The organism is Hyphobacterium vulgare (genome assembly GCF_042643335.1).
GTDB lineage: Bacteria > Pseudomonadota > Alphaproteobacteria > Caulobacterales > Maricaulaceae > Hyphobacterium > Hyphobacterium vulgare.
In genome coordinates this window covers 74,711-125,308 of the sequence record NZ_JBHRSV010000016.1, presented here as the reverse complement: position 1 = coordinate 125,308, position 50,598 = coordinate 74,711, and the positions used below count along the sequence as shown (strand labels likewise).

The window sequence follows — 50,598 nt, the reverse complement described above, 5'->3', positions numbered from 1 at the left end:
AAGGCTTCGCAGGGTGAACCCGAAGAAAAAACGCCGCGCTGGCCAGCGCGGCGTTTTTCTTTTGCGGTTCTGGATGCAGCTGCGTCAGGCCGCGTCGGATGCGATCTCGCCGCCGAGGATGGCGTTGAGGGCGTCGGCATCGGCCGCACCGCGCAGAAGCTCGCGCATGTCCTCGCGCCGCAGGACGCGGGAGACGCGGGCCAGCGCCTTGAGATGCTCGGCCGTGGAATCCTCCGGCGCCAGCAGCATGATGATGAGATCGGCCGGCCGGCCGTCGATCGAATCGAAATCGACCGGGGTGCGCAGGCGCGCGAACACGCCGAACACCCGGTCCACGCCCGCCACGCGGGCATGCGGGATGGCAACCCCGTCCCCCACGCCGGTCGAGCCGAGCCGTTCGCGCTCGAGCACGGCATCGACGATGTCGCGCGGTTTCGCGTTGCAGAAGCGCGCCGCGACCTCGGCAAGGGACTGGACCACCTGCTTGCGGCTCGACGCCGAGAGGCCGGTAATCACACCGTCGGGGGGGAGGAGATCTGAAAGAGCCATCATGTCTTCGTTCGGGGGAGGCGACCGTTGTCCGGCCGGTGAAATAGCGCCTGTTTACGACGTCTTCGTGGCACGGCCGGGATCGATCCAGCCGATATGTCCGTCCGGACGGCGATAAACGACGTTGATGCCGTCATGCGCCGCGTTGCGGAAGATGAAGAAGGGCGCGCCCGCTGCCTCGAGTTCGCGGACCGCCATGCCGGCCGACAGGGTGCGCAGTTCGCCGAGACGTTCGGCGACAACGACCGGTTCAGCGGCCTCGCCGCTCGCCGCCGCTTCGTCCTCTTCCTCGTCGAAATCATCATCCCAGCCGGTGCCGCTGCCCTGCAGGACCATGATCGGCGTGGTTTCCGCCGGCAGGGGCGACTTGTTGTCATTGTGGTGGTTCTTCAGCTTGCGCTTGTAGCGGCGCAGGCGTTTTTCGAGACGCTGGATGGCCATCTCCGCGGCCTTGTAGGCGTCGTCCGCCTCGCCCTGCGCATTCAGCAGGATGCCCGAAGGCAGATGCAGCGAGCAGTCCACGCGAAAACCGCCGCCTTCACGCGAAATCGCCACATGGGCTTCGCCCTCGCGGCTGAAATACTTGGTTACGCCTTCCTCGACCCGCCCGATGATCTCCTCGCGGAGCGCTTCGGAAACGTCGATTCCCTTGCTGACAACCTGGATTTGCATGTGTCCTTCCTGCCGCGTCGACGCGGCCGATGAGGTGCCACCCATACCACCCCTCCCCGGAAAGCGGGCGGAACCTATTGGCGGAGAGTCTGGGAGTCAATCGCGTCCGGGGCCGCGGATCAAGCGTCTTCACCCGGTGCGCTTGAGAAGACGGCGGCGCTGGACCGAGGACGGGATGTTCATCGCCTCGCGGTATTTCGCAACGGTGCGGCGGGCGATGTCGATTCCCTCCTGCCGCAGGCGATCCACAAGCGTGTCGTCGGACAGGACGTCATCCAGGGTTTCCGCGTCGATCAGCGCCTTGATGCGATAACGCACGGCTTCGGCGGAATGGGCCTCGCCGCCAGCGGATGAGGCGATGGAAGAGGTGAAGAAATATTTCAGCTCGAACAGGCCGCGCGGGGTGGCGACATATTTGTTCGAGGTGACGCGGCTGACCGTCGATTCGTGCATGCCGATCGCATCGGCCACGGTCTTCAGGTTCAGCGGGCGCAGATAGGCGACCCCCTTGGCCAGAAAGAGGTCCTGCTGGCGCACGATCTCGCTGGCCACTTTCAGAATGGTGCGGGCGCGCTGATCGAGCGATTTCACAAGCCAGCTGGCATTGGCCGAGCATTCCGAGATGAAGGTCCTGTCCTGCTCGGTGCGCGCGACGCGGCTGATCTCGGCGGCGTATTGCTGGTTCACCAGGACGCGCGGCAGCGTGTCGGAATTGAGTTCGACGCGCCAGCTGCCATCCGGATTCTCGCGAATCATCACGTCCGGCTCCACGGCGCGCGCCGATTCGCCGCCGAATCCCAGGCCGGGCTTCGGCGTCAGCGACCGGATCTCTGCGACCATCTCGTCGAGATCCTCGGCATCGACGCCGCAGATCGCCTGCAACGCGTCATAATCGTGCTTGGCAAGGCGGTCGAGATTGTCGAGGAGGGCGGCCATGGCGGGATCGAAACGGTCGCGGTCGATCAGCTGAAGCGCGAGGCATTCGCGAAGGTCGCGGGCCATCACGCCCGCTGGCTCGAAGGTCTGGACCAGTGACAGGGACGCTTCGACAGCGGACCGCTCGACGCCGAGTTGTTGCGCCATCTCGCCCAGGTCGGCGCGCAGATAGCCGTCGTCATCGACCTGGTCGATCAGCCAGGCCGCGATGATCCGCGTTACGGGATCGGCCCCGGCAACGCTCAGTTGGTCGTGCAGGTGCTCGGCCAGCGACACTTCGCGGCTGGCATTGGCGGCGGCGTCGTATTCACCGTCGAATGATTTGCCAGAGCCGGCCTTCGACCAGTCGGTCGACCCGCCGGGCGCCCCGGCAAGGTCTGATTTCGAGACGTGGGAGTTGACCACGTCGGCATCGGCGTCGACCGCGTCGTCGGCCTCCCGCGACGCACGGTCGAGCGACAATTCCTGCGGGTCGGCGGGCTCTTCGCGTTCGGCGGAGGCGGTATCGCCGTCCGCGTCACGTTCGTCGCGTTCCAGAAGCGGATTGCGTTCCAGCTCCTCCTCGACGAAGGCGCACAGCTCGATGTTCGACAGTTGCAGCAGCTTGATTGCCTGCTGCAATTGCGGCGTCATGACCAGCGACTGGCCCTGACGCATATCGAGTTTTTGTGTCAGTCCCGCCAAGGCCTCGCCCCCGAACCGTCCGGTATCGGGGCAGAGTTAATCAGCCAAAGCTTTCACCGAGATAAACGCGGCGGACATCGGGATCGGCGCGGATCTCCGACGGCGAGCCCTCGAACAGGACTTCGCCCTCGTGAATGATGGTGGCGCGATCGGTGATTTCCAGCGTTTCGCGGACATTATGGTCGGTGATCAGAATGCCGATGCCGCGATTCTTCAGGAAGCGGATCAGGTCGCGAATGTCGGCGATGGCCAGCGGGTCGATCCCGGCAAAGGGTTCGTCCAAGAGCATGAAGGACGGCCGCGTCGCCAGCGCCCGGGCGATCTCCACGCGGCGGCGCTCACCGCCCGACAGCGACAGGGCAGGGGCGTCGCGCAGATGCGCAATGCGCAATTCGTCGAGCAGCTGATCGACGATTTCGTTTCGCGCCCGGGCATTGCGTTCGGTGATTTCGGCAACGGCGCGGATATTCTCCTCCACCGTCAGGCCCCGGAAGATCGAGGTTTCCTGCGGCAGATAGCCGATGCCAAGCCGCGCGCGCTGATACATCGGCAGGCGCGTGATGTCCTCGCCATCGAGGAGGATGCGGCCATAATCCGCCTCGACGAGGCCGGTGATCATGTAGAAGCAGGTCGTCTTGCCCGCGCCGTTCGGCCCGAGCAGGCCCGCGACTTCGCCCCGGTCGATGCGCAGGGACACGCCTTTAACCACCGGCCGCTTGCGGTAGGTCTTGCCGATCGTCTCGACGACCAGGCCGGTCTCGGCGCTGTCGCCGGAGACCTCGATATCGCCCGGTCGACTCACTCGTTCGTGTCTTCGTCGCTGCCGCCGGCATTCTCGCTGCCGGGGAAGAGAACAGAACGCACGCGTTCGCCGGACTCACCGCCATCGAAGGAGGAATTGCCGGTCGTCAGATTGGTGACGAAGCGCGTCGTGGTGATGACGTTCTCGCCGCGGGTCAGCACGACATTGCCCGTCAGGGTCACGGTGTCGCTCGCGGCCTCGTAGACGCCGTTGCTGCCGCGCGCGCGCTCCAGCGGGGTCACGTAGAAGACATTGCCGGTCGCGACGATGCGGCTGATGTCGCCGAAGCCGCCGGCCGTCGCGGCATTGCCGCCCGGGGTGTAGAAAATCTCGATCTGGTCAGCGGCCAGGCGGGTATCCCCCTGGATGACATCGACCTCGCCGCGCAACAGGATGCGGCCTTCGGCGTCAAACACATCCATGTTCTGGGCCTGCACGTCGAGCGGACCGCCGGAGCGGCCGATCTGCGCCTCGGCGGACGGGGCGAAGGCCAGCATGGCGGCCAGGCCCAGTGCGAGCGGAATGATGCGCATCATGGCTTACTCGTCCTCCGTGCCCGGCGCGGTTGTCGCGCTGGCGTTGTCCGTCTCGATACGGGCAACCACATTCCCTGTGAACACTACATGGTCGCCGCCGTCCAGTACCTCGTAGCGGTCGGCACGGATCCGGCCCATCGGCCCGATCCCCTCGACCGCACTGTCGCCGACCACCCGGTCCTCGCCGAGATAGATGCGCGCATCCTCCGAGCGGAAGAGATAGCCCGAGCGCGTGCGGAAGCGGACATCGGCGTCGAGATCGAGCGTGCGCGCCTCGGAATCGTAGATCCCGGTTTCGGCCAGAACTCCGTCGGCGCTCTGGTCGATCGCCTCGAGCATTTCGAAGTCGATGCGCGGGTTTTCCAGCTCGGTCAGGTTCAGCGCCTCGCCGCGGCGGCGGATCGCCGTGTCGGCGGTGACGGTGAAGGGCGCCCCGCCTTCGTCGCGGCCCGTGAAGCGCGGATTGATCATCCGGGCATTCTCGCCAACTGTTTCAACAGCTTCCGGCTCGGCATTTGAATTGTTCAACAGAAGCTGGATCACCACGATCAGGCCCAGCGCCGCGGCAAGACCAATCAGGGCAAAGCGGAGCATGCGCACGAAATCGGTCCGCCGCCGCGCATCTTCCAGCGTCGTCGCCCGCATCGGCTCCCAGCGCGAATGGCGCGGGGGCTGCATATCGAAGCTGTCGGTCGCGGTGGTCACGTGGTGGTCTGCCTCCCGAATGCGCGCTCTGTGCCTGCTTCTCGCGGCAAGAAGATGGCCGCGCTCCTCACGTATGCGCGAAGATGTCAGTCTCGTCCCAGCCGGCGAGATCGAGTTTCGCCCGCGTGGGCAGGAAATCGAAACAGGCTTCGGCCAGGGCCAGCCGGCCCTCGCGAACCAGCATGTCGGTCAGCTTGTTCTTCAGTTCGTGCAGGTGAAGCACGTCGGATGCCGCGTAATCGAGCTGCGCCGGGGACAGCTCGTCCGCGCCCCAGTCGCTCGATTGCTGCTGTTTGGACAGGTCGATGCCGACGAGTTCGCGGGTCACGTCCTTCAGGCCGTGGCGGTCGGTATAGGTCCGCGCCAGCTTCGAGGCGATCTTGGTGCAGAAGACCGGCCGGGTGGTCACACCCAGATCGCGCTGGAACATCGCGATGTCGAAGCGGCCGAAATGGAAGATCTTCTCGACCCGTTCATTCGTCAGAAGCGCCTTCAGATTCGGACAGTGATAGGTCTTGCGGTCGAGCTGGACGACGTGGGCGTCGCCGTCGCCGGCCGACAGTTGCACCACGCAGAGCGCATCGCGCACCAGCGACAGGCCGAGCGTTTCGGAATCGACGGCCACGACCGGGCCGAGGTCGAGATCGTCCGGCAGATCGCCCTTGTGCAGGTGCACGGTCATGTTCTGGAGTGTCCTTTCAATGCCGGAACCGGGTTTAGCCCGCGTCCGCCCGGCGCGGCAAGCGCGCCGCCGCGCGGCGCAGATCAATCCAGTCGTCGCGATTGAGGTAGGCGGGCGGGGCGGCTTCCGGCGGCGGGTTGGCAGCCGCGACCTGTTCGATGAATGCCGCGGCGTCCTGCCCGGCCGGGGTGTCCAGCCAGGACTGGCGGCGGGCGCGGATCGCATCTTCCGTCGCGGCCAGCGTCTGCGGGGTCAGTCGGATGCCGAAATCCTCGCCCGTCAGCAGGCCTTCGCCGGTCTCGCCGCGCATCCGGTCGAGCATCGCCTGTCCGACATGGGGCAGGTAGTGGGAGGGTTCGTAGAACAGCGGGTGCGCCGCCGTCGCATCCGGAGCCGGGGCGGGTTGAACGGCAAAGTCCTGAAAGCCGGAAAAATCCCAAAGCACGGCCGCACCGCCTTGCGTGCAGGGCTCGGCCGCATCGCGCGGCGCGTAACGATCGAACATCGCCGTCAGGTCGCGTCGCAGGGCGAAATAGGCGTCGCTGCGGCCGGCGCGGAACAGGGCTTCCTCGCGCCAGGCATGCAGGGGATGAATGAACCCGGTCACCTGGACACCGGACGCGGTGACAGCGTCGAGCGCCTGTTCGAAATAGGCGAACCGGTCGGGGTCGGGATTGTAACCGAGATAGAAGCGGTAGATGCCGCGCGCACCGTTCTCGTAGCGCTCGCGCTGGACGCCCGGTGCGTAGCGGTCCTGCCAGGGCACGCGCGGGCCGGATCCGGTGAGATTGTCGGCCAGGGTCTGGACCGAGGCGGCGAAGGTATTCGGTGACAGGGCGACGCGGGCGAAGGCCCAGCTGCGTCGTCCGTCGGCGAGCGCGGACAGCCAGTAGGTCGCCTTGGCCTTGGAATGCGTGCCGAATTCGTCGAGGTCGAGGCCGATGACAATGCAGCGCAGATCGGGATCGCGCGCCGCCAGCAGCATCGCCTGGGACAGTTCGAAGACGTTGGTGCCGCGCATGCCGGCATTGGCGATGCCGCCGGGCCAGTGTTCCGGATCGCGCGGGAAGCCGTCGACCGTCCGCGAGGAGCCGAGCAGGACCGAGGTTTCAGCGCCGCGCGCCATAAGGTCGGCGGAATGCACCCGCCCGCCATCGCCATAGATGCGGGATCGGCGTTCATTGACTCCAGAGAGGTCCGGCGCCCCGGTGATGTCGAACGGATCGACGAGGCTGTTGAAGCCGGCAAACCCTCCGGTGAGGGCGGCGAGAACAAGCAGGAAGGTCAGGGCGTAGCGGCGCATGGCGCGGGGAGACTGGCGCAATCGCGAAACCTTGTCACTTCCGTGTTCAGGCCTACCAGGTCATGGCGAAGCTGGCGGCAATATAGTCCTCGTCGGCTTCCCATTTCGACGGGCCGTAGCGATAGGCCCAGTCGCGTTCCACCCAGGTCAGAGCCAGGTCCATGTTCGGCCGGATACGATAGGCAATGCCCGCCTGTGCCGATCCGATCGGCGCATAGGGCTGCAGATCGAGCGCGCTGACCGGCTGGCGGATCCGTCCCGGTTCGAGGAAAAGGGCGTGGCGCTCGGCCGCCGCGAACAGGAACCAGCCATGGTCGGGCATGGAGCCGTCGCCCAGCGTGAAGTCGGCACCGAAACGCGCCTGTGTGCCTTCGGGAGTCGGTTCGATGACCGCGTGCGGCGTGATCGCGAGTTCGAACTCATCCGGGGGAATGGTCGCGGTGAGTGGCGCGGCCACCCGGATCGCATTGTGTTCCCCGTCGAGACCGGTCACGCGCTGCTGTTCGACGATCAGGTTTGCGCCTTCGGGCAGACCCGGCACGGCGAAGGTCATGGTCGTGGTGATGGCAGTCGCGCGCCTTGTGGTCAGGCCGGCCAGGCTGCGGCGGGTTTCGTCGGACAATATGGCGGGGCGTTCGGCATGCATGCCGGCCACGACCGCTGCGGACGAATCCCATTGGTCGAGCGGGCTGGCGGGACTGACGAGTCCGAACGCGATGCCCCCCATCGCGATCATCCCCGCCGTCAGGATTTCCCTTGTCCGGCGACGCATCACGCATCTCCCCTGTCGCGCGGAGACTACCTCAAATCAAGGTTAACGGAAATCCGTTCAACCCGCGGGGGAAAGATTTCTCGCCTTGCGGGAAGCCGACGCCCCCATCCGGCGCTCAAGCCGCTGCGAGAACCAGTCGATCAGCGCCGCCCAGAGGGCGTCTTTCAACACCGCACCTTCGACATCGGTATCGAGATTGGGATTGTCATTGATCTCGATGACGAAGACGCCGCGATCATTCTCCTTCAGGTCGATTCCGTAGAGGCCGTCGCCAATCAGGCGGGCTGCCTTCAGCGCGGTCTCGATCACGGCGGGCGGTGCCTGGTCGACGGGCAGGGTTTCAGAGCCGCCCTCGGTGATGCGGCCGCCCTCGCCATGCTTGATGATCTGCCAATGCCCGCGCGCCATCTTGTACTTGCAGGCGAACAGCGCCTGGCCGCCCAGCACACCGACCCGCCAGTCATAGGTCGTTGGCATGTATTCCTGGGCGATGATCAGGGCGGTGTCTTCGAACAGCTGTTTCGCCCGTTCCTTCAGTTCCGCCTCGGTCGAGACCTTGAACACGGAACGCGAAAAGCTGCCATCGGGGGCCTTCAGGACGACGGGCGAGCCGAGCCGGTCGAGGAGGCCGTCAAGCGACGCCTTCTCGGCAATCACCTCGGTGCGCGGACCCGGCACGCCCGCCAGTTCCAGCAATTCCTTCAGAAACACCTTGTTGGTACAGCGCAGCATCGAAACCGTATCGTCGATCACCGGCATGCCTTCCTGTTCGGCGCGCCGGGCGAAGCGGTATGTGTAATTGTCGATCGCCGTCGTCGACCGGATGAAAAGCGCGTCGTACTCGGCCAGGCTGGCGAGATCACCCGGGCCGATGGGTTCGACCTCGACCCCCATTTTCGCGGCAACCGAGGCGAGGCGTTTCATGGAGGCCTGGCTGGACGGCGGCGTGCGCTCCTCGGGATCCAGCAGGACGGCAAGCGACCAGCGGGCCTGTGCCTTTTCCTTGGGCGCGATCCAGGCGCGGCGGGTATGGGTTTCGAGACTGTCGAGGAAGAAGGCCCGGGTGTCGCCTTTCAGCGTCTGGACCGGCAGCGAGCGAATGCGTTCGATCTCGAATTTCTGCGGGGCGAGCGTCACTTCGAGCACCGGCACGCGGAACCAGTCGAGCAGCAGCTTGGCGAATTTCCCGAGCCTGGGATGGGTTGACCGGCCAAGCGCGAACACGAGAGAGGCGGCCTCCGGGCGCTGGCCTTCGAGATCCTTCACCAGGGCGGCATTCAGTTCGGGAAGCGCCTGGGCGTAGAGCGTCTTGCGCGACAGCTCGGTGATCGACTGGACGGTCGGCATGACCCTGTGGCCGCGCGCCTCGGCCAGCAAGGAGGCGTAATACCCCTCGGACTGATAGCCGTAGGAACGCGCCAGATTGACGACATTCGGCCGCCTGCCGGTGAACAGTTTCGGATTGGCGATATAATCGCGCAACCGCATCACCTTGTGCGGCGTCTCATGCTGGGCGAGGTCGCCCGCGGCTTCGACAAGAATGAGCCAGTCGCTCAAAGAGTTGCGCCTTCCATTGCGCTGCGAGCGACCGGAGCCTCGTAGAGAAGGGCCGCTTCGCCATCCCCGTAATAGCTTTCCCGGCGTCCGCGCAAGGTGAAACCGCAACGCAGGTAAAGCTTCTGCGCAGCGATGTTGGATTCGCGGACCTCAAGCCGGACCGACCGAAGGCCCCGGCACGCTGCCTCCTCGATGGCGCGGGCGATCAGGGCTGCGCCGACGCCGTGTCCGCGGGCCTGAGGCGCGATCGCAAGGGAGTAGAGCCGGCCGGTGCGCGCCCCCCTTCGGAAGCTGAGCGCAAGATAGCCTGCGGGGTGGTTGCCGGTTTCGGCGAGCAGAAAGACCGTCCGGCCTCCCGCCAGCATGCGGCGGAGATTGCGGCGCGGAAAACGGTCGGCCTCGAAGCTCGCCGCCTCCAATGCGTCGATTGTCTCGAGGTCGGCACCCGATGCCATGCGGATCCGACACGAAGCGGACGGTGTCATGTCCCGAGTGGACGCATGAACACCGTCCGCATGCAAGAGGCCGTGGCGAGGCCTACCCTGTCGTGGCCGCGGCGTTGAATTGCGCGCGGGTCATGTCGGCAACCACGGCGTTGGCGGCACTGTCGAATGCGGCATCGTCGGGGTCGAGGGCGAAGCGCTCGGATGCCGAGACCTCGACCGGGTCGACCCAGATCGCCCCATCGCTCGAGGCGCTGAAGCGGTCGACATGGCCGATGTGGTAGCCGTCACGGCTATAGACGCGGATCTCGGCATGGTCGTTGCCCATGCGCGATTGCGTCATGGACCTGCCGGAGTAGGACGAGCGCCCCGACACCGACGGGCCATGCGCCGCCGGCACATAGGCCGAGGCGTTGGCCGCGAGCTCCGCGCTCAGGCGCGCCTCCGCACTGGTCCGGTCATGGGCGCGCAAGCGCGAATCGAGATCGTTTACCAGCGCGGTGTCGACGCGCAGACCCGACCGGGTATCGACGCGCGCATCCGCGTCCGCGCCGAGATCAGCGTCGAGATCCATCGTGTCCTGCAATTGCGGATCCAGCGTGCCGTCGACCTGACCCTGGACCTGGCCGGTCACCTCTCCGAGTTGCGCCGAAGCGGCTGCGGACATCACGATGGCTGCTGATGTGCCGATGAGGAGCGTTTTCATGGTCAGTCTCCTTTCAGTTTGCGCAGGGACAACGTGTGCGCGGGCGGGCGTGTTCCACACTTCACCCTGGTTCGTCGGATGGGAGTCGCAGAAACTCCCCGCGCTCGGCGGTGAGAGTAAGTCTGCGCGCGTGGCCCCGCGCAGCGACCCGGCATGTGCTGATCACAAATGCAAAACGGGCGGCCCCCTGGACCGCCCGCCTGCCGAATCACAGTTGAGTCGGACGCCTAGTTGCTGCTGATTTCCGAAATCGACAGCGTCGCCGGCTGGGTCGTCGTGCTGCCATAGGTCCCGACATAGATGTCGTACTGACCCGAAGGCGGCGCATTCCAGCGCAGTGAGGGGTTGAGGCCCTCACCACCGTCATCGTCACAATACCAGAGGCCATCCGGTCCGTTGACCACGAGGGTCGTGTCGGCGCTCGAATTGACCGACAGGATCAGCGGCCAGCTGCCTGCCGTGTAGTTGAGCCGGTAGTCCGGCGCCTGGGCGATATAGCCGCGGCAGGACGAGCTGATCGCGGTCGAGGCGTCATAGGGCCCCCCCGAACGGATCGAGACATTGTGCGGGTCGGGCGTGAAGCCGGCGCGCAGCGTGACCGAGCCATAGGTCGGGGTCATGGACCAGTCCGGGCCCGTGGGCGCCGGCACCTGGCTGGAACCCAGTTCGGTGATGATCAGCGTGGACGGCTGCAGTGTCGCGCTGCCGTAGGTGCCGACATAGATGTCGTACTGGCCCGAAGGCGGGCTGCCCCACTCGAGGCGCGGGTTCAAACCCTCGCCGCCATCATCGTCGCAATACCAGAGCCCGTCGGGGCCATTGATCACGAGCGTGGTGTCGGCGCCGGACTCGACCGTAAAGATCAGCGGCCAGCTGCCCGCCGAATAGTTCAGCCGGAAATCCGGAGCATTGGCGACATAGCCGCGGCAATTGCCCCCGATCGAGTTCGAGACATTGATCGGTCCGCCGGAGCTGAGATTGACCCGGTAGGGATCCGGCGTGAAACCGTTATTGAGGCTGACCGAGCCATAGGTCGGGTTCAGCGTCCAGTCCTGGGCGTGGGCCGCGGGCATAGCCATCACGGCCATTGCCCCGGCGCAAAATGCTGCTTTCAAGAGGGTGTGTGTGTTCATGGTCGTCTCCTCCCCGAGACGGGCGCCAGCGACAAGGATCGCCTCGGCCAGCGCATGACATCAGCCTAGCACTCCGTGGACCGATTTCTTTCACGAATTCGAACGGGCGCGCAAAAATGCCGCGCTCCGGGAGGCCCGGGCGGTGTGATCAAAGGCGTCTGTCGGGAAGTGGTGCCGCTTGCGTGACTCGAACACGCGACCCCATCATTACGAATGATGTGCTCTACCAGCTGAGCTAAAGCGGCCTGCCAGACGTCGGGGGCGGATCGACAGCCCCTTCCGTGCGGGCGCGGAAACTAGCGGCGAAACCCCCGGGGGGCAATATGGCAAAGCGCGGATTTCGCAGACAGCGGCAACGGCCTGCCACAAGGGCGAAATCGGCCCGCTCGGCCGGTCTCGGCGCCATCGTGATCCTGATGGCGACAGGCTTTTACTGGGCCCTGATCCAGATTTTCACCGCCATCACCCTGCAGTGCGAGACCTATTTCGCATTCTGAACCGCCGGGCTGCATTCGCGGACTTCGCTGTTGCAGACGATGAGCGCGGTGGCCGCCGCGCTGGCGGTCTGGTGGCTGGTCGATATCGTCCGGCAAAAGGCCGTCCGCGTTCCGGTGACCCTGCGAATCGTTCAGGGCGGGCTGGTCGCGTCGATGCTGCTGGTATCGCTGATCCAGTGGGGAATGATCTTCCCCGGCGGATCGCTGGCTCCGGCTGCGAACGCCGTCATCGGCGGGTATAATCGCGCCTTCCTCGGGGTTTATCATCTTGTCTCGGAAGAGGAATTCGGCCCGCTCCGCGACTGGCCGCGCGTCGATGCGAGCTGGATCGACTTCCCGCTGCGTTGGAGCGAGTTCCGGATCTACAAAGGGACGCTTGAATGCGTGGCCCGGCGGGAGTTCGAGGCGGGGTTCGACAAGGAATACTGGATCTGGCCGAACGGCCTCATTGACCCGAACGCAACGCCCTGATCCGCTCGATCACCGGGCGGGCAAGCAGGTCGAAGGAGGGGCGCAGGGCCTCGAGTTCCGGATCGGCCGCGGCGGCATCGTTATTGACGACGATATCGGCGATCGCCTTCGCCGGTTCGGTGTATTTCAGATGCATCGGGCGGACGGTGCGAAGGTATTGAATGACCACAGATTCCACGCTCCGCCCCCGCTCGCGGACATCGCGCAGAATGCGACGGGCGAGGCGCACGTCGGAGGGCGCATCGACATAGACGGTGAGGTCGTAGAGCGCCATCAGGTCCGGATCGGACAGGACGTGGATGCCTTCCACGATGACGACCTCAGCCGGGGACAGGTGCCGGGTCTGTTTCGACCGGGAATGGGTGACGAAATCATAGAGCGGGGCGTCGACGCCCTTGCCCTTCTTCAGCGCGGACAGATGCCGCGCCAGGAGGGCGTGGTCATGGGCGCTGACATCGTCGAAATTGAAGCGCAGCGGGTCGAATCCGGGGATTTCGCTGCTGTCGACATAGTATTCGTCCTCGCGGATAAGCCGGGTCTCGACCGGTTCGAGCCCGCGCCGCACCGCTTCGGCGAGCGTTGTCTTTCCGGACGCCGAACCCCCTGAAACCGCAACGAGAATCGTCTTCACCTTGTGCCCCGCCCGGCGATGCGATCCAGATCATCTTCGCCGTCATCATCGCCGTCTCCGGAGGCATCATCGTCATCTACGCCGGGATCATCGGGCATGCGCGGCGCGGTGTAGACCGACTTGTCCCCGCTTTCGCGCTTCGCCCGGGCCGGTTTCGGCGCGTCGAGCAGGGCGGTTTCCGGCACCGCGCCGGCAGCGATCTCGTAGCGCTCATGGCGCGGGTGCAGGAGGCGGCCCTCGTCGCCGAACGTGTAGACCATGCGCTTCCAGTCGTCGGGCGAATAGGGGAAGGCGCGGCCCTCGGCGTCGATGTCCGACCAGTCGGCTTCGCCCGGCGCGTGGCTGGCGCGCGTCATCCAGCGGCGGGCCTCGCGTTCGTCACCCTCGATCTGGGCGAGGCGCGAGGCGAGGGCTGACAGGCGCGCCGTCGGCGTGCCCATTTCCAGCAGCGGTTCGAGGATGGCACGGGCGAGGCCGGTTTCGCCGTCTTCGATCGCCGCCTCGATCAGGAGGATCCGGCTTTCGCGGTGTTCGGGGCGCAGGGCGGCGAGTTCGCGCAGGCGTTCGGCGCGCTTGGCCCTGGTGTCCGACTTGCGGAGGTCGGCAAGCGCCCGGGCAATGGCCGGGTGCGGCGCAGCGGACCAGGCGGCTTTCAGAAGCGTTTCCGCCTTCTTGTGCTTGCGCGCCGGCCCCAGAAGCCGGGCGGCGAGTACGGCAGCCGGGGCAAAGCCCGGCGCGGTCTGGGCCGCGAGTTCAGCGAGGGTGGCCGCCCTCGTCCGGTCGGTGTCTTCACGGCCCAGCGCGGCGGCGGTCAGCAGGACGGCGCGGCGGCGGCGGGCGCGGTCGGGCTCGATCTGACGGCGCTTCTCGCCCTCGGCGAGGGTCGCCATCGCCGCTTCCCAGTCGCCCTGCGCCACCTGGGCGTCGAACAGGGCGGCAAAGGCCCAGCGGGCGGTCTTCGACTCGGCGAAAGCAATCTGGGCATGCTCTGCGGTGGCGGTGTGTTCGCCGCGCTCATGCGCGATCTGGGCGAGGCCCCGGCGGGCGACGAGCCGCGTCTTGGGGTCTTCCAGCATCGCTTCGTAATGGGCTTCCGCGCCGGGCAGGTTTCCGGCGGCTTCCGCCGCGCGGGCGGCGAGCAGGCGCGACAGGGCGGGCCGGTCGAGCAGGGCGTCGGCGCGGGCGGCCTGACGCACCGCAACCTCGCCCTCCCCCGCGGCGGAGGCAATCAGCGCGCGTTCCAGCGCGTTGAAGCCGCGCTCGCGGCGGCGCCTGAGCGAGAAGCGTCGGAGTTTCTCGGGCGCGGTCCAGGCGATGTAGACCAACCACCAGAAGACCAGCATCAGGAAGGTGAAGAGCAGGAAGACGCCGAAGGCGAGCGCGAAGCTGGTTTCCACGGCGAGGCCGAAGAATTCGAACGAGGCGGTGCCGGGATTGAGTGTGACGATCGCCGTGATAACGCAGGCGAAGACGATGGCGGCGATGACGAGGATGAGGCGGATCATGGCGTCATTCCTCCAGGCCGGCCTGGCGGGCGAGTTCCGCGCGCAAGGCATCGAGGCTGTCTTCGACGGTGAGGCGGGCTTCCGCGCCGAGGAGCCAGCTTTGCGCGGCTTCGGATGGATCGCCTTCAAGACGCGAAACGGCGGCGACCGCGCCTTCGAGATCGCCGCGCGCGAGGCGGGCTTCGGCGAGGCGGGTGAGCGCCTGCGGACTATCGCCCTCAGCGGCTTCGCCGGTGCGCTGGACCTCGATCAGGCCGAAAAAGACGGTCTGGCGGCCGGCCGCATTGCGGATGGCGTCCGCCGGGAAGGTCTCGGCGAGAATGGCGCGGGTCGGCACGCCGGCGCGGGCGAGCGGGCGCAGGGCGGCCAATTCCTCGCGGCCGGGCCAGAGCCGGGCGAGCGCGGCGCGCTCGGCCTCGAAACTGTCTTCGGTTTCGGCGATCTCGGCGAGCGCGATCAGCGCCAGCGTCCGCGCGGCCAGTGAGCGGGCCGAAGCGGTTTCGTCGGTCGCGCTGCCCGCCGCCGTGGCGGCCTGTTCGGCGGCGGCGAGGCGGGTTTCCAGCGCTTCGATACGTTCCTCGCTGATGGCGGGATCGGCGGTCTCGAGCGCGGCGAGCCGGGCTTCGAGGCCCGACAGGTCCGGGGCTTCGACCGAGGCGGGCGATTCAGCGGTTTCCAGCGCGGCGACCCGGGCCTGCAACTGGTCGAGGGCGGCGCTATCGGTTCCGGCAGGCCGGTCAAGGGCCTGATTGGCAAGCGTTTCGGCGCGCTCGGCCTGCGATTCGAGCCGGCCCAGCCGGGCGGCGAGCGCGGGATCGGCGCCGGCTTCGGCCGGTTCGGCGTTTTCCAGCGCCGCGATGCGGGTTTCCAGCGCGGTCAGGGCTTCGGGATCCTGTCCCGCTTCAGAGGGTTCAGCGGATTCCAGTGCCTCGATCCGGTCCTCGAGCGCCGAGATCGTGGCGCGCGTGACGTCCGGCTCGGCTGCTTCCAGTTCGCTCAGCCGGGTTTCGACGGCCTCGATCGAGGCGCGCAGGCCGGTATCGTCATATTCGGTACCGGCCGGGGCGAGGAATTGCGCGCCCCAGGCGCCGAGCGCGCCGCCAGCCAGCGTGGCCAGCACGAACAGGACCAAACCGCCCAGCAGGCCGCCACCCTTTCGGGACGGCGCGTCGCTGTCGGACACGTCCTTGAACTCGGCATCGACCGGTTCGGCGTCCTTGTCCGTCTTGCTCATGAAGGCTCCGCTTCAGCGATTCGTCGCTTCAGATTCAGTCTAGGGCCAGACAGTCTAGGGATCGAGACGGGCCGCGCCAACGCGGTCGAGGAGCGCAGCCTCGTCCGGCGTGTCGGCGATCTTCACCGCCAGCCAATCCGACCGGATCAGGCTTTCGGCCGCCTGACCGGAAATCGTCACCGCGATGAGATAGGAGAGCCGGCCGGTGAGGTCAGCATCGTCGACCAGCGCCGTGAAGGCGGCCGCGGCCCGCGAGGAATGGAAGAGGACGAGGGAAAGCTGCTTGCGTTCCAGCGCTTCACGGGCGGCATCGGGCAGGCGGTCTGCGGAGACGGCCTCATAGGCGGCGGCTTCTTCGGCGGCGAAACCCGCCGCGCGCAGGCTGCCGGCGAGATCGCCGGTCACATGGCTGCCGCGCACATGGACGATGCGGCCCGCCGCCTTGTTCATGCGCTTGCTTATCATCTGGATCAGGTCGCCGACATCGCCGCCAGCGGACAGCGTGTTCTCGAATCCAGCCTCGCGCGCCGCCGCAGCCGTCGCATCGCCGACGCACAGCGCCGGCAGGGCGCGTTCGGAGCGGGCATTGGCCCAGGCGCGCACGCCATTGGCGCTGGTGAAGGCGAGCGCCTGTACGCCAGAGAGGTCGAGTGCGATGTCAGTGGAGGGCCTTATGGTCAACATCGGCGCGATGACGGGCGTCAGTCCGCGCTCGCGAAGCGCGTCTGCGGTGCGGCCGGCCCCCGGTTCGGCGCGGGTGACAAGGACTTTCATGACGCCGCCACCGCCGCGGCGAGGGCCTCGCCTCCGGCCTCTTTCACAGTCTCGCCCAGCGCGTAGCCGGCATTGAAGGCTGTTTCCGGTGCATTCGGGCCCAGCGTGATCGTCACGCGGTCGGCCCAGCGCTGCTTGCCGTCCGGGGTCAGTGCCTCGCCCCTTATCGTCATTTCCCGGCCTTCGAGCACGGCGTACGCGGCAATCGGCGTGCGGCAGGATCCGTCGAGCGCAGAGAGGAAGGCGCGCTCCGCCGTCGCGGCGAGGCTGGAGGGCAGATGGTCGAGCGGGGCGACCGCGTCGCGCGCGGCGTCATCGTCCTCGCGGATGGAGAGGCCGATAATGCCCTGCGCCACGGCCGGCAGCATTTCGTTCGTATCCAGCGGATCGAGGTCTGCTTCGGCGCGGCCGAGGCGTTTGAGGCCGGCCCGGGCGAGGAAGGTCGCGGCGACCTCACCGGAGCGCAGCTTGCCGAGCCGCGTGTCGACATTGCCGCGCAGGGTGACGATTTCGAGGTCGGGGCGCAGGTGCAGCGCCTGCGCCTGCCGCCTGAGGCTGGCGGTTCCGAGAATGGCGCCCTGCGGCAGGTCGGCGATGCGCGACGAGCCGGACGCGGTCAGCAGCACGTCGCGCGGGTCCTCGCGTTCAAGAAAAGCCGCCAGAGCCAGCCCGTCCGGCATGCGGGTCGGCACGTCCTTCATGGAATGGACGGCGATGGCGGCGCGGTGTTCGAAAAGCGCCTCGTCGATCTCCTTGGTGAACAGGCCCTTCCCGCCGGCATCGATCAGCTTTCGGTCGGTCAGACGGTCGCCGGTCGTCGTCAGCCCGACAATGGGGAAGGCCGCGTCCCGGTCGGCGACGCCATGCGCGTCTGCCAACAGGCGCTGGACCATGCGGGCCTGGGCAAGGGCGAGCGGGGATTCGCGGGTGGCGATGGGCAGAACAGTCATCGTGTCATTGCGCTTTCGCCCGGCATGGGAGTATCGAACAGTCCGTTATGGACTTATCCCCGCCCCCCGCATCCGCGCAAGCGCGCACGCTGACCGTTCTGGGTCTGGAATCGAGCTGCGACGAGACGGCGGCCGCCGTGCTGCGCCGGCATGGCGACGGGCGGGTGGAGGTGCTGAGCGATATCGTGCTGGGGCAGGAGGCTGCGCATGCGCCCTTTGGCGGCGTGGTGCCGGAAATCGCAGCCCGGGCCCATGCCGAAGCGATTGACGGGCTGGCCCGGCAAGCCTTGCAGGCCTCAGGACTGACACTTGCTGACATGGACGGGATTGCGGCTACGTCCGGGCCCGGCCTGATCGGCGGGGTGATGGCAGCGCTGATGACCGCCAAGGGGCTGGCGCTGGGCGCGGGCAAGCCTCTGATCGCGGTCAATCACCTCGAAGGCCATGCCCTGTCGCCGCGGCTGGTCGAGCCGCTCGATTTCCCCTGGCTGCTGCTGCTGGTGTCCGGCGGGCATACCCAACTGATCTCGGTGGAAGATTTCGGCCGCTATCGGCGGCTCGGCTCGACGCTGGACGACGCGGCGGGCGAAGCGTTCGACAAGTCGGCCAAGGTCATGGGGCTGGGCTTTCCCGGCGGGCCGGCCGTGGAGCGCGCCGCCCGGACCGGCGATGCCCACCGGTTCGACCTGCCCGAACCGCTGCAAAGGCGGGCAGGCTGCGACTTTTCCTTCGCCGGCCTCAAGACGGCGGTGCGCGAGGCCTGGGATTCGATCCCGGAGCCGGACGATCAGGACAAGGCGGATCTCGCCGCGGCGGCCCAATCGGCCATCGCCTCCCACCTGGCGAAACGCACCGAGCGGGCGATGGCGGTGTTCGCCGAAGCCTTCCCGCATCTGGAGCACCCGATGCCGCTGGTCGTGGCCGGCGGGGTGGCGGCGAATTCCGAGGTCCGCGCAGCGCTGAAATCCGCGGCGGAACGGCAGGGCTTCCGGCTGATCCATCCGCCTTCGAAATGGTGCACCGACAATGCGGCGATGATCGCGCTGGCCGGAGCGGAACATCTGGCGCGCGGCGAGACCGACGGCCTCGACGCGCCGGCGCGCGCGCGCTGGCCTTTGGACGCGGATGCGGCGACGCTGTCGCCGATCGTCGGTGCCGGACGCAAGGGACCCAAGGCATGAGCGGATACCAGTCCATCGGAGTGATCGGCGGCGGCGCCTGGGGCACGGCGCTGGCCGAAACGGCCGCAAAGGCCGGCCGGGACGTGATTTTGTGGTGCGTCGAGCCGGAGGTTGCGAAGTCAATCAATTCGGACCGGGAGAATTCGGTCTTCCTGCCCGGTGTCCGGCTCAGCGAATCGATCCGCGCCACGAACCAGATCGCCGACCTGGCCGATTGCGACGCCATCCTCGCCGTCGCCCCGGCCCAGCACATGCGCCCGGTACTGAAAGCCTTCGCGCCGCACTGCCGCGAGGCGACGCCGGTCCTGCTCTGCTCCAAGGGCATCGAGCGCGGCACGCTGAAACTGATGACCGATGTGCTGGACGAGGAAATCCCGTCCGCCATCCCCGCCGTCCTGTCGGGCCCCAGCTTCGCAATCGACGTGGCCAAAGGGCTGCCCACGGCGGTGACGCTGGCGACACGGCACAAATCGCTCGGCACAGCCCTGATGAACGCGATCGGCACGCCGCGCTTCCGGCCCTACTGGTCGGGTGATCTGATCGGGGCGGAGATTGGCGGCTCAGTGAAGAATGTGCTGGCTATTGCCTGCGGCATTTCCGAGGGCAAGGGGCTCGGTAAATCCGCCCATGCCGCACTGATCGCACGCGGCTTCGCGGAGATGACGCGCCTGGCCGTGGCAATGGGGGCGGAGCGCGAGACGCTGTCGGGCCTGTGCGGGCTGGGCGACCTCGTCCTGACCTGTTCGTCCACCCAGTCAAGGAACATGTCGTGCGGTGTCGCGCTTGGAGAGGGACGGGCGCTGGCTGACATCATGGGCGAGCGCAAGGCGGTGACCGAAGGCGTGGCCACCGCGCCCGCCGTCGTCGAACTGAGCCACCGGGCCGGGGTGCGCATGCCGATCTGCGAGGCGATCGCGGCGATCCTGAGCGGCGATGTCTCGGTCGATGACGCGATGGAGATGCTGCTGAACCGGCCGTTCACGGTGGAAGGGGAATAGGATGTATTTCGTCGTCCGCGGGTTCGACCGCCCCGGAAGCCTTGATGTCCGCATGGCGAACCGGGAGGCGCACCTCGCCTTCGTGAAGGGCGGGCCGGTGAGGCTGCACATCGCCGGACCGCTGACCGATGGCGAAGGGCAGATGCGCGGTTCGCTGCTGATCTTCGAAGCCGACAGCGAGGCGCAGCTGCGCGACTGGCTGACCGGCGACCCCTACCAGAAAGCCGGCCTGTTCGAACGGGTCGAGATCGATGCGTTCAAATGGGTGGTCGGGGCACCGGACTCCAAATGATCCTGCCGCCGCCCGGAACCCTGCTTGGCGAGGTCGAGGGGATCCCCGATCCCGGCGGCATTATCGCCAACTGGGCCGAAGCGCCGATCATCCTCGCCTGCCGCGACGGCGAGGTGCGGGCCTATCTCAATATCTGCCCGCATGCCGGACGACCACTGAACCTGCCGAACGGAAAGGTCTTCGCCCATGGCGGCGACACGCTGATCTGCCCGGCCCATGGTGCGGTGTTCGACATCCTATCCGGGGCGTGCGCGGGCGGGCCAGCCGGGTCTTCCGGCCTGACGCCTGTGTCAGTGGATGTCAGGGACAAAAGAGTCTACGCGGTCTGACGGTTTTCTCGATTCAAACAAGAGCTTGGGTTGCCGTTCCCAACTCGGTTTTGACGGGCCGCAGGGACGAGGAATGGCCTACGCTTCCAGCCTTGCCTTGAGGGCTGCGAGCGCGGCGCGCCAGGCCGTCTTCATCCGTTCGCAGGTGTCGCCGTCGGAAAGGCGTTCATGGTCGACAGCCAGCTGGGTCTTGTCGCCCGCAGCGGTCAGGCGGAAGACGACACGGCCACCTTCGGGTCCCAGCCATCGCGCATTGACCGGCTTGCCGGGATTCTCCGTTGTGATTTCGAGCCCGCCCGCGGGGGCCCAGCCGGAAAACACGGACGGCTCGACGATGGCCGCGCGGACCAAGGGCTCGTCGGCGGCGATCGTCTTCGAGGCGGTGGCCTGAAAGCCCTGCGGCATTTCATGCGCGTCGCGCCGCCCGGTCATGATCTCCCAGCCGCCGGTCACGGCCTGCGCCCACCAGCCGGACAGGCCGTACTGGTCCTTCACGCGGCGGGCGATGTCCTTGTGCGGCAATTCGGTGGCCCAGAGGTCGAGCGCGGTGCGCCACTCGGTCCAGCCCTTGCCGGTGGTTTTCTTCACCGCCGCGTCGGAGATGGGCGGCTCAGCCATGGGCCTCAAGCCTGTCATTGGCGCCGAAGAAGGCCGAGACTTCCGAGATCAGGGCGGTTTTCGCCGCCGCGACGATGCGCGCGCCCTTGTCCGGCGTCGCCTGTGACGGGTCGGAGCCGATCCGCCCGTCCGGGAAGTTGGCGCGGTAGTCGGCGGCATCGGTGAAGCCGGCGATGGGGGCGATCTTCGGCGTCATCTCGACGCGTTTCACGCTGCCCGGATAGCCGTAATAGGTCACAGAGACTTCCGAGGCGGTGGCGTGCATGCCCTCGCCGACAGGGAAGATCTCCCGGCACAGCGCCATCACGCCGGGCAATTCCCACCAGTTCTGCAGTTTCAGCCGCACCGGGCAGGGTTCGCCGCGCAGCGACCAGGCGGCATAGTATTCCGAGAAGGCCGTCGTGACCGGTGCGATATTCCCGCCATGACCGTTGAGGAAATAGAGGTCGCGGAAGCCGTGACGCACCAGCGAGCTGATCCAGTCCTGCATCGCCGCGATCAGGGTCGAGGGCCGCAAGGTGATGGTGCCGGGGAACCCCAGATGGTGCTGGGCATTTCCCACATTGAAGGGCGGCGCCAGGAGGAAGCCCGCCTCATCGGCCGCTTCCCGGGCGATGATGTTGGGGCAGAGCGTGTCGGTGCCGATCAGGCCGTTCGGCCCGTGCTGTTCCATCGAGCCGATCGGAATGACGATGCCGGTGGAGCGGGCCAGATAGGCCTCGACTTCGGGCCAGGATGACAGGGCGAGTTGCATGGGCGATCCTTCGGCGGCGCAAACGACATACCGGCTTAAGCCTGCGTCAGCGTGCCGCGCAAGCGCAAGCCTTGCCGGCGGCGGTTTCGATCGCGACATCACACGCAGGGCGACGCCCTGGTACACAGGAGAGACGACCATGACCGGACCCGACCGCGAACTGTGGATCATCGCCGCCGATGGCGGCAAGGCGCTGATCTATCGCAATAACGGTTTCGACGATCTGCCGGACCTGCGTCTGGTCGAGAGCGACGACCCGGTCGTGCCGCCCAACCGCGAGATCTTCACCGACAAGCCGGGCCGGCGCAGCGACGGAGGTTCGCACCGATCCGCAATGGAACAGGATGACGCCCATCAGCGCGAGGAGGCACGCTTCCTGAAGGATTTGGGCGAGTCGCTGAGCGATGCCGCCTACAAGAAGAAGATCGACCGGCTGGTTATCTTCGCGCCGGACCGGGCGCTGGGCATTCTGCGCGATCATCTGGGTCATGCCGGGGCAATCACCGAGCACATGGTCAATGCGGACGTGGTCAACGAGCCCGCCGACAAGCTGACCGAACGGGTCCGGAAGCTGCTCGCCTGACCCTTCACGCGCGTTGAATTCTTCGTGACCGGCTTGGACGGGTGCGGGATTCAGCGCATGGTCCCCCTTGGCCGGGTCCGCCATGACGGACCGCGGATGAAGGGGAATTCCATGAAGACGCTTTTCACGACGATTTCGGCGGCGGCGATGCTCGCCGCGCTGGCCGCCTGTTCGCCGGCCGAGGACGCTGCCGACACGGCGGCGATGCCGGAAGACGCGGCGATGACGGAAGAGACCGCCGCGCCCGAGCCGGCGCCGCTGACGCTGGCCGAGCGCCTGGCCAATGCCGACCGCCCGGAAGGCGATGTCGAGCTCGACGCAATGCGCCATCCGGCCGAAATCCTCGCCTTTGCCGGGCTGGAGCCGGGCTGGCAGGTCGCCGATCTGGGCGCGGGCGGCGGGTATTATTCCCGCGTCCTGTCAGCCGCGGTTGGCGCGGAGGGCCATGTCCATTCGCAGAATTACGACTGGATCGTCGAACGCTACCCCAATGTCGTGAATGCGATGGACGCGCTCGAAGCCGGGCATTCCAACGTCACCACCCACGTCACCAGCGATACCGCGCCGCTCGACGGCATGGAGACGCCGCTCGACGCGGTCTTCATCGTCCTGCTCTACCACGACGTGGTTCTGGAAGAGGGCGAGGATCTCGCCGCGATGAACCAGGCCATCTATGACGGGCTGCGCCCCGGCGGGGTCTATGTGATCATCGATCACGCCGCGCGCGACGGGTCGGGCCTTGAAGACCTCGAAAGCCTGCACCGGATCGACGAGGCCTTCGTGCGCCAGCAGGTCGAGGCCGCCGGTTTCGAGCTGCAGGGCGAGGCCGACATCCTGGCCAATGCGGATGACGACCGGACGCTGAACGTGTTCGACCCGGCGATCCGCCGCCAGACCGACCGCTTCGTGCTGGTGTATCGCAAACCCGAATAGAGATGCTTCCGGTCACGGGGCGGGCGTGGTAAACTCAGTCTCGTGAGCCAACCCGGGCGCGACCCGGTTCAGGTTTGCATCAAACAGCGGGCGGCCTCTTGGATGATCCTCGGGCCGCCCGTTTTATTTTTTTTCTGCGGTAAGGCGTTCGATGAGATTTGCCTTAGGCCGGTAGATGCTTTTACGGCCAGATTTCGACTTTACGAAGTAACCAGAATCGACGAGGCCTTCGAGATCGTTTCGAGCCGTTAGATATGATACTTTTTGGTTCTTTTGGTGCGTTACGATCTCAATCGCCCTTAATCGCCCTCTCGCCGCGTCATTTAGAATAAAAGATTGGCGATGATTTAGTTCTTCTGAGTTAAGCGCCTTTGAAAACTCTCTTATTTTTCTCTTTGTTTCTGCGAGATGCTCATGCAATTCATTTATAGATTTCTCTATAACTTTGAGCTGGTGTATAATAAAATAAGTTAGATCGCCATGATCGCTTTCTGTGTAAAGAAACGCGTTCCCATACTGTATTGGCGCACCCATTATAACTTTAGATATCGAAATGTATTCAAGAATCCAGTATTTTGATTTTACAACATACCAATAAAATAGGGCACGTGCCGTCCGGCCATTTCCGTCGGCGAATGGATGGTCGTACCCAAGCATGAAATGCAAAATTATTGCCTTGATAATTGGGTGTACAAAGTTTGTCCGGTCAATTGGCTCATTTGCAAACTGACACAGCGCCTCGAGTCGACTTTGGAGTTCTTCTGCTGCCGGAGGCAGGTGTAGAATTTCACCTGTTGTGTCATCCGACACCGTGACTGATTCATTATTCAGCCTTAATCGCCCGCATTGGTCGGGGTTATCGAGGGTTCCTTCAGTTACTATTCTATGTATATTAATAACGATATCTGGTGTTAAATCTTGATCTTTTATTTCCTTTACATATCGCATCGCAAGAAAATTATTTAGTATCATACGCTCGTCGCGTGTTCTTGGCGCTCGGTCTTCTTCGATCATTTTTTTTGCCACTTGTCGTGTGGTGGCAGCACCTTCGAGAACGGAGCTCGAAAACGGTTCCTCAAATAATGACCTAGCGAGATACCGGTCCTGATCGGCTTGGTTCAAATTCTCCCCCCTAAGAGAGACGGAACCACCCGCGTTCAGATCGAGCTCTGATAACAAGGCTCGAACGACGCTCGGTTCTGTAAAAAAGAACGGCGCGCCTGATTTTTGTTTAAGTGGAACACGGCGTTGTGCACGAAGACGTGCAGACTTTATCGCCAACCAGTACTCAAGTGGCTGTAGACCGGTGGGGGGAGTGAGGCGCTTTACCCGTTCCCAGTGAGGATATTCACCGTTAGGCAGATCCAAGCCGATTTCCAACCACTTTCTGAAGTTCTCGGGCGCCATATCGCGAACAACATCAGAAAGGTGGTTTTCCACATCCGGAGTGAGTTGGAGTGGCCGCATTTTTCTTCCACTATAAGGATCAAATGATTCTGCGAATCAGAGACTTGTACCGTACGTTCTGGTTTTGGTCCGCATCATTTTTATAACGTATAAAAGTGATTCGCACAAATGGCTATAAATCCTATTAAATTCAATAATTTGTGTGTTTATAAGCTTCTCAGGGCATAATTCGGAAAGCGCGTCAACGCACCGGCCGGTCGAGTAAGTTCTAGCTGTTCTCAATGACAAACACGCCGTCGGAATCGGTGCCGCCGATGCGGTCGATATTGGGGCCAAGGGCTTTGAGGAAGCTCTCGTTCGCCTTCTGCTCCAGAACGGCGCCGTGGGGCTTTTCGCGCTGGTAGACGGCATAGGCGCACAGATCCGCGGCCTGGATCAGCAGCGAGGATTTCGAATCCCGGCGCTGGGGCTGTTCGATGACGTATTTCAGCGGCCGGTTCTCGATCTCGCTCTTGCGCCACAGCCACCAGCCCTTCGTGATGCGCACCGGGCGTTCGCGGCGGAGGCCGCGCACCAGCTTGTCGAGCTGGCCGCCATGGGTGTCGTCCGAGACGATGAAGCCGGGAATGCCGGTTTCCGGCGCGCGGCCGCGATTGAGCGTGTTCAGATAGCCGTCGAAGCGCCCCAGATGTGCCGACCAGCCGGCGCGGAAGACGTCGGTTTCCGGCGGCAGCTTGGCCTTCCGGACCACGGTCAGGAGGATTTTCATGTGCGGCATCTTGCCGAGGCGTTCCAGCGTCGACTGGATCAGCGCGACGCGGCGGGCGTGATTGCCCGGGCCGGAGCGCAGAATGGCCGAGCCGCGCAGCTCGTCATTGGGTTTCAGCCCGTATTGCGCGCCAAGATCGCGGCGCATATCGATCAGGCGCTTCTCGGTCTCGTTCCAGCGATTGGCGGGCGTGATCAGGCCGGCCAGCACGAAGACCGGCGTCGAACCCGGTTCGCGCCCTGCATCGCCCGACTCGTCCACATACATCAACTGCACGCGATACCCCCTCACCGCCTTATGGTTAACATGGCGGCGGTGACGGAACGAAGACAAATCGCGTCTCAGGGGAATGGGGGTTGTCGCGGCGGTCGCGCCCCTTCCCTTCGCCCGCATTTGAGGGAGAGGGTGGCGCGCCTGGCCCCGCGAAGGCGGGGCAAGCGCCGGGTGAGGGGGAGAGGCCTACCGGCAGATCTGCCAGGAGCCCATGTCGAGGTGGAAGTGGTCGTGGTGGGCGGCGTTGTAGTCCGGGCCGAGCACGCCGGTGAAAAGCTGGCACGACACGTCGCGAACCTCGCGCAGGAATGCCGATGCCGCGCCGCCCGCGTCCCAGTCCGTCACCTCGATCACGCGGCCGTCGGCGAGGCGGAAGCCCGACACGTCGATCGCGTTGGCGCCGGCATGTTCCGACCAGCTGCCCGATTGCGCACCATTGACCCGGCGGCAGGAGAAGGTGCCGTAGTGCAGGATTTCGGTGACCTCGCTGCCGAGGTGGTCTTGCGCAGCAGGCTGGAGGATTTCGCGCTCCCAGACATAGAGCGTCGCGGCCAGCGCGCAGGAGGCGACGTCCGGTACCGGGTTGGCATAGCCGACATTCGACTGTTCGATCCGCACGCCCGCCTGCCAGTGACAGGCCGGGGTGGAGGCGGTGGAGGGTCCGGCGCGGGTGAATTGCATGTCCGATCCGTCGAGTGCGGCGAGGCAGGCGTCGGCATTGCCGCGCAGGGCGCGCAGATGCGTCGAGGTAAAGAGGTGGAGGCCCGGCTCTTCGAGATCGGCCTGGCCCCACGGCTTCCGGCCCTCGGGCTGGGCGTCGATATGCTGCAGAATGGCGCCGATGCCGAACGCCCCCAGCAACAGAATCCCGGCGCGCGCGGTGATCTCGGCCCAGAGCGGCCAGCCAGTCGGGCCGCGGCGCGGAGGCTGGCGCTTCGGTCTTGCCGGAGGCGGGGTGCGCGGCGTTTCACCTTTCGGCGAGCGCTGGAAGGGTCCGTAGACGGGCTTCATGACGGTTTATCTAGAATTCGATGCGGCGAAACCGTGGCAAGGGGCTGGGAATTTTGGGGGAGACGGGGTCGCCGGGGCCTTCCCCTCGCCCCCATTTGGGGGAGAGGGGTCAGGGGTGAGGGGGTATTCGCCCAAACCTGATTTCGGAGCCGAACCCCACATCCGCCCTGACGGGCACCTTTCATGCCGCGAAACGCTCCACTGGAGCGTTTCGTCGTCCGGCATGAAACCCCTTCAAGAAGGGGAGAAGGGATAAGGGCAGATGTCTCAGGACAGGCCGTTGTTGAGGTCGGATTCCAGTTTCAGACTGTCCTGAGGAGCATCCTTGATTCCGCCCTCCCCCTCTGCGGGGAGGGCCGGGAGGCTGAGCGTCAGCCAGCCGGCCGGGGTGGGGGTGTTTCAATCATCTCTCTCCGACGCTCCCCGGTTTCGCGAAGCGAAGACCGGGGTCTATCCTGGATCCCGGATCGGCTTCGCCGTCCGGGAAACGTCAATTGAGACGTTGACGGGGTCCCCATGCAAATGGGGACCTGAAGCATGCACCCGGTTTCGGATTCCCGATGCCTGTCCCCGCGAATGCGGGGATCGCGGGAAGCCCATGGCGAAAAGTAAGTTCACCCCACCCCGCTCCCGTCGACCTGATGGTCGCCGTTCGCGTCCCTCCCCCTCAAGGGGAGGGAAGCACGCCCTCATTCTTCCCTGAGCACATCATCGGTGACGGTCAGCACCACTTCGTCGAAACGTTCCGCGATCGCGGCCTGCATGGTCTTGAAACAGGCCTTCGAGAAGAAGTCGTTCTGCTCGAAACAGGCCTTGCGAACCTCGTCCGACGGCCAGCGCGCATAGGACCAGAACAGGCCGTCCGCGCCCTCATGCAGGCGCGCGCCGTAGCTGCCGCATTTTTCGTGGATCAGTTTCGTGCCTTCAACCCAGGCGGCGCGGAATTCGGCTTCCTTCCCGGGCGTGATCCGCCAGCGGTAGAGGACGGCGATGGTCACGCCGACGCAGCGTCCTGCAGCTTCTTCCGCTCACTCGCCCGCAGCTTCTTCGATTCCGAGCGCAGCTGGCCGCAGGCGGCGAAGATGTCGCGGCCGCGCGGGGTGCGGATCGGCGAGGCATAGCCCGCCCGGTTCACCACTTCGGCGAAAGCCTCGATCCGGTCCCAGTCCGAACACTCGTAAGGCGAGTTCGGCCAGGGATTGAAGGGGATGAGGTTGATCTTCGCCGGCACGCCCTTGAGCAGTCTCACCAGCGCCTTCGCCTCGGCGAGGCTGTCGTTCACGCCCTTCAGCATGACATATTCGAAAGTGACGCGCTTGGCGTTGCCGAGGCCGGGATACTGGCGGATCGCGTCCATCAGCTCCTTGAGCGGATACTTCCTGTTCAGCGGCACGAGCTCATTTCTGAGATCGTCATTGGTCGCGTGCAGCGAGATGGCGAGCATGGCGCCGGTGCGCTCGCCCAGTTCGACGATTTTCGGCACCACACCGGAGGTCGACACCGTGATGCGCCGCCGCCCGATCGAGATGCCGTCGCCATCGGAAATCGTGTCGATCGCGTCGGACACGGCATCGAGATTATAGAGCGGCTCGCCCATCCCCATGAAGACGATGTTGGTGATCTGGCGGTTCTCGTTCGAGGTCGGCCATTCGGCGAGGTCGTCGCGGGCGATGATCACCTGCGCGGCGATTTCCTGCGCCGTGAGATTGCGCACCAGGGGCTGGGTGCCGGTGTGGCAGAAGGTGCAGTTGAGCGTGCAGCCGACCTGGCTCGACACGCACAACGCGCCGGACTTGCCGACATCGGGGATGAAAACGGTCTCGCACTCGACGCCGGGAGCGAGGCGGATCAGGTATTTGCGCGTGCCGTCGACCGAGACGAGGCGTTCAACGATCTCCGGGCGGTTGAGCGTGAAATTCTGGTCCAGGACGGCGCGCAGATCCTTCGACACATTGGTCATGGCGCCGAAATCGGTGACGCCGGCATGGTGGATCCAGCGCCACAGTTGGTCGGCGCGCATCTTCGCCTTGCCTGCGTCGACGCCTGCGCCCTCGATCAGGGCGGTCTTCAGGGCGTCACGCGTCATCCCGGCCAGCGAGGCCTTGCCAGGCAGCGGTTTCGCGGACGGGTCGTAGAGGTCGAGTGCGGTCGTCATGGCGGCGTCATCTAATGCAAATCGGGCCGTTTTGCGAGGGGCTGGGATGCAAGGCAGCCGCCTGGGGTGGGGGTGCTTTCATGGGGTCCCCATGAAAATGGGGACCTGAAGCTTTTACCCGGTTTCGGATTCCCGCTTTCGCGGGAACCCCAAGAAAAGAGATGTTCACCCCACCCCGCTCCCCTTCGAGGGGAGGGAAAGGCGTTGGCCGCATCTCCCGGTTCACCTCACCCGCGCGCCCCGCTAACGTCGCACCATGAAACTCACCCTCTTCCCGCTGGTGGCCGGCGAGATGCCGATCCGGCCCGCCGAGGCGCGCCGCGACTGGATGGACAGCGCGCGCGAGGCCTTTCCCTATCGCTGCCTGCCACTGGCACTGGCCAACCAGCATGGCTGGGAGGTGTTCACGCCCTTCGATTTCGAGGCGGAGTGGAATGGCGGCGACTATCCTGCCGACGTCGTGGTGCGCGCCGACCCGCCAATCCCGCCCGGTTCGCCCGGCGCGCCGCTGGCCAATTTCGGCGAGGGCGTGCTGACCTTCGAGCTGAGCTTCATGCTGCGCACGCCGGAGGGCTGGAACATCTTCGTCACCGGGCCGATGAACGGCATCAAGGACGGGATCGCGCCGCTGTCGGGCGTGATCGAGACCGACTGGAGCCCCTATTCCTTCACGATGAACTGGCGTTTCACCCGGCCGGGAAAGGTGCGGTTTGCGGCTGGCGAGACAATCGCGACCCTGTTTCCGGTGCCGCGCAATCTGTTCGACAGTTTCGAGCCGGAAATCGTCTCGATCCACTCCGATCCGGAGACCTACAAACATTTCATGGCATGGCGCGAGCAGCGCGCCGACTTCGCCGAGCGCCTGCTGCGTCACGAGACCGGCGCGGTCGAGGAGAAGTGGCAGAAGACCTATTACCGCGGCCTCTACCCGAAGGGCGAGAAAGGTCCGGAGGATCACAAGATCAAGCTGCGCGTGAAACCGTTCGGGCCGGAGACGGGGTAAGGCTCAGCGGCGCACCAGCGGCCACAGCAGTTCGCGGCTGGCGCTGACCGGTTCCATCCCCTCGATGCCATAGCGTTCGGGATAGCAGCGCGTGATCTTCGCGGTGCCGAACAACACGTCCCAGAAGAAGAGCAGATTGCCGTAATTGCCCTTGTAGTGGGTGACGCCGTCCGTGCGGTCGAGGCCGTGATGGGCGCTGTGGGTCGCCGGGGTGGAGATGACACGTTCGACGAGCCACATCACCGGACGCAGCGCGGGAATCCGGTAGAGGGCGGCATCCCAGCGCCAGGCCGAATGCGCGGCAAAGATGATCGTCATCTTGATCACGAGATAGACGGCATAGACCGGGTAGAAACCGAGATGGACCAGCACGGCGGCGATCCAGATCCCCGGCATGAAGAGATAGTAGAAAAGATTGTTCCGGTAGGAGATCCGCACGCTCATATAGGCGCCCGAATGGTGCGCCCGGTGCAGATTGTAGAGCCAGGGAATGTTGTGGCTGGCGCGGTGCCACCAGTATTGCGTCATGTCGTCGGCGACGAGCAGGATCGCGACCATCGCCCACCACGGAAGAAAGGCGAGCGCGCCGGCCGAGCCGGGCCGGACGGCCTCCACCAGGAGCGGCGCGAGCGCGAAGATCGCCGGTACCGTGACCAGAACGATGGTCAGGCTGGACACAGTCTCGATCAGGATGTCGCGCCGCGAGGACCGGTCCTTCGGGTGAAACCGCCCGACAATGATTTCGAGCAGGGCGAAGGCGGCGAAGATGGCCGGAACCAGAAGTTTCTCGCTGATCATCGCCGGGGCCTCCTGCCCGCAAATCTGGCCCGGTCCGGATATAACCTCAAATATTATCTCGTGATATTCATATAATCGCTTGTTATGGTACGGCATGCTCAATCTGCGCACTGCCCGCCTGTTCGCCGCCTGCGCCGATCACGGCACGCTGACCGCCGCTGCGACAGCGCTCAACGTCTCGCAACCGGCCGCGTCCAAGACGCTCGGCCAGATCGAAGCCGCGCTCGGCGGCGCACTGTTCGAACGGGCGGGGCGCAAGCTGGTTCTGACGCGCCTCGGCGAGGCGATGTTGCCGCGTGCACGCAGCCTGCTGCAGCAAGCCGCTGATCTCGAAGCCGAGGCCCGGCGCTGGCGCCGGGGTGAAGCCGGCGCGCTGACATTGGGGACCGGACCCGCCATCGCCTACCAGTTGCTGCCCGAAACGGTCGGCCGCTTCCTGCAGTCGCATTCCGGCGTGCGGCTGACCGTACGGGCCGGGGCGGCTGCGGAACTGATCGAACTGGTGGCGCGGGGGCAGATCGATCTGGCAGCCGCCCATGTCGGCAATGTCGCGCCCGATCCGGGACTGGTGGTGCGGCGCCTGCCGGCGCAGCGAATGGCTGCGGCGGTGCGCTCCGGGCATCCGGTGCTGTCGGGCGGCGCGCTGACCGACTATCCGGTGGCGGGGGCCACCCTGCCCGAAGCGTTGCGGCGCGAACCGCTCGCCTGGGGCGCCGTTCCTGCGGGGGTGGTGTGTGACGATTATACGCTGCTGGCCCGCGCCGCCCTGGTGACGGACCACATCCTGATCGGTCCGGAACCGGTGGTGCGCCATGCGAGCGTGGTTCACGGCCTGATCGTGCTCGACGTGCCGGTCTCGGACCGGCCGGTGGAGCCGGCGTTGATCTACCGAAAAAGCGCGCCCCGGAGCGCGGCGCGCGACGCGCTATGCGCCTGTTTCGAGGCGGTGGCCCGGGAAGGAGATCAGCACAACTCCCCGACGCGGTTCAGCGCCGCAGTGATGCCCGACAGCGAGAATTCATAGGCCGTGGCCGTACCGCGGGTGGAGGTCGCCTCGACCCGCATCAGCGCGCCAGCCTTCATCGCGCGGACGAGGCGGCGCTCGTCCTCGGTCTCCTCGACGAAGCCGTCGCGGTCGGCGGCGAACATCTCGAACCGGTCCGACCCGATCCGCGCCAGCGGCGGGTTGTCCGGACGCAGCGGGTAGCCGGCGATGAAGCGGGGTTGTTCGCTGGCCTGACCATTGGCCCAGCTCGACACCATGAAGAAGACCTGGCCGTGATCGACATTCTGCGGCGCCATCTCGGTCGGCTGGGTCAGCGCATAACAGACGAGTCCGTCAACGGTGTCGACGGTGAAGACATGCCAGTCGGAGTAATTGCCGCGCGAAGTCTGGGCCGCGGCGGGCGCGCTGACCAGGACGAGGGCGGCGGCAAGGCAGGCAAGTCGGCGGAACATCACGTCTTTCTCCAGAGCGGCCGGATTCACGGAACGCGCCTTGTCCAGCAGGGTTTCGCGGCAGATTCAAGGCGCTGCGGATATCACAGCAGATTGATTCACGGAGTGTGAACGGGCTTGATCGCGCCGCGCGCCTCGCCCACAAGCAGGGGGCGATCAGAAGGGGCCGCCCCGGGTGAGTGACTTTGCCGGACAGGAAAACGACACCGCCCGCCGGGCCCGGCTCGACGGGCTGGTGGAGGCATGCGCGCGCAAGGACCGCGCCGCCTTCGCGGAGCTGTTCGGCTTCTTCGCGCCGCGCATCAAGGCCTATCTCAAACGCCTGGCGAGTGACGATGCAACGGCGGAAGAGCTGACCCAGGAAGTGATGCTGACCGTCTGGCGCAAGGCGTCGCTGTTCGATCCGAAACAGGCGTCGGCCTCGACCTGGATCTACCGGATCGCGCGCAACCGGCGGATCGATCTGGCTCGCCGCGACGGCAAGCCGGCGCTCGATGCCGAGGAACCGCTGCTGCAGCCCGGCGCGGCGGAAGCCCCCGACGATGCCGTCTTCGCCCGGGATCGCGAAGCCAGGGTGCGCGACGCGCTGAAGACGCTTCCCGACGAACAGGTCGCCCTCCTCCGCCTCGCCTTTTTCGACGGGCTTAGTCATTCGGAAATCGCCGTGCGACAGGATCTGCCGCTGGGGACGGTCAAGTCGCGCCTGCGGCTCGCCTTCGACAAGCTGAGAGGGGTGCTCGGCCGTGATGATCTCTAGACGCCTTGACCCGGGGCTGCCGCGATCCATATCCGGCGGCTTCGCGTATACGGCAAGACGACCATGACCCATGTGACCGCATCATCGCTGGCAATCGCGTACGCGGCGGGACGCCTGTCGGCGCCGCTGCGCCTGCTCGTGGAAACCCATTCGGCACTGCGCGGCGATGTCGCCGCGGCGGTCGCTGGTGGCGAGGTGCTGGGCGGAGCGCTGCTGGAGGCCGAGGTACCGGCACCGATGGCCGACAATGCCGAGGCGATCGCGCTGGCGACGATCGAGGCGCTGGAGCGAGGCGCGGGTGAAGCCGCCGGTCTGGGCACGGCAGCCGCCGACCCGGTGCAAGCCGCGTCGAGCGGGTCGAAATGGCTCGACGAAATTCTCGCCCTGCCCGACCCGCTGCGCGAACGCGTGCTGGAATCAGGTCTCGACTGGCGTTTCGCCGCGCCGGGCGTACGCCGCATCGTGCTGATGAAGGAGGCCGGCGCGGAAGCCGAACTCCTGCGCATCGAGCCGGGCCATGGCGCGCCGCGCCACAGCCATGCGGGCCGGGAATTCACCCTGGTGCTCACCGGGGCCTTCCATGACGGGATCCGGCACTATGGCGCGGGCGATCTCGCCGCGGTCGACGGCGCCACCACCCACCGGCCGATCGCGGAGGCCGGCGAGGTCTGCTACGCGCTGGCCGTGACCGAGGGCGAACTGGCATTCACAGGCCTGCCGGGCCTGCTCCAGAAGTGGCTGGGGTAGTTTTACCGGTTTCGGTCACGTGGTGTGTGTGCTCTCCCTTCTCACCTTTTCAAGGGGAGAAGGTGCCCGCAAGGGCGGATGAGGGGTTCTGCTCCGAAATTGCGGTGAGTGGCTGTCCCCCTCACCCGGCGCTCCGCGCCACCCTCTCCCCCAAATGGGGGCGAGGGGAAAGATCAGCGCCGTACCTTCGGGGCATCCCAGCTCCCGGGCGTTCCGAGCTCCGGCCCGCCGGGCATGAGCGGGCGATCGGGGTAGCCGCCCATCGCCAGCGTGCGGTCGTAAAGCGTGATCGCCGCCGCCACCGAGACATTGACGCAGAATTTCGTCGGGATGCGCACGATATGGTCGCAGCGCGCCTGCATTTCCGGGGTCAGCGAGCCGCGCTCGCGCCCGAGCACATAGGCGCAGGCGCGCGGGTGGCGGAAGCTGGGCAGGTCGACCGCGTCCTCGGTCAGTTCGATCCCGACAAGGCTGCAGCCTTCGGGCAGGACCATTTCGGCGAGGCTGTCCCAGCCGAAATAGGGGACATTCTTCAGGCTGCGCGCGGTGTCTGACTGGAAGATATCGAGCGCTTTGTGATGGGCATCGACGGTGAAGGCGAAGCTGGCGCCGAAGGCGTGCGCGGTCCTGAGGATCGCGCCCAGATTCATCGCCTTCGAAATGCCCTCGACGCCGACGCCGAAATAGCCTTTCAGGGGACGGACGGGCCGCGTGCCCGTGGCCGCCGTCATCCGGCCTTCACGCCCGCGGTGATGCGGCCATCAGGATGCAGGACGGCGTGCTTCATGCCTTCGGAATTCCACGGGAAGGCGACACGGCCATCCTTGCCGACGGCGATGATGCCGCCATCGCCGCCGAGACGCTTCACGTCCTTCAACGCCCAGCGGCAGGCCTCATCCGGGCTTTCCTGCAGGTAGCGGATGCGCGCCGCGACCGTGCCGGCGGCCAATGAGCGGATGAAGTACTCGCCCTGACCGGTGCAGGAAACGGCAACCTCGGTATCGGCCCAGGTGCCCGAGCCGATCAGCGGGCAATCGCCGACGCGGCCGGGCGTCTTCTTCAGCGTGCCGCCGGTCGAGGTCGCGGCGGCGAGACGGCCTTCGGCATCAAGCGCGACGGCGCCGACCGTGCCGGTGGCGATGGCGCGATTGTCGGCCACGGCGGCGGGCTTGTAATAGCTGTCCGGATCTTCGACCTCTTCGAGCCCGTTCTTGCGTGCCAGTCGCGCGGCGCCGTCGCCGGCGAGCAGGACGTGCGGAGTCTTTTCCATGACCATGCGCGCGGCATCGATCGGCGAGACGAAACCTTCGAGCGCCGCGACGGCCCCGGCCATGCGGCAGGGTCCGTCCATGATGGCGGCGTCGAGCTCGTAGCGGCCCTCGACATTCGGAGCCGAGCCCTTTCCGGCGACATAGAGGCCGGAGACTTCCATCGCTCGGGTCAGGTCGGCGACGACGTCGATCGCGCTCATTCCGTCGTGCAACAGGGTGCGGCCGCGCTCGGCCAGCGAATGGAGGTGTTCGACCTCGCGGTCATAGCTGCGCCGGGCGAGCACGCCCGCACCGCCATGAAGAACCAGGGCCACAGGGGAGGAGGCCATGCGTGTTTCCTCGATTTCTGCCGCGCCTTCGCGGCGGACTGAAAGCTCTACCACCCCGGGCACGCGGCAAGAAGTCCCGTGAAGAGGGCTTGGCGCGCGGGGCGGGGGCGGGTTATCTGCCTGCCGGAAAAGAGTCCACCTTTCGATACGGGGAAGTGCACACGATGAAACTGTCCAAGGATATCGCCGCCATCGTCACCGGCGGCGCGTCGGGTCTCGGCGAGGGCACGGCCCGCCGTCTGGCGGCCGGCGGCGCGAAAGTCGCCCTGTTCGACCTCAATGAGGAACGCGGCGAGGCTCTGGCGAAGGAGCTGGGCGGCGTGTTCTGCAAGGTCAATGTCGCCGACGAGGCGAGCGTCACCGCCGGGTTCGAGAAGGCCCGCGCCGCGCACGGCCAGGAACGCGTCCTGGTGAATTGCGCCGGGATCGGCTGGGCCGAGAAGACGGCGCGCCGGTCCTCCTCCGGCGAGATCATGAGCCACAGGATCGAGGGTTTCTCGAAAGTCATCGCGATCAATCTGATCGGCAGCTTCATGTGCGCGGCGAAGGCCGCCGAAGGCATGCTGGGCGCCGATCCGATGGCGGATGGCGAGCGCGGCGTGATCATCAACACCGCCTCGGTCGCGGCGCAGGACGGCCAGATCGGCCAGGTCGCCTATTCCGCCTCGAAGGGCGGCATTTACGGCATGACGCTGCCGATGGCGCGCGACCTCGCGCGCGAAGGCGTGCGTGTGAACACGATCCTGCCGGGCTTCTTCGAGACGCCGATCTACAAGCAAATGCCGCCGGAGGTGAAAACCAATCTGATGGCGCATTTGCAATTCCCGCAGCGCTTCGGCACACCGGAGGAATACGCCGATCTTGTCGCCTTCATGGTCGAGAATACCTATATCAACGCCGAATGCGTGCGCCTTGACGCCGGCGCGCGGATGGGCCCGAAATAGGGTCGGGTACCGCATTTCCGATGCAGCAAGGCCGGGCATCCGCCCGGCCTTTTTCACGCCGATAACTGCAAAAACTTCTGACTTTCATTCTCAATTGATCTGGACAGACCCTTTCTGGTTGCGTTGAATGCGGATCATTCGCAATCTCGACGGGGGTCGACACCATCATGCGTTCTCTTCTTCTCGCCGGCGCCGCCTTCAGCGTGCTGGCTCCTGCCGCTGCGTTCGCACAGTCGGATGACCGGAGCGACGCCGGGCCGCTGGTGGCTGCGGCTGCGGCCGCGAGTGCCGCCGATGATGTCTTCTACGTCTATGGAACGCGGTCATCCTACCGCGAGGACGAGACCAGTTCGGTCACCCGGACGGAAACACCGATCGAGGAAATTCCCCAGGCGGTGACGATCATCACGCGCGACGTGATCGACGACCAGGCGATGACGGGGATGGGCGAGTTGGTCCGCTATGTTCCGGGCGTGACGATGGGCCAGGGCGAAGGTCACCGCGACGCGCCGGTCATGCGCGGCAATCTGTCGACCGCGGACTTCTTCGTCGACGGCATGCGCGACGATCTGCAGTATCTGCGCGATCTCTACAATGTGGAACGCGTCGATGTCATCAAGGGCCCCTCGGCGCTGGTGTTCGGCCGCGGCACGGGCGGGGGCGCGATCAACCGCGTGTCCAAGCCCGCCGATGGCGAAGAGGAACGCGGCCTGTCGCTGACGCTGGGCAGCGAGGGACAGCGCCGGCTGGCGGGCGATTTCGGCACCGCCATCACGCCCGATTTCGGCTTCCGTCTCAATGGCGTTCTGGAAGACAGCGAGAGCTTCCGCGACGAGGTCGAGATCGAGCGGCGTGGCATCGCCCCGGCGGCCCGTTTCGAATTCGGAGATACCCGCATCGACGTGTTCGCCGAACATTTCGCCGACGACCGCACGGTCGATCGCGGCGTGCCCTCGCAGGGAAGCCGCCCCTGGGGCGGTCCGGCCGAGACCTATTTCGGCAATCCCGACCTGTCGGCCAGCGAGATCCGCGTCTCGACGCTGCGCGGCGTGGTGTCGCGTGATCTCGGCCAGGGGTTCAGCTTCCGCGGCGCGCTGTCCTGGGGCGATTACGACAAGTATTACGAGAATGTCTATCCGGGCGGGCCGGTCGATCCGGTCGCGAACACGGTGCGGATCTCGTCCTACACCTCGCAGACGCTGCGCGAGAACCTGCTCGCCCAGGCCGATCTGGTCTGGGAGGGCAGATTGGCCAGCGTCGAGCACACGCTGCTGATCGGCGTCGAGGCGGGGCGGCAGGACAGTGAGAATGTGCGGGTGAACTCGACCTCGGCGGTGTTCAGCCTCGCCGACCGCGGCCGCACCTACACGCCGGACTTCACCCTCGCTCCGGCGCAGGACAACGCCAATTCGCTCGACCTGTTCGCGGTGCTGGTGCAGGACCAGATTCACGTCACCGAGGCGCTGACCCTGGTCGCCGGGCTGCGTTTCGACCAGTTCGATCTCGATTTCACCGACCGGCGGCCCGGCCAGCCGGATTTCGCTCGCAGCGACGACTTCCTGTCGCCGCGCCTGGGCATCGTCTATGAACCGGTCGAGGGCGTGTCGCTCTATGGCGGCTGGAGCCTGGCGCACCTGCCGCAATCGGGCGAGCAGTTCAATTCGCTCAATGCGACCCGCGCCTCGCTCGAGCCCGAGGAATTCGAGAGCACCGAGATCGGCCTGCGCTGGCAACCCAATGACCAGCTGCTCTTCTCCGCGGCGCTCTACCGCCTCGACCGGACCAACACGACCGCGCCGGGCGCCACGCCGGGCACGACGGTGCTGACCGGATCACAGCGTTCCGAAGGGCTGGAGCTGTCGGTGCAGGGCGAGATCCGGGACGGGTGGAACATCATCGGCGCCATGGCCTTTCAGAATGCCGAGATCACGTCGACGACGAGCGCGGCCCCGGCCGGGCGTGAGGCGCCGCTTGTGCCCGATTTCAGCGCTTCGGTGTGGAACCGGATCTCGGTCACCGACCGGTTCGACGTCGCGCTCGGGGTGATCCACCAGGGCGAACAATACGCCTCGATCTCGAACACGGTAGTGCTGCCTGCCTATACAAGGGTCGATGCCGGCGTCTTCTATGCGCTGAGCGACCGGATCGACCTGCAGCTCAATATCGAGAACCTGACCGACACGACCTATTGGTACAGCGCGCACAACGACAACAATATCAGCCCGGGATCGCCGACGGCGGTGCGGCTGACGCTGGCCGCCAGCTTCTGAACATGAAAAGGCCGGGCGATTGCCCGGCCTTCTGGTGTCTGGGTTCGGCCTGTGCCGCGTGTGCGAGCAAGGCCGGTGTCCCGTTTGACGGCCGGCTCGCCCCGTCTACATCTGCGGGCGCGCGATGTCGTTGCCGAGATTGGCCATCACCTCGCGGGCGTTGAACGTGTTGGGATCGTCCGGATGGCCCCGCCCCAGCACGATCTCCGCCGCAGCCTCGTAGCGCGTCGTCTCGCGGTAGTGGTGGCGATCCCAGAAGGGGTCGTGCCACGGATACCAGCCATAGGCGGGGTGGTAATAGCGATAGTCCACCAGAAATCCGGAATAACGCCACGGATCGCGCGACGGTCCCCAGGTGCGGGTGTCCTCGTCGGTGGCGCGGGTGACGACGGTGAAGGTCTCGTAGCCGCGCTCCAGCGCCAGTTCGGCGGCGCGGTAGAGCAGATAGGTTTCCACCGTCTCCCGGTCGGTCAGCGAATTGCCGGAAAAGGAAATCCGGTAGCGGTCCGATTCCAGCGATACCTGTTCATAGCCATAGCCCCCCGGCCGGTCGGCGGCCTGATAGGGGGTCGGTGTGGCGCAGGCCGCCAGCACGGCGGCGGCGGCTGCAATCGTTACCAGTGTCGTGCGAAGCATCATGTCAGCTCCCTTGGTCGCGAAGTCCCCGCAATCCCCAGAGCCGGGATTATGGGCATGGTTCGCGCTTTAGGCGAATCACACTCAGGCGGGGTTCATCTCCCGCAAACGATGTTAGGCTGGAAGAAGATCCATTTGACGAGGCCGATCATGTTCCGATTTCTGACTGCCGCTGCCGCCGCGATGCTGCTGACCGGCGCCGCCACAGCCGATACCGCCGACGACATCGCGCAGGAATGCATCGCCGAAGGCGAGAATGCCGAGGATTGCCGCTGCGTCGCCGACCAGATGGAAGCGCATCTGACCGAGGCCGAGATGCAGTTCATGCTGCGGATCGCGCAGGCCGAGACCCGCGACCAGCAGACGATGATGACCATTGCCAGCGAGACCGGCATGACGGTCGAATCGCTGGCCGCGATGACGCAGAAAATGGTTGATGCCGAACCGGCGGTCCGCGAGATCTGCGGCTCGTCCCTGTTCGAATAGTCAGCCCGCGAGCGGCCCGACCGCGCCGGGTGCGGACAGGTCGACGGCGAAGCTGGGCGGCAGGGGTTCGGGCGGGCTCGGCTCCAGCCCCATCGCCTTGGCCGAGCGCGCGACAGCGAATTTCACAAGGCTGGCCGGATGCCAGGCGCCGCGCCGTTTCGGGGTCAGTCCCAGGCGGCGGCGCGCCAGCGCATCGGCATAGACGGCGTTGGCGCTGACCAGCGCGGCCGGGCTTAGGAATTCGCACGACAGCGAGACATTGACACTGTCGCCGTTGACGATGCGGTGCGGTGCGTATTGCGGCCAGTGCAGGACATCGCCGGGTTCGAGATCGAACACGGCCGCGCCACCATCGAAGTCCGGACGGTAGTCGAACTGTTCGGCGGTTTCCTTCAGCACGATGCGTTCAAGCGCCTCGGCGGTGACATAGGGCGCGCGGGCCGGATAAAGCCAGACGCGCTTGCGGCCCCGGATATGCCACAAGGTCACGCGCGGCACGTCGAGATGGTAGAAGACCTGCGCGCCGGGCGAGGAGATCAGCAAGCCGACATCACGCCGGAAGGTCTTCAGACCCGGGATTTCTGCCTCGAGCGCGCCGAACATCTCCCCGGACAGCGCGTCGAATTCCTCGAGATAATCATTCGTGGCCCGCAGATTGAGCCAGATCCGGCCCTCCCGGACCGACGTCAGAAGCGCCTCGCCGGACAGGTTGCCGGCCCGGCCGCGCCGCCAGGACCGCCAGTCCACAGGATCGCCGCCCATGGTGAAGACGCCGAGCCTGTCACGCGGATAGCGGTCGAGCACATCGGCGAGCGCCGCATCATCGAACATCGAACGCTGGTGAAGCGTGTGGCGGAAGGCCTGCGGCGCGCGGCCGAAATCGCGGCGCGCCAGCGCGTCGAACTGACCGGGTTCGAGAACACGTGTCATGCTGCGCTGCCGTAGAATTTGAGCTTGAACGGCCCGCCCCAGAACAGCTTGCCCAGTCCGCGTACTGCCTTGTCGAGCATGCGCGCGCGGCGCGGGGCGCGGACCAGCCACAGGGCGGCGGCGGCGGTGCCGTAGACGGCGAATTGTGCGGCGCCCACGGCCATCCAGAACAGAATTCCGGGCAGGTGACGCGCGGCGGCGCAGGCCGCGCTGGGCCCCTGCCCGTAGGCGAAGGCGCGGCGCAACGTGTAGCCGAGCCGGGTGCGGCTGAGCATCGGGTCTTCATAGACGAAGGCTTCGGCGCACCATGCGAAGCGCGCGCCCGCGCGCTCCATCTCCGCGAACAGGAGATCGTCCTCGCCGCCGATATCATTGCGCTCGGCGGAGAAGGGCGCGTCGCGCTGCGGCAAGGCGGCGCGGCGGATCAGCGAGTTTCCGCAGCCGTAATAGTGGTCGATCACACCGGAGTCCTCCGGCCCGATTCGCGAGAAGAACTGGATGTAGTAGGCGCGGTGATCGGTGATCGCTTCGGGCAGGCGGGCGCGGACCGGACCGAAGACGACATCGGCTTCGTGGAAGCGCTGTTCGCCGACCAGTTCGCACAGCCAGGCGGCTGGCGCTTCCTCGTCATCGTCGAGGAAGGCGATGAAGTCACCCGACGCTGCGGTCACGCCGGCATTACGCGCATTCGCGACACCCGGCTCGGCGGCGTGGACGTAGCGCACCGGGAAGGGTGCCCCGTCCGCCAGCCCGCGCACCGCGTCAAGCGCGGTCGCCGCCGGGTCGTTGTCGACGATGATCAGTTCCAGCTTCAGGCCGCAGGGATTGGCCTGGCGGAGGATGCTCCGCGCCGCCCGGTCGAGCCCTTCCGGCCGCTTGAATGTGGGGATGATGACCGAAATATCCGTCATGCGTGATCCTTCACCGGGTCAGACCGTGCTGCTGCGCATCGACACGGCGCGCCACAGGCCGCCGACCCGGCCGCGCCAGTCGAGCTCGGAACTGGCGATCAGTTCGGTGCGGCGGTGCAGCCGGGCGACCTGGCGTGACACCGCGCCGGGCATCGCCTCACCCAGCGACCAGGGCAGGCGGACCAGGTCTGTCCGTGCGCGGGCCAGCCCGCTGGCCGTCACCATTCCGGCGCGCATCGTCTCGTGCGCATTGGCATAGTATTTCTTGTAGTGATCGTGCCCGCCGGCCAGATCGACGCGGGTGAGCCCCAGATCGGGCATCTTCTCCATCAACGCGTGGAGGATGAGCTGGCCGGGCGACCAGGGCGCGAAGTCGGGGTCGAAGGCGGCGATCCAGGGATTGTAGTCGCTCCCCGTCCGGATGCCGTAGAGGCCGGCGGCGACCTGTCCCTCGACGCGCAAGGTGACCATCAGACCCTCGGCCTCGCCCTGCGCTTCAAGGAACAGCGTGCGCATCATCTCTCCGGCCCAGCGCGGGGCGAGCACATCGTGCCGGCCGGTGCGTTCGAACTGGGCGCGCTTCCAGCCGATCAGGGTGTCGAAGGCCGCCGCGTCGCGATCAGGCGCGACGAGTTCGACATGACCCCGTTCGCGCTCGAGCTGGCGGGCGAGGCGGCGATGGTTCTTGTACCGCTTGGCATGCTGCGCGCGCTGGTTTTCCAGCACGGCGTCGAGATCGTCATTGACGCGCATCAGGTGCAGGGGCTCGGCCTCGGCGAGATCGCCCAGGCGGCCCTGCGGGTCCGCGGCGGCGTCGAAATGAAGCGCCCGAATGCCGGCCTTGTCGAACAGCGCGGAGAGCGGCATGGCGAAGTCCGGCGCCGCGATCATGCCCTGGATGTCGGCAAAGGGCGCGCCCAGCGGCCGGGCCAGTCCGCCCGGGCGACGATGCAGGGGCAGGACGGCGACCAGTCGGCCGCCCTCGAAGGCGCAGACGATGCGGACATCCTTGCGCACCCTGCCCATCAGGATCGCGAAGTCGGGGTGCAGAAGCGGGGTGGTCAGGCCGCACTCGCGCGCCAGATTGATCCAGGCCTGTCTGAGGCCCGGGTCGATCCTGTCCGGATTCATGACATCGATGCGGTACATTGATGCGGGCTCCCGCCATTCCGGCGACATTACCCGCAAGATTCACGCCAGACGTGCGCCGGTCAGATCGCCTCGATCTGGTTCGACATCGCGGTCTGGCGGATCATGCCGGCAAGATAGATCGGCGCCTGACCGTCTGCGCCCGCGAGATGCTTGTTCTTGTCGAGCGTATTGATCTCTTCCGGCAGGGCGTCGGAGTCGACCCGCATGGAGCCGGACAGCACAAGAATAGGCGTGCCGCCGCACAGTTCGGCGACGGTCTCGTAGGTTTCGCGCGGCTTGACCGAGTCCGGCAGGCGCAGGTCGAGCAGGATGAGGTCATATCCGCCGGCAGCCAGCTTGCGTTTGGCTTCGCGCAGCGTGCGCGCGACCGTGAAGGAGATGTCGAGATCGCCGGCCTCGCAGACCGCATTCTGGACCAGAAGCGCGTCGGCGAAATCATCTTCGACGTGGAGCACTTTGATCGGTTCCTGGGTCACGGTCCGGCCTCCGGCGATTCGCTGTTCGATGGACCGGTTTTGCGCGGGAAATCCTAACGCGATGTTTACATCTGTCTCGGGTCAGGCCGCCGCAACCGGGATATCCACACCTTCGCGCCGCGCCATGGCCTGGACGGTGTTGCGCAGAAGCAGGGCGATCGTCATCGGACCGACCCCGCCGGGGACGGGCGTGATCGACCCGGCAACGTCTTTCGCCGCGTCGAAATCGACATCGCCGACAAGGCGGGTCCCGCCCTCGCCCTTTTCCGGTGCCGGAATCCGGTTGATGCCGACATCGAGGACGCAGGCACCGGGCCGGATCCAGTCGCCGCCGATCATGTTCGGCCGCCCGACGGCGGCGACGAGAATGTCGGCGGTGCGGCACAGGGCCGGCAGGTCCCGGGTTTTCGAATGGGCGATGGTGACGGTGCAGTTCTTCTCGAGGAAAAGCAGGGCGGCCGGCTTTCCGACCAGAATCGAGCGGCCGACCACGACGACCGACTTGCCGTCGAGCTTGCCCAGTGCGCGCTCGGCCAGGATGACGCAGCCCGCCGGCGTGCAGGGGCGCAGGCCGGACTGACCGAGCAGGAGCCGGCCGGCACTGACCGGTGTCAGGCCGTCGACATCCTTGTCGGGGTCGATCGCCGCGATGACCTTGCCGGAATCGATGTGACCGGGAAGGGGCATCTGGACAAGGATGCCGTCGACCGACGGGTCGGCATTCAGCCGCTGAACGATGGCAATGACCTCGGCCTCGGTCGTCGCGGCCGGCTTGCGGATCTCGATCGAGCGCATCGCGGCGGCTTCGGCGCGGCGTCCCTTGTTGCGGACATAGACGTCGCTGGCCGGATCGTCGCCGATCAGGACAACGGCCAGTCCCGGCTTGCGGCCGGAAATGCGCGCCAGCGCCTCGGCGGTGTGCCGGGCACGCGCGTCGATTTCGGCCGCGATGGCCTTTCCGTCAATGATGCTGGCCGTCATGCTTCACCCTTCCCCAACAGGGATGCCAGGAGAGTCCGCGTTTCCGGTCCCGGCTCGATCCGGAGGGTTTTCACGCGTGCGGTCATTCCGCCTATCACGGTGACGGCGGACTTGGGAATGCGCAGCGTCTTCGCCACGAGTTTTTCGACCGCGGCATTGGCAGCGCCCTTTTCGGGAATGGCACGGACCCGGCATTTCAGATGCGCCGACCCGTCGGCGGCCGTCTCGATCCCCTCGATCCGGTCGATCGAGGCGTTCGGGGTGAGACGGACGCGCAAAAGGAGGGCAGTGCCATCCTCGCGCATCACGTCAGATGCCGAAACGGGTATAGATCCAGCCAAGGGTGATGATCACGAACTGGACGAGCAGCATCAGGACAATGGGGGAGAAATCGATACCCCCGAGCGAAGGCAGGATACGCCGGATCGGACGCAGCGCCGGTTCGACCAGCACGGCGGTGCCGCGGATCACGGCCTGGACGAAGGCGTTGTGCCGATTGACCACGTTGAAGGCGACAAGCCAGCTGAGCACGACCCAGACCAGGATCACGATGATGTAGATCTGCAGGACATTCGTGAGCAGCCAGTAGATCGGATAGGGCATGGTTCGCGGCCTCCGGGAAAATGTCCCGCCTGTCTAGCCGGGCCGGGGCTCTCCCGGCAACCGCGCAAGCACATGCCAGAAATTGTGCAGTCCGGCGGCGATCGTGTCGTACTCGTCGAGCCCGTAGGGTTTCACGATATAGGCGTTGGCGTTGAGCGCGTAGCTGTCGTCGATGTCCCCGCGCTGGGTCGAAGTCGACAGGACGATGATCGGCGTCTTGATGCCGCGTTCGGTGCGGATCGTCTTCAACACATCGCGTCCGGTGATGCCCGGCATGTTGAGGTCGAGCAGGACGATGTCGTGCACCCCTTCGGTGATCGCCTCGACCGCGGCGGCCCCGCTGGTGACCAGATCGCTTTCGGTCTCTCCGGCCTGATCCAGCGCGTTCATGATGAAGTAGGCATCCTGGCGGTCATCCTCGACGACGAGGACGCGCAGCGGTCCGGTCCGTTGTCCAATTCGCTTTGACATCATTCTTCCCTGTCTGGTGTTGCGGGCAGGCGCACGACAAAGCGGGCACCGCCCGAATATTCGGTGTCGAGCCGGACCGAACCGCCATGTCCCTCGGCGATGCGGCGGCAGAGTGACAGGCCGATTCCGGTCCCCGGACGCTCCTCGCCATGCAGGCGTTTGAGCATTTCGAATATCCGGTCGGCGAATTCCGCCGGAACGCCGATCCCGTTATCGGTCACGGTGATGACGGTCCTGTCGCCGTCCGGTTCGGCCGCTATTGCGAGGATCAGCGGTTCGTCCGAGCGGTATTTGACCGCATTGTCCATGAGGTTCGAGAACAGCCTGACGAGCAATTCCCGGTCGCCGAAGACCTGACCGTCGGCGGCGACGGTCACGGTGGCCGACACGGCGCCGAGCTCGGTCCGGTTCTCGGCGAGCGCCGCCTGGAGAATATCCGCGATATCGTGATGGCCGGGGTCGGGAACCTGGTCAACCAGTTTGGAGTATTCCAGCAAGCTGAAGATCATGGCGCGCATGCGCCCGGTCGCGCCGTGTATCTGATCGAGCATGGCGGCCGCGTCCGGGTCGAGTTCACCGGCCGCCTTGCGCTTCAGCATTTCCGAATACATGGCGATATGGCGCAGCGGCGTTTGCAGGTCGTGGGCCACGGTCGCCGCGTATTCACGCAATGTCTCGTTGGAACGGATGAGTTCGGCGGTCCGCGCCTCGACCCGGGTTTCCAGATTGCGGGCAAGTCCGCCCAACTCGGCTTCCGCCGTTCGGCGGCGGGCTATTTCCCCGGTCAGATCGCGATTGACGGCCTCCAGTTGCTCGACCGAGGGGATGCGCAGCGCCTTTGGCAAGAGCGGCCACAGCACGATTGCCGTCGCGACCGACACGATCGCGGTTGCCGCCTTGACCACGCCCTCGGTGATGTAGTCGGGGTTCCAGATCACCCAGATCGCGAAGACGTGGGTGGTCCCGCACAACAGGATGAAGGCGGTGAACAACCAGAGCACCGGCTTGTAGCGGGTTTCGGGCCGGCGCCAGGCAAACAGCGCCAGAACGACCGGGATGGAGAAGTAGGACAGGGCGATCAGGCTGTCCGATACGGCGTGAAGCGACAACAGCCACGGCGTCCAGAGGAAGCACATGCCGTGCGGCATGAAGCCGGTTGCCGAGATCATGTCTGCCATTGCGCCCCGTCCCGCAGGTATTGCCTATAGCCGTGTTGAGGTTGCGTTTGCTGAAGTTGAAACGCAAGACGGTATTCTTCGAACGGGCAGAATTGCGGCGGGCTGCAGAGTTGCTTGACGGTTTCCGGCGCGGACCGTATGTGTCCGCTCCCTTGGTGCGGGGCCGTAGCTCAGTTGGGAGAGCGCGTCGTTCGCAATGACGAGGTCAGGGGTTCGATTCCCCTCGGCTCCACCAAGCCTCCTTCAGACATTCGGTTTCTGGGCCACTTCAGACGGCCGCAGTTCGCGTGTTTTCGGACGGTTTCTGCCTGCACGCCTCCCGCTCCGGGGCAGAAAACCTCAAAAACATGAATGAGATAACGAGCGAACGAAGCGCGGCGAAAACACCCCCTTTTCATCCGGGTCCGGATAGAATACAGTTTTGTGAAGGTTCGGTGTCATAAACATATCCGAACCGTCACAAAAGCCGCCGGGTTTGGGCGGCGAAGCTGATGGACCCGGGAGGCCGCCATGAAGATTTTTTCGACCCTCGCTGTTTCCGCCACCCTGGCTTTCGCGGTGGCCGCGCCCGCATTGTCGCAGGAGTCCTCCACGAACGAATTCTACTTCGTGGTCGACCGGACCGACATTTCCGGGGAGCGCAGCGCGCAGGAAATCTACGCAGAACTGGTCGCGACGGCTGATGCCTATTGCGCGCAGTTCGGAGAGGCCCGCCAGGACTGTACCGAGCAGATGGTGGAAATGGCGATCGGCGAGATCGAGGATGCTGACCTTGCCGCCGTCCATGCCCGCGTCACGGCGCAACCGGATGGCGTGATGACGGCGGCCGTCTCCGGCCACTGAGCCCGCCCCCGCAGGCCCTTCAAGGCGCCGCCCCGGCTTCCGCCGGAGGCGGCGTTTTGCTGTCTGCGACCGGCTTCCAGTCCTGTGTCTGGAAACGGGCGATCCGGGTCACGATGAGGGATACGAGTCCGATCGCGACGAAGCCGAGGATCGAACCGGCGACCCCGATCGACTCCGCCCAGACGAACATCGACATCGAATCATAATCCGCCTGCATGTAGAGGCGTGTGGATATCGTGCCGGCGAAACCCGAGACCAGCCATGCCGTCCACCATGGCCCCAGCAGACGTTCGGTTTTCGGTCCGGCGGGGTCGTCCGCGAATGTGAGCGCGGTACAGACCGAAATCGCCTGATAGGGTTTGAACAGACTCATGAACGGGATGAAGTAGTAGCCGACCGCCCAACCCGGTCCGGGCTTCTGCTCGTCCCCGAACCGGTCGCGCGAATTGGCGACAACCCGGTAGGTACAGACCAGTAAGACGACGAGCCAGATGATGTAGATCCCGAGAGCGGCAAGCGTTCCGAGATTGAGCCCGTCGTAGAGCGATGCCAGGTCGTAGGACACGGTCTCCGCATGAGACCACACATAGGCGCCGAGCGCCGCAACCAGCGTCGAATAGATTTGCCCGGCCAGGGCGAGAAGTGTCGTGATGCTCAGCAGGCGGAGCGGTACGGATCTGATTTTCATGGCTGGTCCCCTTGAGCGCACACGCGCAACCCCTACGCCCCTTTCATAGCGAAGAGGCGGCAGGAGACCAGAGTGAAGTGTCCAGTCAGGTCAGAAGCGGCGGCCGATCGCGATCCCGGCAAAGACCGGCGTATCGCTGCCTCGCACGGTGACGATCGGGCTGTCGGCATAGTCGCCCTGCAGGCGGGACGCGCCAAGCACGCCGGTGACGGACCAGTTTTCGGAGACCTGCTGGTCGAGGAAGAGGGTCACGCCGATATCCTGGATGCCGCCCTCGGCGGTGTGGACCGGCAGGCCGCTGGCGGCGAATCCAACCGCGTCGACGGAGAACAGGCGGTCGGCATAGGAATCCGGCGTGCCGCTGACCGAGAGATTGGCAATGAACAGGGTCGTCGGGGACAGGGGAGCGGTCCAGGCCGCCGATGCGGACCAGAACAGTCCGTCATATTCACCGGTCACATCAGCCCCGGCGCGGGCGCTGAGATAGACGCGATCGAAGTCACTGGTCAGGCCCCGGGCGGCGAGCACCCGCACGAAACCACCCAGAACGGCGCCGCCATCGGCTTCGGGCAGCAGGCGGACCACCGGGTCGTCGATATCGCTGTCGCGGCCGCCATACCAGCGGGCATAGGCACCGGCCTCGACCCGGCCGGTATCGAGAAAGGCCGCGGACAGGCCGGGACCTTCGACCTGAAGCACAACCTCGCCAAGACGGACGCGGCCGGCACCGAAGGGCAGGATGCGATACTCGTCGGAGCCGGGGTGATCGGGTGCGGTTGCGACCCCGAGGGCAACAAAGTCCGGCGCACCTCCCTCCTGCGCGGAAGCGGACGCGGACAGGATGATGATTGCTGCGGAGGCGGCGAAAGCAGACTTCAACATGAGACCCTCTCTTGAAGCGGTATGACCCGTCTTACGCTTTGAATCCGGATTCGGATCCATGTCCGGGCTTGAAAACGGGAAATTTACTCCCGTGTGGCAGAGTTCGGGGCATGACGATACGCCAGTTGCTTCCCGCCGCCCTCGCGCTGATCCTTGCCGAAGCGGCGCCCGCATTCGCTTCGCCGCCGCCGTCGGACGGGGACGGGCACGGTGCGGCGCCGCAGCAGGCCCAACGCGGGCGTTCGATCACCTCGTCTCCGGATTTCGTTCCCCTGGCCCCCCTGACGGCCACGCTGCAGGCGGATTACCGCCTGCGGGGCATTCTGCAGATCGAGGCCGGGCTGGAGATCCCCGACCGCCGGCTTCGCGCCCGGGCCGAAGAGATGATGCCGCGGCTGCGCAATGCCTATGTCACACAATTGTCGATCTATGCGGGTGCCAATTACCGCTATGGCGAGATGCCGGACGCCGACCGGATCTCGGCGATGCTGCAGCAGGCCACCGATGACATTCTCGGTCAGGAAGGGGCGCAGATCCTGCTCGGCATGGTCGTGATCCACGAACGCTAGGCGGCAGCCGCCCGGCTATTTCGACGACAGGCGGCGGCACAAATCGTCGAGCTGTTCCAGCGTCGAATAGGAGATCCGGATTTCGCCGGCCTCCTTCTTCGGCCCCTTGCCATGACGAATGTCGATGCCGAGCCCAAGCCGCCCCGCGAGGTCGGCTTCCAGCGCCTGGGTGTCGACATCCTTTCCCGGATCGGTCGCCCGGCCCTTGCGCTCGGGAGCCTTGCCGGACGCGGCATCGCGGGCGAGCTGTTCGGCGGCGCGGACGCTCAGACCCTTTTCGACGATCAGATCGGCAAGACCGGCGGCATCCGGCGCAGAGGCGATGGCCCGGGCATGCCCGGACGACAGTCGTCCGGTTTCGAGATGGTCGAGGACGCTTTCCGGGAGCGCGAGCAGGCGCAACGCATTGGCGACATGACTGCGGCTTTTCGAAACCGCGCGGGCGATCTCTTCCTGGGTATGGCCGAAACGTTCGGTCAGCTGTCTGAAGGCGCGGGCCTCTTCGACCGGGTTCAGATCGGCGCGCTGGACATTCTCGACAATGGCGATCTCGATCGCCTCGCGGTCGGACAGGTCGCGCACGATGACGGGGATGTCGTGAATCCGGGCCCGCTGGGCGGCGCGCCAGCGGCGTTCACCGGCGACGATCTCATACCCCTGACCGTCAGGGGCGGGCCGGACCAGCAAAGGCTGCAGCACACCCTTTTCGGCGATGGATTCGGTCAGCGAGGCGAGATCGGCCTCTTCAAAACGCCGCCGCGGCTGGTCGGGATTGGCGCGGATCTGGTCGATCGGCACTGTCCGCACGCCCGGACCGTCGCTCGACGTGCCGGAAGCGGTCTCGGTTTCGCTCAACAGGGCGGACAGGCCGCGGCCCAGCCCGCGCGTGCGTTCGACGCTCATGCCAATTCCTTATTTCTTTCAGAGGCTTGACCGCGTTCCTGGCGCAGGACTTCCTTGGCCAGTGCGATATAGGCCTGGCTGCCGGCGCAATTGAGGTCGTAGAGCAGGACCGGCTTGCCGAAGGATGGTGCCTCGCTGACCCGGACATTGCGCGGGATCACGGTGGTATACACCTTGTCGCCGAAATGCTCGCGGACATCACTCGCGACCTGGTCGGAGAGATTGTTCCGGCGGTCATACATGGTCAGCACCACGCCCTGCAGGGTGAGGCCGGTATTGAGATTGGTGCGGACCAGATCGATCGTGCGCATCAGCTGGCTCAGGCCTTCGAGCGCGAAGAATTCGCATTGCAGCGGGACCAGAACCGAATCGGACGCGGTCAGGGCATTGACCGTGAGCAGGTTCAGCGAGGGCGGGCAGTCGATCAGGATGTAGTCGAAGCGCTCGCCTTGATCGGCCAGCCGGTC

60 protein-coding genes and 2 tRNA genes (1 of these 62 running past the window's edge) are annotated in these 50,598 nt (G+C 65.8%); 18 read left to right on the top strand and 44 right to left on the bottom strand.

From position 1 onward, the window contains the following. Positions 1 to 84: 84 nt before the first annotated feature. The 14 genes from ptsN to ACFOOR_RS08730 form a co-directional block, all read right to left on the bottom strand. Positions 85 to 549, bottom strand: a complete 465-nt coding sequence (gene ptsN / locus ACFOOR_RS08795) for a PTS IIA-like nitrogen regulatory protein PtsN (protein ID WP_343164633.1) — start codon at positions 547 to 549, stop codon at positions 85 to 87. Between the two features lie 54 nt (positions 550 to 603). Next, the gene (hpf, locus tag ACFOOR_RS08790) at positions 604 to 1,221 is read right to left on the bottom strand and encodes a ribosome hibernation-promoting factor, HPF/YfiA family (RefSeq protein WP_343164516.1); all 618 of its coding nucleotides are present in this window, start codon (positions 1,219 to 1,221) and stop codon (positions 604 to 606) included. A 129-nt stretch (positions 1,222 to 1,350) separates the two neighbouring features. Next, positions 1,351 to 2,841: an RNA polymerase factor sigma-54 gene (rpoN, locus tag ACFOOR_RS08785; RefSeq protein ID WP_343164515.1), complete on the bottom strand. Its 1,491-nt coding sequence runs from the start codon at positions 2,839 to 2,841 to the stop codon at positions 1,351 to 1,353. Between the two features lie 40 nt (positions 2,842 to 2,881). Further along, a complete protein-coding gene (lptB, locus tag ACFOOR_RS08780) occupies positions 2,882 to 3,643 on the bottom strand; it encodes an LPS export ABC transporter ATP-binding protein (RefSeq protein WP_343164514.1) in 762 nt (253 codons plus the stop codon). After that, a complete protein-coding gene (locus tag ACFOOR_RS08775) occupies positions 3,640 to 4,179 on the bottom strand; it encodes an LptA/OstA family protein (protein WP_343164513.1) in 540 nt (179 codons plus the stop codon). The genes lptB and ACFOOR_RS08775 overlap by 4 nt, the downstream gene beginning before the upstream one ends. A gap of 3 nt (positions 4,180 to 4,182) precedes the next feature. Beyond that, positions 4,183 to 4,884: an LPS export ABC transporter periplasmic protein LptC gene (gene lptC / locus ACFOOR_RS08770; protein ID WP_343164512.1), complete on the bottom strand. Its 702-nt coding sequence runs from the start codon at positions 4,882 to 4,884 to the stop codon at positions 4,183 to 4,185. A 67-nt stretch (positions 4,885 to 4,951) separates the two neighbouring features. Then, complete coding sequence (locus ACFOOR_RS08765; protein WP_343164511.1) at positions 4,952 to 5,566, bottom strand: ribonuclease D; 615 nt, start codon at positions 5,564 to 5,566, stop codon at positions 4,952 to 4,954. Positions 5,567 to 5,600: 34 nt separating this feature from the next. Further along, the gene (locus ACFOOR_RS08760) at positions 5,601 to 6,890 is read right to left on the bottom strand and encodes a hypothetical protein (RefSeq protein WP_343164510.1); all 1,290 of its coding nucleotides are present in this window, start codon (positions 6,888 to 6,890) and stop codon (positions 5,601 to 5,603) included. A gap of 31 nt (positions 6,891 to 6,921) precedes the next feature. After that, complete coding sequence (locus tag ACFOOR_RS08755) at positions 6,922 to 7,641, bottom strand: hypothetical protein (RefSeq protein ID WP_343164509.1); 720 nt, start codon at positions 7,639 to 7,641, stop codon at positions 6,922 to 6,924. 57 nt (positions 7,642 to 7,698) lie between these two features. Further along, positions 7,699 to 9,198 carry a RimK family protein gene (locus ACFOOR_RS08750; RefSeq protein ID WP_343164508.1) on the bottom strand — a complete coding sequence of 500 codons (1,500 nt, stop codon included), beginning with the start codon at positions 9,196 to 9,198 and terminating at the stop codon, positions 7,699 to 7,701. Then, positions 9,195 to 9,683: a ribosomal protein S18-alanine N-acetyltransferase gene (gene rimI, locus ACFOOR_RS08745; RefSeq protein WP_380214306.1), complete on the bottom strand. Its 489-nt coding sequence runs from the start codon at positions 9,681 to 9,683 to the stop codon at positions 9,195 to 9,197. The genes ACFOOR_RS08750 and rimI overlap by 4 nt, the downstream gene beginning before the upstream one ends. 52 nt (positions 9,684 to 9,735) lie before the next feature. Beyond that, complete coding sequence (locus ACFOOR_RS08740) at positions 9,736 to 10,347, bottom strand: hypothetical protein (RefSeq protein ID WP_343164506.1); 612 nt, start codon at positions 10,345 to 10,347, stop codon at positions 9,736 to 9,738. Between the two features lie 227 nt (positions 10,348 to 10,574). Next, on the bottom strand, positions 10,575 to 11,480 hold the full coding sequence (locus ACFOOR_RS08735; RefSeq protein ID WP_343164505.1) for a peptidase: 906 nt from the start codon (positions 11,478 to 11,480) through the stop codon (positions 10,575 to 10,577). A gap of 169 nt (positions 11,481 to 11,649) precedes the next feature. Next, a tRNA-Thr gene (locus ACFOOR_RS08730) sits at positions 11,650 to 11,725 on the bottom strand. 78 nt (positions 11,726 to 11,803) lie between these two features. Here ACFOOR_RS08730 and ACFOOR_RS08725 point away from each other — a divergent pair. Both ACFOOR_RS08725 and ACFOOR_RS08720 read left to right on the top strand, forming a co-directional pair. After that, on the top strand, positions 11,804 to 11,977 hold the full coding sequence (locus ACFOOR_RS08725; RefSeq protein ID WP_343164504.1) for a hypothetical protein: 174 nt from the start codon (positions 11,804 to 11,806) through the stop codon (positions 11,975 to 11,977). A gap of 30 nt (positions 11,978 to 12,007) precedes the next feature. Further along, complete coding sequence (locus ACFOOR_RS08720) at positions 12,008 to 12,448, top strand: hypothetical protein (protein ID WP_343164503.1); 441 nt, start codon at positions 12,008 to 12,010, stop codon at positions 12,446 to 12,448. Here the strand turns inward: ACFOOR_RS08720 and udk are convergent. Genes udk through hemC form a run of 5 tightly spaced genes read right to left on the bottom strand, consistent with a single transcriptional unit; the run spans position 12,423 to position 17,542 of the window. Next, positions 12,423 to 13,079, bottom strand: a complete 657-nt coding sequence (gene udk / locus ACFOOR_RS08715) for a uridine kinase (protein ID WP_343164502.1) — start codon at positions 13,077 to 13,079, stop codon at positions 12,423 to 12,425. The two genes, ACFOOR_RS08720 and udk, sit on opposite strands and share 26 nt — an antisense overlap. After that, on the bottom strand, positions 13,076 to 14,584 hold the full coding sequence (locus ACFOOR_RS08710; protein WP_343164501.1) for a heme biosynthesis protein HemY: 1,509 nt from the start codon (positions 14,582 to 14,584) through the stop codon (positions 13,076 to 13,078). Before ACFOOR_RS08710 ends, udk begins: the two co-directional genes overlap by 4 nt. Before the next feature lie 4 nt (positions 14,585 to 14,588). Beyond that, on the bottom strand, positions 14,589 to 15,818 hold the full coding sequence (locus ACFOOR_RS08705; protein ID WP_343164500.1) for a COG4223 family protein: 1,230 nt from the start codon (positions 15,816 to 15,818) through the stop codon (positions 14,589 to 14,591). Between the two features lie 54 nt (positions 15,819 to 15,872). Then, positions 15,873 to 16,592 carry a uroporphyrinogen-III synthase gene (locus ACFOOR_RS08700; RefSeq protein ID WP_343164499.1) on the bottom strand — a complete coding sequence of 240 codons (720 nt, stop codon included), beginning with the start codon at positions 16,590 to 16,592 and terminating at the stop codon, positions 15,873 to 15,875. After that, positions 16,589 to 17,542, bottom strand: coding sequence for a hydroxymethylbilane synthase (gene hemC / locus ACFOOR_RS08695; RefSeq protein ID WP_343164498.1), 954 nt, complete (start codon positions 17,540 to 17,542; stop codon positions 16,589 to 16,591). Before hemC ends, ACFOOR_RS08700 begins: the two co-directional genes overlap by 4 nt. Positions 17,543 to 17,589: 47 nt before the next feature. On the opposite strand from hemC, the gene tsaD reads away from it, so the two are divergent. Genes tsaD through ACFOOR_RS08675 form a run of 4 tightly spaced genes read left to right on the top strand, consistent with a single transcriptional unit; the run spans position 17,590 to position 20,342 of the window. Next, the gene (gene tsaD, locus ACFOOR_RS08690; RefSeq protein ID WP_343164497.1) at positions 17,590 to 18,723 is read left to right on the top strand and encodes a tRNA (adenosine(37)-N6)-threonylcarbamoyltransferase complex transferase subunit TsaD; all 1,134 of its coding nucleotides are present in this window, start codon (positions 17,590 to 17,592) and stop codon (positions 18,721 to 18,723) included. Further along, positions 18,720 to 19,721, top strand: a complete 1,002-nt coding sequence (locus ACFOOR_RS08685) for an NAD(P)H-dependent glycerol-3-phosphate dehydrogenase (protein ID WP_343164496.1) — start codon at positions 18,720 to 18,722, stop codon at positions 19,719 to 19,721. The genes tsaD and ACFOOR_RS08685 overlap by 4 nt, the downstream gene beginning before the upstream one ends. 1 nt (position 19,722) lies before the next feature. Further along, the gene (locus tag ACFOOR_RS08680) at positions 19,723 to 20,013 is read left to right on the top strand and encodes a YciI family protein (protein WP_343164495.1); all 291 of its coding nucleotides are present in this window, start codon (positions 19,723 to 19,725) and stop codon (positions 20,011 to 20,013) included. Then, positions 20,010 to 20,342 carry a Rieske (2Fe-2S) protein gene (locus ACFOOR_RS08675; protein ID WP_343164494.1) on the top strand — a complete coding sequence of 111 codons (333 nt, stop codon included), beginning with the start codon at positions 20,010 to 20,012 and terminating at the stop codon, positions 20,340 to 20,342. The genes ACFOOR_RS08680 and ACFOOR_RS08675 overlap by 4 nt, the downstream gene beginning before the upstream one ends. A gap of 78 nt (positions 20,343 to 20,420) precedes the next feature. Here ACFOOR_RS08675 and ACFOOR_RS08670 read toward each other — a convergent pair whose 3' ends face one another. Both ACFOOR_RS08670 and ACFOOR_RS08665 read right to left on the bottom strand, forming a co-directional pair. Continuing rightward, positions 20,421 to 20,960 (bottom strand): hypothetical protein, encoded by a 540-nt coding sequence (locus ACFOOR_RS08670; RefSeq protein ID WP_343164493.1) that lies wholly within the window; start codon positions 20,958 to 20,960, stop codon positions 20,421 to 20,423. Then, the gene (locus tag ACFOOR_RS08665) at positions 20,953 to 21,714 is read right to left on the bottom strand and encodes a creatininase family protein (RefSeq protein WP_343164492.1); all 762 of its coding nucleotides are present in this window, start codon (positions 21,712 to 21,714) and stop codon (positions 20,953 to 20,955) included. Before ACFOOR_RS08665 ends, ACFOOR_RS08670 begins: the two co-directional genes overlap by 8 nt. A gap of 139 nt (positions 21,715 to 21,853) precedes the next feature. On the opposite strand from ACFOOR_RS08665, the gene ACFOOR_RS08660 reads away from it, so the two are divergent. Next, positions 21,854 to 22,297: a host attachment family protein gene (locus ACFOOR_RS08660; RefSeq protein ID WP_343164491.1), complete on the top strand. Its 444-nt coding sequence runs from the start codon at positions 21,854 to 21,856 to the stop codon at positions 22,295 to 22,297. A gap of 111 nt (positions 22,298 to 22,408) precedes the next feature. Continuing rightward, complete coding sequence (locus ACFOOR_RS08655; RefSeq protein ID WP_343164490.1) at positions 22,409 to 23,230, top strand: class I SAM-dependent methyltransferase; 822 nt, start codon at positions 22,409 to 22,411, stop codon at positions 23,228 to 23,230. Positions 23,231 to 23,353: 123 nt separating this feature from the next. Here the strand turns inward: ACFOOR_RS08655 and ACFOOR_RS08650 are convergent, their stop codons facing one another. The 5 genes from ACFOOR_RS08650 to rlmN all read right to left on the bottom strand — a co-directional run bounded on the left by ACFOOR_RS08650 (position 23,354) and on the right by rlmN (position 28,845). After that, on the bottom strand, positions 23,354 to 24,697 hold the full coding sequence (locus ACFOOR_RS08650; RefSeq protein WP_343164489.1) for a Fic family protein: 1,344 nt from the start codon (positions 24,695 to 24,697) through the stop codon (positions 23,354 to 23,356). Between the two features lie 208 nt (positions 24,698 to 24,905). Further along, on the bottom strand, positions 24,906 to 25,673 hold the full coding sequence (locus ACFOOR_RS08645; protein WP_343164632.1) for a DUF3800 domain-containing protein: 768 nt from the start codon (positions 25,671 to 25,673) through the stop codon (positions 24,906 to 24,908). Between the two features lie 192 nt (positions 25,674 to 25,865). Continuing rightward, positions 25,866 to 26,690: an extensin-like domain-containing protein gene (locus ACFOOR_RS08640; RefSeq protein WP_343164488.1), complete on the bottom strand. Its 825-nt coding sequence runs from the start codon at positions 26,688 to 26,690 to the stop codon at positions 25,866 to 25,868. A 689-nt stretch (positions 26,691 to 27,379) separates the two neighbouring features. Then, positions 27,380 to 27,688, bottom strand: a complete 309-nt coding sequence (locus tag ACFOOR_RS08635) for an antibiotic biosynthesis monooxygenase (protein ID WP_343164487.1) — start codon at positions 27,686 to 27,688, stop codon at positions 27,380 to 27,382. Further along, the gene (gene rlmN / locus ACFOOR_RS08630; protein ID WP_343164486.1) at positions 27,685 to 28,845 is read right to left on the bottom strand and encodes a 23S rRNA (adenine(2503)-C(2))-methyltransferase RlmN; all 1,161 of its coding nucleotides are present in this window, start codon (positions 28,843 to 28,845) and stop codon (positions 27,685 to 27,687) included. Before rlmN ends, ACFOOR_RS08635 begins: the two co-directional genes overlap by 4 nt. Before the next feature lie 256 nt (positions 28,846 to 29,101). Here rlmN and ACFOOR_RS08625 point away from each other — a divergent pair, with 256 nt between their 5' ends. After that, positions 29,102 to 29,848, top strand: coding sequence for a DUF6065 family protein (locus tag ACFOOR_RS08625; protein WP_343164485.1), 747 nt, complete (start codon positions 29,102 to 29,104; stop codon positions 29,846 to 29,848). Between the two features lie 3 nt (positions 29,849 to 29,851). On the opposite strand, the gene ACFOOR_RS08620 is transcribed toward ACFOOR_RS08625, so the two are convergent. Beyond that, complete coding sequence (locus tag ACFOOR_RS08620) at positions 29,852 to 30,646, bottom strand: sterol desaturase family protein (RefSeq protein WP_343164484.1); 795 nt, start codon at positions 30,644 to 30,646, stop codon at positions 29,852 to 29,854. Positions 30,647 to 30,740: 94 nt separating this feature from the next. Between ACFOOR_RS08620 and ACFOOR_RS08615 the strand changes: the two genes are divergently transcribed. Then, entirely contained in the window at positions 30,741 to 31,670 is a 930-nt protein-coding gene (locus ACFOOR_RS08615; RefSeq protein WP_343164483.1) for a LysR family transcriptional regulator, read from the top strand. Here ACFOOR_RS08615 and ACFOOR_RS08610 read toward each other — a convergent pair. After that, positions 31,610 to 32,104, bottom strand: coding sequence for an invasion associated locus B family protein (locus ACFOOR_RS08610; protein WP_343164482.1), 495 nt, complete (start codon positions 32,102 to 32,104; stop codon positions 31,610 to 31,612). The genes ACFOOR_RS08615 and ACFOOR_RS08610 overlap by 61 nt on opposite strands. Positions 32,105 to 32,279: 175 nt before the next feature. Between ACFOOR_RS08610 and ACFOOR_RS08605 the strand changes: the two genes are divergently transcribed. Together ACFOOR_RS08605 and ACFOOR_RS08600 are read left to right on the top strand one after the other, a co-directional pair. Then, the gene (locus ACFOOR_RS08605; RefSeq protein ID WP_343164481.1) at positions 32,280 to 32,861 is read left to right on the top strand and encodes a sigma-70 family RNA polymerase sigma factor; all 582 of its coding nucleotides are present in this window, start codon (positions 32,280 to 32,282) and stop codon (positions 32,859 to 32,861) included. A gap of 63 nt (positions 32,862 to 32,924) precedes the next feature. After that, a complete protein-coding gene (locus tag ACFOOR_RS08600; protein WP_343164480.1) occupies positions 32,925 to 33,608 on the top strand; it encodes a cupin domain-containing protein in 684 nt (227 codons plus the stop codon). A 173-nt stretch (positions 33,609 to 33,781) separates the two neighbouring features. On the opposite strand, the gene ACFOOR_RS08595 is transcribed toward ACFOOR_RS08600, so the two are convergent. Next, entirely contained in the window at positions 33,782 to 34,303 is a 522-nt protein-coding gene (locus ACFOOR_RS08595) for an RNA methyltransferase (protein WP_343164631.1), read from the bottom strand. 32 nt (positions 34,304 to 34,335) lie between these two features. Beyond that, the gene (locus ACFOOR_RS08590) at positions 34,336 to 35,208 is read right to left on the bottom strand and encodes an isoaspartyl peptidase/L-asparaginase family protein (RefSeq protein ID WP_343164479.1); all 873 of its coding nucleotides are present in this window, start codon (positions 35,206 to 35,208) and stop codon (positions 34,336 to 34,338) included. A 164-nt stretch (positions 35,209 to 35,372) separates the two neighbouring features. On the opposite strand from ACFOOR_RS08590, the gene ACFOOR_RS08585 reads away from it, so the two are divergent. Both ACFOOR_RS08585 and ACFOOR_RS08580 read left to right on the top strand, forming a co-directional pair. Then, positions 35,373 to 36,152, top strand: coding sequence for an SDR family NAD(P)-dependent oxidoreductase (locus ACFOOR_RS08585; protein WP_343164478.1), 780 nt, complete (start codon positions 35,373 to 35,375; stop codon positions 36,150 to 36,152). Positions 36,153 to 36,319: 167 nt separating this feature from the next. Then, a complete protein-coding gene (locus ACFOOR_RS08580) occupies positions 36,320 to 38,422 on the top strand; it encodes a TonB-dependent receptor (protein WP_343164477.1) in 2,103 nt (700 codons plus the stop codon). A gap of 105 nt (positions 38,423 to 38,527) precedes the next feature. On the opposite strand, the gene ACFOOR_RS08575 is transcribed toward ACFOOR_RS08580, so the two are convergent. Further along, positions 38,528 to 39,061, bottom strand: coding sequence for a CC0125/CC1285 family lipoprotein (locus tag ACFOOR_RS08575; protein WP_343164476.1), 534 nt, complete (start codon positions 39,059 to 39,061; stop codon positions 38,528 to 38,530). Between the two features lie 147 nt (positions 39,062 to 39,208). On the opposite strand from ACFOOR_RS08575, the gene ACFOOR_RS08570 reads away from it, so the two are divergent. Next, positions 39,209 to 39,544 carry a hypothetical protein gene (locus ACFOOR_RS08570; RefSeq protein WP_343164475.1) on the top strand — a complete coding sequence of 112 codons (336 nt, stop codon included), beginning with the start codon at positions 39,209 to 39,211 and terminating at the stop codon, positions 39,542 to 39,544. Here the strand turns inward: ACFOOR_RS08570 and ACFOOR_RS08565 are convergent, their stop codons facing one another. From ACFOOR_RS08565 to ACFOOR_RS08525, 9 genes are all read right to left on the bottom strand, one after another. Beyond that, positions 39,545 to 40,474: a hypothetical protein gene (locus ACFOOR_RS08565; RefSeq protein WP_343164474.1), complete on the bottom strand. Its 930-nt coding sequence runs from the start codon at positions 40,472 to 40,474 to the stop codon at positions 39,545 to 39,547. Further along, on the bottom strand, positions 40,471 to 41,385 hold the full coding sequence (locus ACFOOR_RS08560) for a glycosyltransferase family 2 protein (RefSeq protein ID WP_343164473.1): 915 nt from the start codon (positions 41,383 to 41,385) through the stop codon (positions 40,471 to 40,473). Before ACFOOR_RS08560 ends, ACFOOR_RS08565 begins: the two co-directional genes overlap by 4 nt. Before the next feature lie 18 nt (positions 41,386 to 41,403). Continuing rightward, a complete protein-coding gene (locus tag ACFOOR_RS08555) occupies positions 41,404 to 42,534 on the bottom strand; it encodes a GNAT family N-acetyltransferase (protein ID WP_343164472.1) in 1,131 nt (376 codons plus the stop codon). A gap of 62 nt (positions 42,535 to 42,596) precedes the next feature. Continuing rightward, the gene (locus ACFOOR_RS08550) at positions 42,597 to 43,013 is read right to left on the bottom strand and encodes a response regulator (protein WP_343164471.1); all 417 of its coding nucleotides are present in this window, start codon (positions 43,011 to 43,013) and stop codon (positions 42,597 to 42,599) included. An 81-nt stretch (positions 43,014 to 43,094) separates the two neighbouring features. Then, the gene (gene folD, locus ACFOOR_RS08545) at positions 43,095 to 43,994 is read right to left on the bottom strand and encodes a bifunctional methylenetetrahydrofolate dehydrogenase/methenyltetrahydrofolate cyclohydrolase FolD (RefSeq protein WP_343164470.1); all 900 of its coding nucleotides are present in this window, start codon (positions 43,992 to 43,994) and stop codon (positions 43,095 to 43,097) included. Continuing rightward, positions 43,991 to 44,299 (bottom strand): DUF167 family protein, encoded by a 309-nt coding sequence (locus tag ACFOOR_RS08540; RefSeq protein ID WP_343164630.1) that lies wholly within the window; start codon positions 44,297 to 44,299, stop codon positions 43,991 to 43,993. The genes folD and ACFOOR_RS08540 overlap by 4 nt, the downstream gene beginning before the upstream one ends. Positions 44,300 to 44,303: 4 nt before the next feature. Beyond that, entirely contained in the window at positions 44,304 to 44,597 is a 294-nt protein-coding gene (locus tag ACFOOR_RS08535) for a YggT family protein (RefSeq protein WP_343164469.1), read from the bottom strand. Between the two features lie 33 nt (positions 44,598 to 44,630). After that, a complete protein-coding gene (locus ACFOOR_RS08530) occupies positions 44,631 to 45,068 on the bottom strand; it encodes a response regulator (protein ID WP_343164468.1) in 438 nt (145 codons plus the stop codon). Then, positions 45,068 to 46,246, bottom strand: a complete 1,179-nt coding sequence (locus tag ACFOOR_RS08525) for a sensor histidine kinase (protein WP_343164467.1) — start codon at positions 46,244 to 46,246, stop codon at positions 45,068 to 45,070. The genes ACFOOR_RS08530 and ACFOOR_RS08525 overlap by 1 nt, the downstream gene beginning before the upstream one ends. Before the next feature lie 159 nt (positions 46,247 to 46,405). Between ACFOOR_RS08525 and ACFOOR_RS08520 the strand changes: the two genes are divergently transcribed. Together ACFOOR_RS08520 and ACFOOR_RS08515 are read left to right on the top strand one after the other, a co-directional pair. Then, positions 46,406 to 46,481, top strand: a tRNA-Ala gene (locus ACFOOR_RS08520). 275 nt (positions 46,482 to 46,756) lie between these two features. Then, positions 46,757 to 47,089: a hypothetical protein gene (locus ACFOOR_RS08515; RefSeq protein WP_343164466.1), complete on the top strand. Its 333-nt coding sequence runs from the start codon at positions 46,757 to 46,759 to the stop codon at positions 47,087 to 47,089. Positions 47,090 to 47,108: 19 nt separating this feature from the next. On the opposite strand, the gene ACFOOR_RS08510 is transcribed toward ACFOOR_RS08515, so the two are convergent. Continuing rightward, positions 47,109 to 47,777, bottom strand: a complete 669-nt coding sequence (locus tag ACFOOR_RS08510) for a DUF4328 domain-containing protein (protein WP_343164465.1) — start codon at positions 47,775 to 47,777, stop codon at positions 47,109 to 47,111. Between the two features lie 90 nt (positions 47,778 to 47,867). After that, the gene (locus ACFOOR_RS08505; protein ID WP_343164464.1) at positions 47,868 to 48,659 is read right to left on the bottom strand and encodes a MipA/OmpV family protein; all 792 of its coding nucleotides are present in this window, start codon (positions 48,657 to 48,659) and stop codon (positions 47,868 to 47,870) included. A 110-nt stretch (positions 48,660 to 48,769) separates the two neighbouring features. Here ACFOOR_RS08505 and ACFOOR_RS08500 point away from each other — a divergent pair, with 110 nt between their 5' ends. Continuing rightward, entirely contained in the window at positions 48,770 to 49,228 is a 459-nt protein-coding gene (locus tag ACFOOR_RS08500; protein ID WP_343164463.1) for a Tat pathway signal protein, read from the top strand. Between the two features lie 15 nt (positions 49,229 to 49,243). On the opposite strand, the gene ACFOOR_RS08495 is transcribed toward ACFOOR_RS08500, so the two are convergent. Together ACFOOR_RS08495 and ACFOOR_RS08490 are read right to left on the bottom strand one after the other, a co-directional pair. Further along, positions 49,244 to 50,131 (bottom strand): ParB/RepB/Spo0J family partition protein, encoded by an 888-nt coding sequence (locus tag ACFOOR_RS08495; RefSeq protein ID WP_343164462.1) that lies wholly within the window; start codon positions 50,129 to 50,131, stop codon positions 49,244 to 49,246. After that, on the bottom strand, positions 50,128 to 50,598 hold the 3' portion of the coding sequence (locus ACFOOR_RS08490; protein ID WP_343164461.1) for a ParA family protein. The gene runs 372 nt beyond the window's last position; the window shows 471 of its 843 coding nt (coding positions 373–843); its start codon lies beyond the right edge, outside the window; the stop codon is at positions 50,128 to 50,130. Before ACFOOR_RS08490 ends, ACFOOR_RS08495 begins: the two co-directional genes overlap by 4 nt.

Bases quoted from the DNA above. Each gene is read 5' to 3' on its own strand.
- ptsN (WP_343164633.1), bottom strand. From the start codon at position 549: ATGGCTCTTTCAGATCTCCTCCCCCCCGACGGTGTGATTACCGGCCTC.
- hpf (WP_343164516.1), bottom strand. From the start codon at position 1,221: ATGCAAATCCAGGTTGTCAGCAAGGGAATCGACGTTTCCGAAGCGCTC.
- ACFOOR_RS08775 (WP_343164513.1), bottom strand. From the start codon at position 4,179: ATGATGCGCATCATTCCGCTCGCACTGGGCCTGGCCGCCATGCTGGCC.
- ACFOOR_RS08765 (WP_343164511.1), bottom strand. From the start codon at position 5,566: ATGACCGTGCACCTGCACAAGGGCGATCTGCCGGACGATCTCGACCTC.
- ACFOOR_RS08755 (WP_343164509.1), bottom strand. From the start codon at position 7,641: ATGCGTCGCCGGACAAGGGAAATCCTGACGGCGGGGATGATCGCGATG.
- rimI (WP_380214306.1), bottom strand. From the start codon at position 9,683: ATGACACCGTCCGCTTCGTGTCGGATCCGCATGGCATCGGGTGCCGAC.
- ACFOOR_RS08740 (WP_343164506.1), bottom strand. From the start codon at position 10,347: ATGAAAACGCTCCTCATCGGCACATCAGCAGCCATCGTGATGTCCGCA.
- ACFOOR_RS08735 (WP_343164505.1), bottom strand. From the start codon at position 11,480: ATGAACACACACACCCTCTTGAAAGCAGCATTTTGCGCCGGGGCAATG.
- ACFOOR_RS08725 (WP_343164504.1), top strand. From the start codon at position 11,804: ATGGCAAAGCGCGGATTTCGCAGACAGCGGCAACGGCCTGCCACAAGG.
- ACFOOR_RS08710 (WP_343164501.1), bottom strand. From the start codon at position 14,584: ATGATCCGCCTCATCCTCGTCATCGCCGCCATCGTCTTCGCCTGCGTT.
- ACFOOR_RS08705 (WP_343164500.1), bottom strand. From the start codon at position 15,818: ATGAGCAAGACGGACAAGGACGCCGAACCGGTCGATGCCGAGTTCAAG.
- ACFOOR_RS08700 (WP_343164499.1), bottom strand. From the start codon at position 16,592: ATGAAAGTCCTTGTCACCCGCGCCGAACCGGGGGCCGGCCGCACCGCA.
- hemC (WP_343164498.1), bottom strand. From the start codon at position 17,542: ATGACTGTTCTGCCCATCGCCACCCGCGAATCCCCGCTCGCCCTTGCC.
- tsaD (WP_343164497.1), top strand. From the start codon at position 17,590: ATGGACTTATCCCCGCCCCCCGCATCCGCGCAAGCGCGCACGCTGACC.
- ACFOOR_RS08685 (WP_343164496.1), top strand. From the start codon at position 18,720: ATGAGCGGATACCAGTCCATCGGAGTGATCGGCGGCGGCGCCTGGGGC.
- ACFOOR_RS08680 (WP_343164495.1), top strand. From the start codon at position 19,723: ATGTATTTCGTCGTCCGCGGGTTCGACCGCCCCGGAAGCCTTGATGTC.
- ACFOOR_RS08675 (WP_343164494.1), top strand. From the start codon at position 20,010: ATGATCCTGCCGCCGCCCGGAACCCTGCTTGGCGAGGTCGAGGGGATC.
- ACFOOR_RS08670 (WP_343164493.1), bottom strand. From the start codon at position 20,960: ATGGCTGAGCCGCCCATCTCCGACGCGGCGGTGAAGAAAACCACCGGC.
- ACFOOR_RS08665 (WP_343164492.1), bottom strand. From the start codon at position 21,714: ATGCAACTCGCCCTGTCATCCTGGCCCGAAGTCGAGGCCTATCTGGCC.
- ACFOOR_RS08660 (WP_343164491.1), top strand. From the start codon at position 21,854: ATGACCGGACCCGACCGCGAACTGTGGATCATCGCCGCCGATGGCGGC.
- ACFOOR_RS08655 (WP_343164490.1), top strand. From the start codon at position 22,409: ATGAAGACGCTTTTCACGACGATTTCGGCGGCGGCGATGCTCGCCGCG.
- ACFOOR_RS08650 (WP_343164489.1), bottom strand. From the start codon at position 24,697: ATGCGGCCACTCCAACTCACTCCGGATGTGGAAAACCACCTTTCTGAT.
- ACFOOR_RS08645 (WP_343164632.1), bottom strand. From the start codon at position 25,673: ATGTATGTGGACGAGTCGGGCGATGCAGGGCGCGAACCGGGTTCGACG.
- ACFOOR_RS08640 (WP_343164488.1), bottom strand. From the start codon at position 26,690: ATGAAGCCCGTCTACGGACCCTTCCAGCGCTCGCCGAAAGGTGAAACG.
- rlmN (WP_343164486.1), bottom strand. From the start codon at position 28,845: ATGACGACCGCACTCGACCTCTACGACCCGTCCGCGAAACCGCTGCCT.
- ACFOOR_RS08625 (WP_343164485.1), top strand. From the start codon at position 29,102: ATGAAACTCACCCTCTTCCCGCTGGTGGCCGGCGAGATGCCGATCCGG.
- ACFOOR_RS08620 (WP_343164484.1), bottom strand. From the start codon at position 30,646: ATGATCAGCGAGAAACTTCTGGTTCCGGCCATCTTCGCCGCCTTCGCC.
- ACFOOR_RS08615 (WP_343164483.1), top strand. From the start codon at position 30,741: ATGCTCAATCTGCGCACTGCCCGCCTGTTCGCCGCCTGCGCCGATCAC.
- ACFOOR_RS08610 (WP_343164482.1), bottom strand. From the start codon at position 32,104: ATGTTCCGCCGACTTGCCTGCCTTGCCGCCGCCCTCGTCCTGGTCAGC.
- ACFOOR_RS08600 (WP_343164480.1), top strand. From the start codon at position 32,925: ATGACCCATGTGACCGCATCATCGCTGGCAATCGCGTACGCGGCGGGA.
- ACFOOR_RS08590 (WP_343164479.1), bottom strand. From the start codon at position 35,208: ATGGCCTCCTCCCCTGTGGCCCTGGTTCTTCATGGCGGTGCGGGCGTG.
- ACFOOR_RS08585 (WP_343164478.1), top strand. From the start codon at position 35,373: ATGAAACTGTCCAAGGATATCGCCGCCATCGTCACCGGCGGCGCGTCG.
- ACFOOR_RS08580 (WP_343164477.1), top strand. From the start codon at position 36,320: ATGCGTTCTCTTCTTCTCGCCGGCGCCGCCTTCAGCGTGCTGGCTCCT.
- ACFOOR_RS08575 (WP_343164476.1), bottom strand. From the start codon at position 39,061: ATGATGCTTCGCACGACACTGGTAACGATTGCAGCCGCCGCCGCCGTG.
- ACFOOR_RS08570 (WP_343164475.1), top strand. From the start codon at position 39,209: ATGTTCCGATTTCTGACTGCCGCTGCCGCCGCGATGCTGCTGACCGGC.
- ACFOOR_RS08565 (WP_343164474.1), bottom strand. From the start codon at position 40,474: ATGACACGTGTTCTCGAACCCGGTCAGTTCGACGCGCTGGCGCGCCGC.
- ACFOOR_RS08560 (WP_343164473.1), bottom strand. From the start codon at position 41,385: ATGACGGATATTTCGGTCATCATCCCCACATTCAAGCGGCCGGAAGGG.
- ACFOOR_RS08555 (WP_343164472.1), bottom strand. From the start codon at position 42,534: ATGTACCGCATCGATGTCATGAATCCGGACAGGATCGACCCGGGCCTC.
- folD (WP_343164470.1), bottom strand. From the start codon at position 43,994: ATGACGGCCAGCATCATTGACGGAAAGGCCATCGCGGCCGAAATCGAC.
- ACFOOR_RS08540 (WP_343164630.1), bottom strand. From the start codon at position 44,299: ATGCGCGAGGATGGCACTGCCCTCCTTTTGCGCGTCCGTCTCACCCCG.
- ACFOOR_RS08535 (WP_343164469.1), bottom strand. From the start codon at position 44,597: ATGCCCTATCCGATCTACTGGCTGCTCACGAATGTCCTGCAGATCTAC.
- ACFOOR_RS08530 (WP_343164468.1), bottom strand. From the start codon at position 45,068: ATGTCAAAGCGAATTGGACAACGGACCGGACCGCTGCGCGTCCTCGTC.
- ACFOOR_RS08525 (WP_343164467.1), bottom strand. From the start codon at position 46,246: ATGGCAGACATGATCTCGGCAACCGGCTTCATGCCGCACGGCATGTGC.
- ACFOOR_RS08515 (WP_343164466.1), top strand. From the start codon at position 46,757: ATGAAGATTTTTTCGACCCTCGCTGTTTCCGCCACCCTGGCTTTCGCG.
- ACFOOR_RS08510 (WP_343164465.1), bottom strand. From the start codon at position 47,777: ATGAAAATCAGATCCGTACCGCTCCGCCTGCTGAGCATCACGACACTT.
- ACFOOR_RS08505 (WP_343164464.1), bottom strand. From the start codon at position 48,659: ATGTTGAAGTCTGCTTTCGCCGCCTCCGCAGCAATCATCATCCTGTCC.
- ACFOOR_RS08500 (WP_343164463.1), top strand. From the start codon at position 48,770: ATGACGATACGCCAGTTGCTTCCCGCCGCCCTCGCGCTGATCCTTGCC.
- ACFOOR_RS08495 (WP_343164462.1), bottom strand. From the start codon at position 50,131: ATGAGCGTCGAACGCACGCGCGGGCTGGGCCGCGGCCTGTCCGCCCTG.